General features: G+C 72.3%; 54 protein-coding genes and 1 pseudogene (1 of these 55 running past the window's edge). 41 read left to right on the top strand and 14 right to left on the bottom strand.

The window, feature by feature from the left end; genetic code table 11:
- Positions 1 to 18 precede the first annotated feature (18 nt).
- The 4 genes from OVA28_RS03235 to OVA28_RS03220 all read left to right on the top strand — a co-directional run bounded on the left by OVA28_RS03235 (position 19) and on the right by OVA28_RS03220 (position 4,547).
- Entirely contained in the window at positions 19 to 732 is a 714-nt protein-coding gene (locus tag OVA28_RS03235; protein ID WP_268095728.1) for a TetR/AcrR family transcriptional regulator, read from the top strand.
- 73 nt (positions 733 to 805) lie between these two features.
- A complete protein-coding gene (locus tag OVA28_RS03230) occupies positions 806 to 3,964 on the top strand; it encodes a GH92 family glycosyl hydrolase (RefSeq protein ID WP_268095727.1) in 3,159 nt (1,052 codons plus the stop codon).
- Positions 3,965 to 3,998: 34 nt separating this feature from the next.
- Positions 3,999 to 4,274 (top strand): hypothetical protein, encoded by a 276-nt coding sequence (locus OVA28_RS03225; protein WP_268095726.1) that lies wholly within the window; start codon positions 3,999 to 4,001, stop codon positions 4,272 to 4,274.
- 33 nt (positions 4,275 to 4,307) lie between these two features.
- Entirely contained in the window at positions 4,308 to 4,547 is a 240-nt protein-coding gene (locus OVA28_RS03220) for a hypothetical protein (protein ID WP_194659441.1), read from the top strand.
- A 3-nt stretch (positions 4,548 to 4,550) separates the two neighbouring features.
- On the opposite strand, the gene OVA28_RS03215 is transcribed toward OVA28_RS03220, so the two are convergent.
- Entirely contained in the window at positions 4,551 to 5,021 is a 471-nt protein-coding gene (locus tag OVA28_RS03215) for a MarR family winged helix-turn-helix transcriptional regulator (RefSeq protein WP_194659440.1), read from the bottom strand.
- A 644-nt stretch (positions 5,022 to 5,665) separates the two neighbouring features.
- Here OVA28_RS03215 and OVA28_RS03210 point away from each other — a divergent pair.
- The 3 genes from OVA28_RS03210 (at position 5,666) to OVA28_RS03200 (ending at position 7,726) form a co-directional block, all read left to right on the top strand.
- Complete coding sequence (locus OVA28_RS03210) at positions 5,666 to 5,881, top strand: hypothetical protein (protein ID WP_268095725.1); 216 nt, start codon at positions 5,666 to 5,668, stop codon at positions 5,879 to 5,881.
- Positions 5,882 to 5,984: 103 nt separating this feature from the next.
- On the top strand, positions 5,985 to 6,869 hold the full coding sequence (locus OVA28_RS03205; protein ID WP_194659438.1) for a S26 family signal peptidase: 885 nt from the start codon (positions 5,985 to 5,987) through the stop codon (positions 6,867 to 6,869).
- Positions 6,866 to 7,726, top strand: a complete 861-nt coding sequence (locus tag OVA28_RS03200; protein WP_268095724.1) for a LamG domain-containing protein — start codon at positions 6,866 to 6,868, stop codon at positions 7,724 to 7,726. The genes OVA28_RS03205 and OVA28_RS03200 overlap by 4 nt, the downstream gene beginning before the upstream one ends.
- Before the next feature lie 144 nt (positions 7,727 to 7,870).
- On the opposite strand, the gene OVA28_RS03195 is transcribed toward OVA28_RS03200, so the two are convergent.
- Positions 7,871 to 8,809 carry an aldo/keto reductase gene (locus OVA28_RS03195; RefSeq protein WP_268095723.1) on the bottom strand — a complete coding sequence of 313 codons (939 nt, stop codon included), beginning with the start codon at positions 8,807 to 8,809 and terminating at the stop codon, positions 7,871 to 7,873.
- A gap of 88 nt (positions 8,810 to 8,897) precedes the next feature.
- Positions 8,898 to 9,545 (bottom strand): CG0192-related protein, encoded by a 648-nt coding sequence (locus tag OVA28_RS03190; protein ID WP_268095722.1) that lies wholly within the window; start codon positions 9,543 to 9,545, stop codon positions 8,898 to 8,900.
- A 41-nt stretch (positions 9,546 to 9,586) separates the two neighbouring features.
- Here OVA28_RS03190 and OVA28_RS03185 point away from each other — a divergent pair, with 41 nt between their 5' ends.
- Positions 9,587 to 10,405 (top strand): putative RNA methyltransferase, encoded by an 819-nt coding sequence (locus OVA28_RS03185; protein ID WP_268095721.1) that lies wholly within the window; start codon positions 9,587 to 9,589, stop codon positions 10,403 to 10,405.
- A gap of 142 nt (positions 10,406 to 10,547) precedes the next feature.
- On the opposite strand, the gene OVA28_RS03180 is transcribed toward OVA28_RS03185, so the two are convergent.
- Positions 10,548 to 10,991 (bottom strand): VOC family protein, encoded by a 444-nt coding sequence (locus OVA28_RS03180; protein ID WP_268095720.1) that lies wholly within the window; start codon positions 10,989 to 10,991, stop codon positions 10,548 to 10,550.
- Between the two features lie 62 nt (positions 10,992 to 11,053).
- On the opposite strand from OVA28_RS03180, the gene OVA28_RS03175 reads away from it, so the two are divergent.
- The 8 genes from OVA28_RS03175 to OVA28_RS03140 all read left to right on the top strand — a co-directional run bounded on the left by OVA28_RS03175 (position 11,054) and on the right by OVA28_RS03140 (position 20,067).
- Entirely contained in the window at positions 11,054 to 12,040 is a 987-nt protein-coding gene (locus tag OVA28_RS03175) for a helix-turn-helix transcriptional regulator (RefSeq protein WP_268095719.1), read from the top strand.
- A gap of 40 nt (positions 12,041 to 12,080) precedes the next feature.
- On the top strand, positions 12,081 to 12,215 hold the full coding sequence (locus OVA28_RS03170) for a hypothetical protein (protein WP_267238431.1): 135 nt from the start codon (positions 12,081 to 12,083) through the stop codon (positions 12,213 to 12,215).
- Positions 12,212 to 12,301, top strand: a complete 90-nt coding sequence (locus OVA28_RS03165) for a potassium-transporting ATPase subunit F (protein ID WP_071276921.1) — start codon at positions 12,212 to 12,214, stop codon at positions 12,299 to 12,301. The genes OVA28_RS03170 and OVA28_RS03165 overlap by 4 nt, the downstream gene beginning before the upstream one ends.
- Complete coding sequence (gene kdpA, locus OVA28_RS03160; protein WP_268095718.1) at positions 12,301 to 13,989, top strand: potassium-transporting ATPase subunit KdpA; 1,689 nt, start codon at positions 12,301 to 12,303, stop codon at positions 13,987 to 13,989. The genes OVA28_RS03165 and kdpA overlap by 1 nt, the downstream gene beginning before the upstream one ends.
- Positions 13,986 to 16,127 carry a potassium-transporting ATPase subunit KdpB gene (gene kdpB / locus OVA28_RS03155; RefSeq protein WP_268095717.1) on the top strand — a complete coding sequence of 714 codons (2,142 nt, stop codon included), beginning with the start codon at positions 13,986 to 13,988 and terminating at the stop codon, positions 16,125 to 16,127. Before kdpA ends, kdpB begins: the two co-directional genes overlap by 4 nt.
- 5 nt (positions 16,128 to 16,132) lie before the next feature.
- Entirely contained in the window at positions 16,133 to 16,735 is a 603-nt protein-coding gene (gene kdpC / locus OVA28_RS03150; RefSeq protein ID WP_268095716.1) for a potassium-transporting ATPase subunit KdpC, read from the top strand.
- A gap of 165 nt (positions 16,736 to 16,900) precedes the next feature.
- Positions 16,901 to 19,393 carry an ATP-binding protein gene (locus OVA28_RS03145; RefSeq protein ID WP_268095715.1) on the top strand — a complete coding sequence of 831 codons (2,493 nt, stop codon included), beginning with the start codon at positions 16,901 to 16,903 and terminating at the stop codon, positions 19,391 to 19,393.
- On the top strand, positions 19,390 to 20,067 hold the full coding sequence (locus tag OVA28_RS03140) for a response regulator (protein ID WP_268095714.1): 678 nt from the start codon (positions 19,390 to 19,392) through the stop codon (positions 20,065 to 20,067). Before OVA28_RS03145 ends, OVA28_RS03140 begins: the two co-directional genes overlap by 4 nt.
- 16 nt (positions 20,068 to 20,083) lie before the next feature.
- Here the strand turns inward: OVA28_RS03140 and OVA28_RS03135 are convergent, their stop codons facing one another.
- A complete protein-coding gene (locus OVA28_RS03135) occupies positions 20,084 to 20,935 on the bottom strand; it encodes a LuxR C-terminal-related transcriptional regulator (protein WP_194659426.1) in 852 nt (283 codons plus the stop codon).
- A 113-nt stretch (positions 20,936 to 21,048) separates the two neighbouring features.
- Here OVA28_RS03135 and hxlB point away from each other — a divergent pair, with 113 nt between their 5' ends.
- From hxlB to OVA28_RS03115, 4 genes are all read left to right on the top strand, one after another.
- Complete coding sequence (hxlB, locus tag OVA28_RS03130) at positions 21,049 to 21,621, top strand: 6-phospho-3-hexuloisomerase (RefSeq protein WP_268095713.1); 573 nt, start codon at positions 21,049 to 21,051, stop codon at positions 21,619 to 21,621.
- A gap of 19 nt (positions 21,622 to 21,640) precedes the next feature.
- Positions 21,641 to 22,267, top strand: coding sequence for a 3-hexulose-6-phosphate synthase (hxlA, locus tag OVA28_RS03125; protein ID WP_071276907.1), 627 nt, complete (start codon positions 21,641 to 21,643; stop codon positions 22,265 to 22,267).
- Positions 22,268 to 22,440: 173 nt separating this feature from the next.
- Positions 22,441 to 23,400, top strand: coding sequence for a bifunctional GNAT family N-acetyltransferase/class I SAM-dependent methyltransferase (locus OVA28_RS03120; RefSeq protein ID WP_268095712.1), 960 nt, complete (start codon positions 22,441 to 22,443; stop codon positions 23,398 to 23,400).
- Positions 23,397 to 24,140, top strand: coding sequence for an alpha/beta hydrolase (locus tag OVA28_RS03115; protein WP_268095711.1), 744 nt, complete (start codon positions 23,397 to 23,399; stop codon positions 24,138 to 24,140). The genes OVA28_RS03120 and OVA28_RS03115 overlap by 4 nt, the downstream gene beginning before the upstream one ends.
- Here the strand turns inward: OVA28_RS03115 and OVA28_RS03110 are convergent.
- The gene (locus OVA28_RS03110) at positions 24,097 to 25,443 is read right to left on the bottom strand and encodes an APC family permease (protein WP_268095710.1); all 1,347 of its coding nucleotides are present in this window, start codon (positions 25,441 to 25,443) and stop codon (positions 24,097 to 24,099) included. The genes OVA28_RS03115 and OVA28_RS03110 overlap by 44 nt on opposite strands.
- Before the next feature lie 183 nt (positions 25,444 to 25,626).
- On the opposite strand from OVA28_RS03110, the gene OVA28_RS03105 reads away from it, so the two are divergent.
- The 5 genes from OVA28_RS03105 to OVA28_RS03085 all read left to right on the top strand — a co-directional run bounded on the left by OVA28_RS03105 (position 25,627) and on the right by OVA28_RS03085 (position 30,828).
- The gene (locus tag OVA28_RS03105) at positions 25,627 to 26,412 is read left to right on the top strand and encodes an HAD family hydrolase (RefSeq protein WP_268095709.1); all 786 of its coding nucleotides are present in this window, start codon (positions 25,627 to 25,629) and stop codon (positions 26,410 to 26,412) included.
- 65 nt (positions 26,413 to 26,477) lie between these two features.
- On the top strand, positions 26,478 to 28,994 hold the full coding sequence (locus tag OVA28_RS03100; protein WP_268095707.1) for a glycoside hydrolase family 65 protein: 2,517 nt from the start codon (positions 26,478 to 26,480) through the stop codon (positions 28,992 to 28,994).
- A 183-nt stretch (positions 28,995 to 29,177) separates the two neighbouring features.
- Complete coding sequence (locus OVA28_RS03095) at positions 29,178 to 29,945, top strand: SDR family NAD(P)-dependent oxidoreductase (RefSeq protein WP_268095706.1); 768 nt, start codon at positions 29,178 to 29,180, stop codon at positions 29,943 to 29,945.
- A 70-nt stretch (positions 29,946 to 30,015) separates the two neighbouring features.
- Complete coding sequence (locus OVA28_RS03090) at positions 30,016 to 30,480, top strand: prevent-host-death protein (RefSeq protein WP_268095705.1); 465 nt, start codon at positions 30,016 to 30,018, stop codon at positions 30,478 to 30,480.
- A gap of 24 nt (positions 30,481 to 30,504) precedes the next feature.
- Positions 30,505 to 30,828, top strand: coding sequence for a hypothetical protein (locus tag OVA28_RS03085; protein WP_268095704.1), 324 nt, complete (start codon positions 30,505 to 30,507; stop codon positions 30,826 to 30,828).
- 3 nt (positions 30,829 to 30,831) lie between these two features.
- Here OVA28_RS03085 and OVA28_RS03080 read toward each other — a convergent pair whose 3' ends face one another.
- Complete coding sequence (locus tag OVA28_RS03080; RefSeq protein ID WP_268095703.1) at positions 30,832 to 31,347, bottom strand: DUF1697 domain-containing protein; 516 nt, start codon at positions 31,345 to 31,347, stop codon at positions 30,832 to 30,834.
- A gap of 90 nt (positions 31,348 to 31,437) precedes the next feature.
- Between OVA28_RS03080 and OVA28_RS03075 the strand changes: the two genes are divergently transcribed.
- On the top strand, positions 31,438 to 32,013 hold the full coding sequence (locus tag OVA28_RS03075; RefSeq protein WP_268095702.1) for a winged helix-turn-helix domain-containing protein: 576 nt from the start codon (positions 31,438 to 31,440) through the stop codon (positions 32,011 to 32,013).
- Positions 32,010 to 33,329 carry an MFS transporter gene (locus tag OVA28_RS03070; RefSeq protein ID WP_268095701.1) on the top strand — a complete coding sequence of 440 codons (1,320 nt, stop codon included), beginning with the start codon at positions 32,010 to 32,012 and terminating at the stop codon, positions 33,327 to 33,329. The genes OVA28_RS03075 and OVA28_RS03070 overlap by 4 nt, the downstream gene beginning before the upstream one ends.
- A 25-nt stretch (positions 33,330 to 33,354) precedes the next feature.
- Here OVA28_RS03070 and OVA28_RS03065 read toward each other — a convergent pair whose 3' ends face one another.
- Complete coding sequence (locus tag OVA28_RS03065) at positions 33,355 to 33,618, bottom strand: hypothetical protein (protein ID WP_268095700.1); 264 nt, start codon at positions 33,616 to 33,618, stop codon at positions 33,355 to 33,357.
- Between the two features lie 112 nt (positions 33,619 to 33,730).
- Between OVA28_RS03065 and OVA28_RS03060 the strand changes: the two genes are divergently transcribed.
- Positions 33,731 to 34,183: a hypothetical protein gene (locus OVA28_RS03060; RefSeq protein ID WP_268095699.1), complete on the top strand. Its 453-nt coding sequence runs from the start codon at positions 33,731 to 33,733 to the stop codon at positions 34,181 to 34,183.
- 146 nt (positions 34,184 to 34,329) lie between these two features.
- Here the strand turns inward: OVA28_RS03060 and OVA28_RS03055 are convergent, their stop codons facing one another.
- Positions 34,330 to 35,799 (bottom strand): NCS2 family permease, encoded by a 1,470-nt coding sequence (locus OVA28_RS03055; protein ID WP_194659412.1) that lies wholly within the window; start codon positions 35,797 to 35,799, stop codon positions 34,330 to 34,332.
- Between the two features lie 67 nt (positions 35,800 to 35,866).
- Here OVA28_RS03055 and folE point away from each other — a divergent pair.
- The 5 genes and pseudogenes from folE to OVA28_RS03030 all read left to right on the top strand — a co-directional run.
- A pseudogene (folE, locus tag OVA28_RS03050) lies at positions 35,867 to 36,433 on the top strand (GTP cyclohydrolase I); the annotation flags it as partial.
- Between the two features lie 122 nt (positions 36,434 to 36,555).
- Positions 36,556 to 37,491, top strand: a complete 936-nt coding sequence (gene folP / locus OVA28_RS03045; RefSeq protein ID WP_268095698.1) for a dihydropteroate synthase — start codon at positions 36,556 to 36,558, stop codon at positions 37,489 to 37,491.
- The gene (locus OVA28_RS03040) at positions 37,488 to 38,282 is read left to right on the top strand and encodes a pyrimidine reductase family protein (protein ID WP_268095697.1); all 795 of its coding nucleotides are present in this window, start codon (positions 37,488 to 37,490) and stop codon (positions 38,280 to 38,282) included. The genes folP and OVA28_RS03040 overlap by 4 nt, the downstream gene beginning before the upstream one ends.
- 48 nt (positions 38,283 to 38,330) lie before the next feature.
- Positions 38,331 to 38,984, top strand: coding sequence for an HAD-IA family hydrolase (locus tag OVA28_RS03035; protein WP_268095696.1), 654 nt, complete (start codon positions 38,331 to 38,333; stop codon positions 38,982 to 38,984).
- Between the two features lie 136 nt (positions 38,985 to 39,120).
- The gene (locus tag OVA28_RS03030) at positions 39,121 to 39,681 is read left to right on the top strand and encodes a type 1 glutamine amidotransferase domain-containing protein (protein ID WP_268095695.1); all 561 of its coding nucleotides are present in this window, start codon (positions 39,121 to 39,123) and stop codon (positions 39,679 to 39,681) included.
- On the opposite strand, the gene OVA28_RS03025 is transcribed toward OVA28_RS03030, so the two are convergent.
- On the bottom strand, positions 39,678 to 40,247 hold the full coding sequence (locus OVA28_RS03025; RefSeq protein ID WP_268095694.1) for a molybdenum cofactor biosysynthesis protein: 570 nt from the start codon (positions 40,245 to 40,247) through the stop codon (positions 39,678 to 39,680). The two genes, OVA28_RS03030 and OVA28_RS03025, sit on opposite strands and share 4 nt — an antisense overlap.
- Positions 40,248 to 40,363: 116 nt before the next feature.
- Here OVA28_RS03025 and OVA28_RS03020 point away from each other — a divergent pair, with 116 nt between their 5' ends.
- The 5 genes from OVA28_RS03020 to OVA28_RS03000 all read left to right on the top strand — a co-directional run bounded on the left by OVA28_RS03020 (position 40,364) and on the right by OVA28_RS03000 (position 45,944).
- Positions 40,364 to 41,914, top strand: a complete 1,551-nt coding sequence (locus OVA28_RS03020; RefSeq protein WP_268095693.1) for an AlkA N-terminal domain-containing protein — start codon at positions 40,364 to 40,366, stop codon at positions 41,912 to 41,914.
- Positions 41,911 to 42,429 carry a methylated-DNA--[protein]-cysteine S-methyltransferase gene (locus OVA28_RS03015; protein ID WP_194659406.1) on the top strand — a complete coding sequence of 173 codons (519 nt, stop codon included), beginning with the start codon at positions 41,911 to 41,913 and terminating at the stop codon, positions 42,427 to 42,429. Before OVA28_RS03020 ends, OVA28_RS03015 begins: the two co-directional genes overlap by 4 nt.
- Positions 42,430 to 42,588: 159 nt before the next feature.
- Entirely contained in the window at positions 42,589 to 43,398 is an 810-nt protein-coding gene (locus OVA28_RS03010; RefSeq protein ID WP_268095692.1) for an alpha/beta fold hydrolase, read from the top strand.
- Between the two features lie 49 nt (positions 43,399 to 43,447).
- Positions 43,448 to 44,320 carry a hypothetical protein gene (locus tag OVA28_RS03005; protein WP_268095691.1) on the top strand — a complete coding sequence of 291 codons (873 nt, stop codon included), beginning with the start codon at positions 43,448 to 43,450 and terminating at the stop codon, positions 44,318 to 44,320.
- A 148-nt stretch (positions 44,321 to 44,468) separates the two neighbouring features.
- A complete protein-coding gene (locus OVA28_RS03000) occupies positions 44,469 to 45,944 on the top strand; it encodes an APC family permease (RefSeq protein WP_268095690.1) in 1,476 nt (491 codons plus the stop codon).
- 148 nt (positions 45,945 to 46,092) lie between these two features.
- On the opposite strand, the gene OVA28_RS02995 is transcribed toward OVA28_RS03000, so the two are convergent.
- On the bottom strand, positions 46,093 to 46,899 hold the full coding sequence (locus OVA28_RS02995) for a LysE/ArgO family amino acid transporter (protein WP_268095689.1): 807 nt from the start codon (positions 46,897 to 46,899) through the stop codon (positions 46,093 to 46,095).
- Positions 46,900 to 46,967: 68 nt separating this feature from the next.
- On the opposite strand from OVA28_RS02995, the gene OVA28_RS02990 reads away from it, so the two are divergent.
- Positions 46,968 to 47,915, top strand: a complete 948-nt coding sequence (locus OVA28_RS02990; protein WP_268095688.1) for a LysR family transcriptional regulator ArgP — start codon at positions 46,968 to 46,970, stop codon at positions 47,913 to 47,915.
- On the opposite strand, the gene OVA28_RS02985 is transcribed toward OVA28_RS02990, so the two are convergent.
- A complete protein-coding gene (locus tag OVA28_RS02985) occupies positions 47,897 to 48,442 on the bottom strand; it encodes a TetR/AcrR family transcriptional regulator (RefSeq protein WP_268095687.1) in 546 nt (181 codons plus the stop codon). The genes OVA28_RS02990 and OVA28_RS02985 overlap by 19 nt on opposite strands.
- Before the next feature lie 135 nt (positions 48,443 to 48,577).
- Here OVA28_RS02985 and OVA28_RS02980 point away from each other — a divergent pair, with 135 nt between their 5' ends.
- Entirely contained in the window at positions 48,578 to 49,615 is a 1,038-nt protein-coding gene (locus tag OVA28_RS02980; RefSeq protein WP_268095686.1) for an aldo/keto reductase, read from the top strand.
- A gap of 24 nt (positions 49,616 to 49,639) precedes the next feature.
- Here OVA28_RS02980 and OVA28_RS02975 read toward each other — a convergent pair whose 3' ends face one another.
- Positions 49,640 to 50,419, bottom strand: a complete 780-nt coding sequence (locus OVA28_RS02975; protein ID WP_268095685.1) for a DNA-formamidopyrimidine glycosylase family protein — start codon at positions 50,417 to 50,419, stop codon at positions 49,640 to 49,642.
- The gene (locus OVA28_RS02970) at positions 50,412 to 55,157 is read right to left on the bottom strand and encodes an ATP-dependent helicase (RefSeq protein WP_268095684.1); all 4,746 of its coding nucleotides are present in this window, start codon (positions 55,155 to 55,157) and stop codon (positions 50,412 to 50,414) included. The genes OVA28_RS02975 and OVA28_RS02970 overlap by 8 nt, the downstream gene beginning before the upstream one ends.
- A gap of 193 nt (positions 55,158 to 55,350) precedes the next feature.
- Between OVA28_RS02970 and OVA28_RS02965 the strand changes: the two genes are divergently transcribed.
- Positions 55,351 to 55,795: the 5' portion of a PadR family transcriptional regulator gene (locus OVA28_RS02965; RefSeq protein WP_194660135.1), read on the top strand. Its footprint extends 233 nt past the window's final position; 445 of the gene's 678 nt are visible here — the first part of the coding sequence; the start codon lies at positions 55,351 to 55,353; its stop codon lies beyond the right edge, outside the window.

Raw genomic sequence — 55,795 nt, 5'->3', positions numbered from 1 at the left:
ACCCGTTATCGTTGGTCCATGAGCATCGTCACGCCCGAGCGCGACGCCGTCCGGGCGCGGATCGTCGACGTCGCGTCCGAGCTGCTGGCCTCCGGCGGGCCCCAGGCCGTCACGACCCGGGCCGTCGCCGCCGCGGCCGGGGTGCAGGCGCCGACGATCTACCGGCAGTTCGGCGACAAGGACGGCCTGCTCGAGGCCGTCGCGGACCAGGTCTTCGCCGCCTACGTCGCCAGCAAGACGGTGCCCGACGACGTCGACCCCGTCGAGCACCTCCGCGACTCGTTCGACGCCCACGTCACGTTCGGCCTGGCGAACCCCGGCCTGACCGCCCTGCTCTCCGACCCGTTGCGCCCCCGCTCCGACGCCGAGGACCGCGGCATCGCCGTCCTGCGCGAGCGGATCCACCGCGTTGCCCTCGCCGGGCGGCTCCGCGTGCCGGAAGCCCGTGCGGTGTCGCTCGTGCACGCGATCGGCGTCGGCCTGGTCCTGGCGCTGCTCGGCACCCCGGTGGACGAGCGTGATCCGGCGCTCACCGATGCGGCGTGGGACGCGCTGGCGTCGGCGATCCTGACGGACGACAGAGAGGTGGCCCAGGCCTCCGGTGCCGCCGTGGCCGGTGACGCGCGTGCTGCGGCCGTGCGGCTCGCGGCCGACGACGACGCCCTCGCCGCACTGTCCCCGGCGGAGCGTGGGCTGCTGCACGACTGGCTGGCCCGCATCGCGAGCGCCTGACCGCGAGCGCGTGCCTGACCGGGGAACGCGGCCGGCGGTTTCGTCCATCCTGTGGAGCAAATAGGCTGGGGACGTGCGAGAACTGCAACGGAGCGGTGGCCCGACGACGGCCGTCGCAGCCAGGGACCATGTCGGCTTCACGTCGCTCGAGGGGCTCCTCGTCGAGCGACCAGCGGGCTCGGACACGGTCGACGCCCTCGTCCCCGGGTTCGCCGGACGGACGATCCGGTCCGGGGACCGCCTGTCCTGGGTCTGGTTCCCCGAGCGCACCCTGCCCGACGGCCAGGACGAGCCCACCGAGGTCGACCTCGCCCACTTCTGGGACGCGACCGCCTTCACCCTCGACGTCGTCTTCACCGACGGCTCCCGGCTGTCCGACGACGCCCACGACCAGTACGGCGACGGCCTGACCCCGGCCGCGCAGGACGCTGCCCGCAAGCAGTGGGTGGACCAGTGGAACCGGCGCGAGGTCGACCTCGCCTCCGTCACGGGGCGCGTCGTCGACCGCCTGGAGGCCCGGCTCGGCTGCGGCACGCCCGCTGCGGACACGGACGCGCGCATCCACGCAGCCTCGCCCGCTCTCCGCGGCTGGCTCGACGACGTCCGGATCGAGGCGCCACGTCGACCCGCGCCCACCCGTCCGCTGGACCACGTCCGCACCACCCGCGGCACGCAGGCGTCGTCCCGGTTCTCCCGCGGCAACAACGCCCCGCTCGTCGGGCTGCCGCACGGCGGGGTCTTCGGCCTGCCGATGACCGACGCCGCCAGCAACCGGTGGCCGTACGCGTACCAGGAGCACAACCGCGCGAGCGACAACCGCCCCGCGATCCAGGCCTTCGCCACGAGCCACATCCCGTCGCCGTGGATGGGGGACCGCGGGGTGTTCCAGGTGATGCCCTCCCCGCTGGCACAGCCCGAGGTCGACCGCACCGCCCGGGCCCTGGCCTTCGACCACGACGACGAGCTCGACGGCCCGCACCGCTACCGCGTGGCGCTCGAGCACGGCGTGACCGCGGAGATGACCCCGGGGGAGTTCGCCCTCGGCTTCCGCTTCACCGGGGTGCGGAGCATCGTGCTCGACCACCACGGCCGGCTGCTCGACTGCACCGTCCGGGTCGAGGCCGACGGCACCGGGGTCGTCGACGCACACCTCGACGACCGCCCCGGCACCCCCTCGCACTTCGTGCACGTGCGGGTCCCCGGCGTGACGGAGGACCACACCGCGGTCACGGACGGCGTGCTGGCGGGGTGGTTCACCGTCGCCGGGGACACCGACGTGCTGCTCGGCATCTCGACCGTCTCGCCCGAGGACGCCCGCGCGAACCTCGACGCCGCCGGCCCGTTCGACACGATGCGCGCCCGGGCCGAGGCCGCGTGGGAGGCCGAGCTCGCGACGCTCGAGGTCGAGGGCGCCACCGACGACCAGCTGACCTCGCTCTACTCGGGCCTGTACCGGCTGTTCCTCTACCCGAACCGTGCCGGCGAGACCGCGCTCACAGGCAGCCCACGGCATCGCTCCCCGTACGGTGCCGTGCTCGCGGAGCCGATCCGGGACGAGCCGGGCCCCGAGGTCGTCGACACCGCGATGACGACCACGAACGGGTTCTGGGACACCTACCGCACGGCCTGGCCGCTGCTCGGGCTGCTCACCCCCGACACCGCGGCCGACCTCGCGCAGGGGTTCGTCGAGCACTTCCACGACGGCGGCTGGACCCCGCGCTGGAGTGCCCCCGGCGCCGAGGACTGCATGACCGGCACCACGAGCGACACCGTCTTCGGCGACCTGGTCGCGAAGGGCGTCGACGGCTTCGACGTGGAGCAGGCCCACCGGAGCGCGGTGAAGAACGCGACCGTCCCGCCGCGTGACGAGCGTGTGGGACGCAAGGGGAGCCTCCCGGGCGCCTTCCGCGGCCACGTCGACACCGACACCGCCGAGGGGATGTCCTGGACCCTGGACGCCGCGATCAACGACTGGAGCATCGCGGTGCTCGCCACCGCGCTGGCGGAGCGCGCCACCGACGCCGCCGACGAGGAGCGGTACCGCGCCGAGGCCGAGTGGTTCGCCCGGCGGTCCCTGCAGTACCGGAACGTCTTCGACCGCCGCCGCGGGTTCTTCATCGGCCGGCGTCCGGACGGGCAGTGGCGCGAGGGCGAGGGCTACGACCCTGACCAGTGGGGTGGCGACTACACCGAGACGAACGCCTGGGGCACGATGTTCACCGCCCCGCACGACGGCGCCGGGATCGTCGACCTGCACGGCGGTCCGGAGCGCTTCGACGCCGCCGTCGACCGCTTCTTCGCGACCCAGGAGACCGGTTCGACCGACCGTGCCGGGCACTACGGCTTCGCCATCCACGAGATGACCGAGGCCCGCGACGTCCGCATGGGCATGCTCGGGCTGTCGAACCAGCCCGCGCACCACATCCCCTTCTTCCCGATGTTCACCGGCCGCCACGACGACGCGCACCGCGTCGTCCGGCAGGCAGTGGACCGGCTGTTCGTCGGCTCGGACCTCGGCCAGGGGTACCCGGGCGACGAGGACAACGGCGAGATGAGTGCCTGGTACGTCTTCGCGACGGTCGGGCTGTACCCACTGGCACCGGCGAGCGGGTCGTACGTGATCGTGCCGCCGTCGGTCCGGCGGGCGGTGCTGCGACCGGTCGGAGGCTCGCCCACCGTCATCGAGACCGCCGGCGTCGGTCGGTTCGTCGCCTCGGTGACCGTGGACGGGGAGCCCTGGACGACCGTGAGCATCCCGCACGCGGTGGTGGTCGGGGCGTCGCGGATCGTCGTGTCGCTGTCGTCGTCGCCGACCGGGTGGGCGTCGGACACGCGGCCCGTCTCGGCGTCCGAGGTGCACGGGTACCGGGACACCCCGGTCGACGTCCTGCCCGTCGGGGCCTCGCCGCTGACGGACGACACCGGGCGCACCGTGACGGCGCTCGCCACCGGCGACGTCGTGGAGGTGCCGGTGTCCGTCGGGTCCGCGGCGCTGTACACGGTGACCGTCGCCGCTGCCGGGACGTACTCGTGGGAGGTCGCGCTGGGGGACCCGGGCGCGGATCCGGGTCCTGCCGCTGGCTCGGTCGTCGTGACGGATGCCGTCTTCGACTGGGCCGGGCAGACGCGGGTGTTCCGTCTCCGTGGTGGCGGGTCGGTCTTCCGGTTCACGGCGGTCACGGACGTCGAGCTCACGCAGCTCGAGCTCATCGCGTCCGACGGACAGCGTTGACCTGTCGTTCACCCTGCCGGAGCATGCTCACCCCATGTCGATGAGCGCACCGTTCGATCCGGAACAGCAGGGCAGTGACGTCCCCGTGGACGGCTCGGATGCCTCCGAGCTCGAGGTCGAGGAGGGACGGAGTGCTGCGGAGTCCGGGACCGTCTCGACGTCGGAGGAGGCGGACGCGTCCGCGGAGCGCCTCCACGACGAGGACGAAGCCGGCGGTGGCCCCGTGTTCCGCCGGCCGCAGCCCGGTGACCGGATGGACGCGTCGGACCTCTCCGAGGAGCTGTCGGAGGACAGCGAGCTCGACTCCTAGGCTCCGCTCATCGGCGGCGGGCATGCTCGTCGCATGTCGATGAGCAGTGCGTTCGATCCGTCCAAGGGCCGCGCCATCCCCGAGGACCAGGTGACCGAGGACGGTCTCGAACTCGACGAGGACCCGGCACACGGGCTCGACATCGAGGTCGAGGTGGTCAGCCGTGCGGCTGCTGACCCCGCGGCCCCGGCGTTGTTCCTCGCACCGATGGGGTCACCGTCGCCGGCGTCCGTCCCGTCCTCGTCCGCGCTGCCGGAGGCCGACGGGGAGTAGCGGTCAGGCGCCGTCGGTGTCCTTCGCGGCGGAGATGGCGGCCGCCTGCTGCAGCAGGCCGTTCGCGATGTCGCTGAGCGCGTGGAGCAGGTCCTCGGACCCGGCGCCGTCGACCGTCCGGAGCACGTCCGCGTAGCGCTGCCGGACCTCGGCGACCAGGGCGGTGCCCGCGGCACTGAGCACGAGGTGCGAGCCCCGGCGGTCGTTCGGGTTGCGCTGGCGTTCGACGAAGCCGGCCGCGGAGAGCCGGTCGACCATGTTCGTCACCGCACCCGAGGTCAGCCCGAGGTAGCCGGCGACCTCGGTCGGGGTCGAGTACCCGGTGTCGCTGATCAGGGTGAGGGCGCGGAGGGCGCTCTCGTGGATGCCGGCGCGGGCGCTCACCTGCGTGACGACGCTCGCGTTCGCGCGCACGACCGCGTCGAACGCAGCGATGAGCTCGCTGCCGTCGCCGTCCAGTCGTCCGGGCTCCATGTCCGTCTCCCCCTCGATGTCTCGTCGCCGGACACTACACGGCGCTGTGCAAGAACGGTGGCGCAGCGGTGGCGTCCCCATTGCGGTGCCCCCTGCTCTGGGGACGGGCGCGGGGTAGCGGGTGTGTGAACGGTTGACTATCTTGATGATTAAGCAATCGCACCCCGCGGTGGCTCTCCCAGAATCCCGAACATCGAGGTACCCCGTGTCGAACCCGCTCCGCGTCTCCCCGTTGAAGCGCCTCCGCTTTGCGCCCGTCGCGCTCACCGCGGGCATCTTCGCAGCCGTCCTGCTCTCCCTCTCCCTCACCGGCACCCTCTCCGGGTTCGCGGCGAGCATCACCAACACGAGCAACACCGCCGCCACCGGCACCCTGATCATGCAGGAGCAGAACGCCGGCGCGACGGTCACCTGCCTCAGCACCGACGCCGGTTCGGTCTCCACCAACTCCGCGTCCTGCTCCACGATCAACAAGTTCGGCGGCAGCACCACGATGACCCCGGGCAACGTCGTCCAACACGGCGATCTCGATCAAGAACACCGGCACCGCCGCCGCGAGCACCTTCACGCTGACCCCGGGCGCCACCTGCACCCAGTCGGCCAACGGCACGGCGAACGGCACCGCGACCGACCTGTGCGCCAAGATGAACCTCGTCATCACCTCGGGTTCCACCACGGTCTTCTCCGGCACGCTCGCCTCCTTCAAGGGCGCCGCTGCGTCCGCCTTCACGATGCCCGCCGCCCCCGCAGCCGGTGCGTCCACCCCGTTCAACTTCGCCGTCTCGCTGGACTCCAGCGCCGGCAACACCTACCAGGGCCTCGCCGCTTCGGTGCCGATGACCTGGACCTTCACCGCCTGATCCACCCCCACCGGACGACGTCCCGCTCGCTGACCGCGACCGGGACGTCGTCTGCCCCCGTCCACCGCCACCGCACCCGGCCCGACCAGAGAGGCAGCAGACCATGAGCCAGACCACGGCCATCCCGCTGAGCGGCACGCTCAGCCGTCCGCAGCTCGGCGGGCACGCGGCGACGCGGACCGAGTCGATGACCGCCTGGACCGTCGCGGTCATCGCCGGGCTCCTGCTCGCAGCTGCCGCGGTCTTCCTCGGGAGCGGTGGGCGCTGGTTCGTCGTCGAGACGCCCTCGATGGGTCAGGCGGCCCCGGTCGGCACCCTGGTCCTCGACCTGCCGGTCACCGTCTCCTCGCTCGCGGTCGGCGACGTCGTCTCGTTCGAGACCAGCGCGAACCCGGGCGTCACGTACACGCACCGCATCATCGAGATCGACCGCGACGGTGGCATCCACACCCGCGGCGACGTGAACGGCGCCACCGACCCGTGGACGCTCACGCAGGAGAACATCGTCGGCGCACCGATCGCCCTGGTGCCGCACCTCGGCTGGCTGCTCCGCGCGGCTCCACTGCTGATGATCGGGACCCTGCTCATCTGGGTCCTCACCAGCCCCTTCACCGACAAGGTCACGCGGTCGTCGCTCCGCATCGCGGGGTCGGCCCTCACCGTGTCCTACGCGGCGTTCGTCCTCAAGCCGTTCGTGAACATCACGACGATCTCGAACACGTCCTCCGCGCACGACGTCGAGGCGACGATCATCTCCTCGGGCATGTTCCCGGTCCGGGTCGACGCGCACGGCGGCAACACCGTGCACCTCGTCGACGGCGAGGTCGGCCGCGTCACGATCCACGAGCTGACGAAGACCGGCCACTACCAACTGACGTCGAACATCGACCTCGACCCCATGGGCTGGGTGCTCCTCATCGCACTGTGCCTGATCCCGCTGGTCTGCTGCCTGATGGTCGGCCGCGTCGAGACGGTGCGTGCCGCGTGAACCTGCACCGCCTGCGCGACGGCAAGGTCGTCGCCCTCCTGCTCGTCATGGCCCTCGCGGTCGTCGTCCTGCTCAACCAGTTCGCCCCCACCCGCTCCGGCTTCAGCGCGCAGATCGCGAACAGCGCCAACTCCGCCGGCACCGCCGCATCGAACACCTGCACCGGCCAGGTCGGCTTCGACGCCGCCGCCGCGAAGGCGCTCTTCGCGTACAAGTTCACCGAGACGACGGGCTCCACCGTCGCCACGGACTTCTCCGGCAAGGCCGCCAACGGCACCTACCAGGGTCCGATGGCCGCCAGCACGCCGAGCCCGATCGCGTGCCCGCGTGATCCCGGCACGTCGTGGCTGCTCAACGGGTCGTCGAACTTCGTCTCGACGCCGGCACTCCAGCAGAACCCGACGACCTTCAGCGAAGAGGTCTGGTTCCGCACGACCGTCGCGGGTGGGCTCCTGATCGGGTTCGGCGGCAGCCAGGTGTCGGTGTCCGGGCAGCACGACCGCCAGGTCTACCTCAACACCAGCGGCCAGCTCGTGTTCGGCACGTACAACAACGGCACGCAGGTCGTCACGTCACCGAAGGCGTACAACGACGGCAGCTGGCACCACGTCGTCGCCACCATGTCCGCCGCGACCGGGATGGCGCTCTACGTCGACGGCGCGGTCGTCGCCTCGAACGCCAAGTACACCGTGCCGGAGCCGGGCAACGGCTACTGGCGCATCGGGTACGACACGGTCTCCGGCTGGCCCGGGTCCGGGTCGAACTACTACTTCACCGGCTCGATGCGCTTCGCCGCGGTCTACGGTTCGGTCCTCACCGCGGCCCAGGTGTCGAGCCACTACGCCGCCGGGCGCTGACCGTCCCCGGGCTCGCCGAGCACTGGTCACAGCCCCGCCGACACCCGGCCAGCCATCCCCGGGAGGCTCGTGACCTGGCAGGTCTCCACGAGCCTCCCGGCCTGGTCCACCCCGCCCTGCCCGACGTCCCGAACGCGGACCGACTCAGGGAACGACGTGCCCCGCGGCGGTGAGCACGCGGTACCACTCCTCGCGGCTGAGCTCGATGTCCGACCCGGCGGCCGAGTCGCGCACGCGCTGCGGGTTCGTCGTGCCGAGGACGACCTGGAAGTGCGCGGGGTGGCGGGTGATCCACGCGACGGCGATCCCGGTCGGGGTGGCACCGTGGGCCGTCGCCAGCTCCTCGAGCACGTCGTTCAGCTCCGCGTACTGCTCGCGGTCGCCGAGGAAGACGCCGTCGAAGAAGCCCTTCTGGAACGGCGACCAGGCCTGCAGGGTCACGTCGTTCAGGCGCGAGTAGTTCAGGATGTCGTTGTCACGGTCGACGGCCTGGTCGAGGCCGCCCATGTTCGCGACGAGGCCCTGCGTGATGACGTTCGCGTGCGTGATGCTCAGCTGGACCTGGTTGAAGGCGAGCGGCTGCTGCACGGACTTCTTCAGCAGCTCGACCTGCCCGGGGGTGTGGTTCGAGACGCCGAAGTGGTGCACCTTGCCGGCAGCGTGCAGTTCGTCGAAGGCCTTGGCGACCTCCTCCGGCTCCACGAGGGCGTCGGGGCGGTGCAGCAGCAGGACGTCGATGAAGTCGGTGTGCAGGGCGGTGAGCGACTCCTCGACCGAGGACATGATGTGCTCGTACGAGAAGTCGAAGTACGCGCCGGTGCTCGTCGGGCGGATGCCGACCTTGGTCTGCAGCACGATCTCGGCGCGCTCGGCCGGGGACAGCGTGACCGCGGCGCCGAAGCGCTCCTCGCAGCCGTGCCAGCCGCCGTAGACGGCCGCGTGGTCGAACATCGTCACGCCCGCGTCGCGGGAGGCCGCGTACAACGCGCGGATCTCCTCGTCGCTCATGTCGTTGATCCGCATCAGGCCGACGACGACGTCGGATGCGGTGAGGTCCGTCTGTGGCAACTCCAGTGTCTTCACGCCGACGATCCTGCCAGCTGCTCGATGCCCCAGACAGGCCCTGCCGGTACCCGCCGCGGGCGGCTGGGCACACGGCGCCCGTCCGGGCTCAGGCGCGCAGGACGGCCACGGCGGTGGGCTCGGAACCGGCCCAGGTCGCCGTGAGCACGGCCCCGTCGGACGCCTGCGACGTCTCCGTCGTGTCCGCCCCGACCACACGCAGCACCACGAGGTCGCCGTGTCCCGTCGACACCGTGCTGGTCGTCCCCACGGTCACGACGTCCACGGCCGAGACGGTGGGGGAGTCCGCGTCGGACCCGCTGCCCACCGCGGTGCCCTCCTTCGCCGGGGCCGGACCGCCCTCACCCGGCGCTGCCTCCAGGTCGGCCTCGTGCCCACCGGTCGCGATCGCGCGTCGGAGGACGTCCGCGTACACCGGGTCACCCACCGCGTCGTAGACCCATCGACGGCCGAGCACCGAGTGGTGCATCTCGGTCACCAGGAAGGCCTCGGCGCCCGGCAGCGGTGCGCGCCGGTAGGTGAGCGGTACGTGCAGCACGGGCCCGTCCCCGACCCGCACCAGGTACGTCTCCACGCCCACTTCACCGTCCGGGTCGTCGAACCGGAAGCGTCCCAGCGCCACGAGCGAGCCGGCCGACGCGTCCGGGTCGACCCCGCTCCACGGCTGTGACGGAAGCCACGCGGCGATCGCGTCGGTCTTCGACGGGCGGAGTTCGGCGTTGTGGATGACGGCCATGCCCCGACCGTAGCGGCCCCGTGCGCCCGTACGCTGGTCCGGTGCGCGACGACCTGCTCCCCGTGCTCGCCTGCCCCGTCTGCCGCGAGCCCCTCGCCCGCACCGGCAGCGGCCAGGCCGGCTGCGCGAACGGGCACCGGTTCGACGAGGCCAAGCAGGGCCACCTCACCCTCCTGCCCGCCAAGCGCCGCGCGCTCACCGCGGACACCCCGGAGATGGTGGACGCCCGCATCCGCTTCCTCGGCCGCGGTCACTACGCGCCCGTCGAGCGGGCGCTCGCCGCGGTCGTCGGGGCAGCCGAGGCACCCGGCGTGGTCCTCGACGTCGGGGCCGGCCCCGGCACGTACCTCGCGCACGCGCTCGACGCCGACGGCGCGGACGGGAGGCTCGGGGTCGCGCTCGACCTGTCGGCCGTCGCCGTGCGCCGCGCGGCTCGCGTCCACGCTCGGGCCGGTGCCGTGGTCGGTGACGTCACGGAGCGCCTCCCCGTGGTCGACGCCGCCGCCGCGGTCGTCCTCGACGTCTTCGCGCCGCGGAACCAGCGGGAGTACGCCCGGGTGCTGCACGCGGACGGTGTCCTGGTCGTCGTGACGCCGCGGACGGGGCACCTCGCAGAGCTCGCCGAGGCCACGATCAGCGTCGACCCCGAGAAGGAACGCCGGCTGCACGACTCCCTGACCCCGTCGTTCGTCCAGCGCTCGTCCGAGGACCTGACCTGGACGATGGACCTCGACGCGGCGGACGTCCACGACGTCGTGCACATGGGCCCGAGCCACCACCACGTCGCTCCCGACGCGGTGTTCGCCCCGACGACGGTGACGGCCGCGGTCACCGTCTCGACCTGGACGCCCACGGCCTGAGTGGAGCGACCGGAGCGTGTGGCCGCGCGACGGACGGCCATGTTCCGCGCGCTCGGTGACGAATCTGGTCCACGATCCCCGAGGATCGCGAACCGGATCCGTCACCGCCCAGAGAAGGAACGGTCGTCCGGGTGCTCCGGTGTCAGCTGTCGGTCGCCGGAGCGCCGGATGCGGTGTCGGGCGCGACGTCGAGCGCCCAGATCACGCCGAAGCGGTCTCGGAGCTGCCCGGCGAGCGGTGCCCAGGCGGACGGGGCGAGCGGCTGCCGGATCTCGGCGCCCTCGGACAGGCCGTCCCAGACCGCGGTGACCTCGTCCGCGTCGTCACCGTGCAGGTACACGTACGACGCGTTCACACCCTGGTCCCACGGCTGACCCGGCCAGACGTCGAACGCCATGACCCGGACGCCGTGCGCGGACTCGACCTGGCCGAACACGATCCGGTCCGCCCACGCCGGGTCGTCCGAGGCACCCATCTGGCCGTAGGTCACCGCCGTGGCCTCGGTGCCGAGTGCTGCTGCGTAGAAGTCGAGCGCCGCCCGGGCGTCGCCGTCGAAGTTGAGGTGGGGAGTCGTGATGATCGTCATGGGCATCACTCTGCCGGTCGAAGCGGTCAGATCGTGTCCGCTTCTCCGGTCATACTCGAGCCATGTCCGGACCGTCCTCGCGCATGCTCGCGCTGCTCTCGCTGTTGCAGGTGCGCCGCGACTGGCCGGGCGACGTCCTCGCCGAGCGCCTCGACGTCAGCCCGAGGACAGTCCGGCGTGACGTGGACCGGCTCCGCGGACTCGGCTACCGGGTCGAGGCACTCAAGGGCCCGGCCGGCGGCTACCGCCTGTCCGCCGGCTCGGAGCTCCCACCGCTGCTCTTCGACGACGAGCAGGCCGTGGCGATCGCCCTCGCCCTGGCCGTCGCTCCCGCCTCCGGTGCGGACATCGCGGAGTCGGCCGTGCGGGCGCTCGCCGCGGTCCGTCAGGTGATGCCGCCGCGGCTCCGACACCGCGTCGACGCGGTCGAGGTCGTCAGCACCCCGGGCACGACGACCGTCGACCCCGAGGTCCTGGTGGCGGTGAGCGACGCCGTCCGCACGCACCAGGTCCTGCGCTTCACCTACGGCTCCGACGACCAGCACGACCGCCCGCCCCGCCGCGTCGAGCCGCACGCCGTCGTGGCGCGGAACGGCCGGTGGTACCTGCTGGCACGGGACAGCGAGGCCGTCGACGGGGACTGGCGCACCTACCGCATCGACCGGCTGCGCCCGCGGACCCCGACCGGACTGCGCTTCGCCCCGAGACCGATCCCCGGCGGTGACCCGGCCGCCTTCGTCGCCGCACGCTTCAAGGGCTCGGACGTCGTCGACGCCTGGCCCTGCACGGGCACCGTCGTGCTGCACGTCCCCGCCCGTCAGGTCGCGCCGTACCTCGAGCCCGACGCCCACCTCGAGGACCTCGGCCCCGATCGCTGCCGCCTCACGCTGGGGTCCTGGTCGTGGACCGCCCTCGCAGCGAAGGCCGCCGGCTTCGACGTCCCCTTCGACGTCGTCGGACCCCCGGAGCTCCGCGACGCGACGGGGGCGTTAGCGCGGCGCATGCGTCGAGCAGTGGGGCGTCAGGGAACCGTTAGGACGGCCGGCTGACGCCGCCCCCGGGGACACCATCGTCAACGTACCCCAACCGGTGCGGCCCACGGCACCTGCCGCGGGCATCGATGACCTCCAGGAGTCCCACGTGTTCGACGTCTTCGTCGTCGCCGGTGTCCTCGCCGTGTTCGGCGTCGTGACACTGATCGCCAAGGGGGTGGAGCGACTGTGATCGCCATCACCGTCGTCGCCGCCGTCCTCGGCATCGCCGCTGTCGTGTACCTCGTCTGGGCGCTCGTGCGCCCCGAGCAGTTCTGATGGGCGGGAGCGCACAGACGTGGGCCGGCATCGCCCAGGTCGCCGTCCTCGTGCTGCTGCTCGTGGTGGCGTACCGGCCGCTCGGCGACTGGATCGCCCGCGTGTTCGAGTCCAAGCACCACGGCCGGGCCGAGCGGGTCGTGTACCGGCTCATCGGCGTCGAGCCCGACGCCGAGCAGTCCTGGCCGGCGTACCTCCGCGGTGTGCTGCTCATCAGCGTCGTCGGCGTGCTGCTCGTCTACCTCCTGCAGCGCATCCAGGTCGTCCTGCCGGGTGACCTCGGGCTGCCGGCCGTCGGCCCGTCGCTCGCGTTCAACACGGCGGCGTCGTTCGTCTCCAACACGAACTGGCAGTCCTACTCGCCGGAGGTCACCCTCGGGTACTCCGTGCAGATGGCCGGCCTCGCCGTGCAGAACTTCCTGTCGGCAGCGGTGGGCCTCGCGGTCGCCGTGGCCCTGGTGCGCGGGTTCGCCCGGCGCAACACCGGCACGCTCGGCAACGTCTGGGTCGACGTCGTGCGCGGCACGGGCCGGCTGCTCCTGCCGCTGTCCTTCGTGTTCGCACTCGTCCTGGTCGCGGGCGGTGTCATCCAGTCCTGGGGCGCCGGCACCGACGTCACGACGTTGACCGGCGGCACCCAGCACATCCCGGACGGCTTCGTCGCCTCGCAGGAGGCCATCAAGCTCCTCGGCACGAACGGTGGCGGCTACTTCAACGCGAACTCAGCGCACCCGTTCGAGAACCCGCAGGCGTGGACGAGCCTCCTCGAGGTCTTCCTCATGCTCGTCATCCCGTTCTCCCTGCCGCGGGCCTTCGGCCGGATGGTCGGCGACCACCGCCAGGGCTACGCGATCCTCGCCGTGATGGGCGCGATCTTCCTCGTGTCCCTGTCGGCGATGTCGATCGCCGAACTCGCCGGCGGCGGCGTGGCCACCCACGCTGCCGGTGCCGCGATGGAGGGCAAGGAGGTCCGCTTCGGCATCCTCGGCTCCACGCTGTTCGGCACGACGTCGACCGCCACCTCGACCGGGGCCGTGAACGCCATGTTCGACAGCTTCACCCCGCTCGGCGGCATGATGGCGATGCTGAACATGATGCTCGGCGAGGTCACCCCCGGCGGCGTCGGGTCCGGTCTGTACGGCATGCTCGTCCTCGCCGTGATCACGGTGTTCATCGGCGGGCTGCTCGTCGGCCGCACGCCGGAGTACCTCGGCAAGAAGATCCGCGCGAAGGAGATGACCTTCGCCGCGCTCTACATCCTGGTCACCCCGACCGTGGTGCTGCTCGGGACGGCGCTCTCGCTCGTCATCCCCGGCGTCCGCGAGCAGGTCCTCGGCACGTCGGTCTTCAACCCCGGCAACCACGGCCTGTCCGAGCTGCTCTACGCCTTCACCAGCGCCGGCAACAACAACGGCTCGGCCTTCGGCGGTCTGACCGCGAACACGACGTGGATGAACTCCGCGCTCGGCGTCGCGATGCTGCTCGGTCGCTTCGTGCCGATGGTCTTCGTCCTGGCGCTCGCCGGGTCGCTCGCCAAGCAGGAGAAGGTCCCCGCCACGGTCGGGACCCTGCCCACGCACCGGCCGCTGTTCATCGGCCTGCTCGGTGGCGTCGCCGTCATCGTCACCGCACTCACGTACTTCCCGGTGCTCGCACTGGGACCCCTCGCAGAAGGACTGGTTCGATGACCATCGAGACCTCCGAACCGGAGGTGACCGCGGCCTCCCGGCCGGCCACCCGCTCGTCCGCCTTCGGGCCCCGTCAACTGGTGGCGGGCCTCCTGGGCGCGTTCCGCAAGCTCGACCCGCGGCTCATGTGGAAGAACCCCGTCATGTTCATCGTGGAGGTGGGCGCGGCCCTGACGACGGTCACCGCCGTCGTCGAGCCCTTCACCCGGTCTGGAGGCTCGGCGGACTCCGCCGCGCCCGTCCCGTCCTCCTTCACCATCGCGATCGCCGTCTGGCTCTGGTTGACCGTCGTGTTCGCCAACCTGGCGGAGTCGGTCGCGGAGGGCCGGGGCAAGGCCCAGGCCGACACCCTGCGGAAGACCCGCTCGACCACGAGCGCGCGCCGCGTCATCGACTACTCCGCTGCCGACCCGGCGGCCGTCGTGAACGCCACGGAGGACGTCGCGTCCGTCGACCTCGCCAAGGGCGACGTCGTCGTGGTGGTCGCCGGCGAGGTGGTGCCAGGTGACGGCGACGTGATCGACGGCATCGCCTCGGTCGACGAGTCCGCCGTCACGGGGGAGTCCGCGCCGGTGATCCGCGAGTCCGGTGGTGACCGCAGCGCCGTCACGGGCGGCACCCGGGTGCTGTCGGACCGCGTCGTGGTGCGCATCACCTCGACCCCCGGTGAGACCTTCATCGACCGGATGATCCGGCTCGTCGAGGGCGCTGCCCGGCAGAAGACGCCGAACGAGATCGCGCTGAACATCCTGCTCGCGTCGCTGTCGATCGTCTTCGTCATCGTCTGCCTGACGATGCAGCCCATCGCCGGCATGGTCGGTGCGACGGTCAGCATCACGGTGCTCATCGCCCTGCTGGTCTGCCTCATCCCGACCACCATCGGCGCCCTGCTCTCCGCGATCGGCATCGCCGGCATGGACCGGCTCGTGCAGCACAACGTGCTCGCGATGTCGGGCCGTGCGGTCGAGGCCGCCGGTGACATCACCACGCTGCTCCTCGACAAGACCGGCACGATCACGTACGGCAACCGCCGGGCCTCGCGCGTGGTGCCCGTGCCCGGGGTGACCGAGGCCGAGCTGATGGCAGCTGCCGCACTGTCGAGCGCTGCCGACGGCACGCCCGAGGGCCGGTCGATCGTGGACCTGGCGAGCGCTGCCGGGATCACGACGCCCCTGCCCGAGGGTGGGGTCGAGGTGCCGTTCACCGCGCAGACGCGCATGTCCGGCGTCGACCTGCCCGACGGCTCCTCGGTGCGCAAGGGTGCCGCGGCAGCAGTGCTGGCGTGGGCTGACACCTCCGATGCCGGTCTCGTCGCGGCCGTCGACGCCACGGTCGCGGAGATCTCCGACCAGGGCGGCACCCCGCTCGTGGTCGGTCGGCGATCGGCGTCCGGCGCGGTCGCGCTGCTCGGTGTCGTGCACCTCAAGGACGTCGTGAAGGACGGTCTGGCGGAGCGCTTCGGCGAGCTGCGGTCGATGGGCATCCGCACGGTGATGATCACCGGCGACAACCCCCGCACCGCGAAGGCGATCGCCGCCGAGGCCGGTGTCGACGACTACCTCGCCGAGGCCACCCCGGAGGACAAGCTCGCGCTCATCCGCCGGGAGCAGGAGGGCGGCAACCTCGTCGCGATGACGGGCGACGGCACGAACGACGCCCCGGCCCTGGCGCAGGCGGACGTCGGCGTCGCGATGAACACCGGGACGACCGCGGCGAAGGAGGCCGGCAACATGGTCGACCTCGACTCGGACCCGACGAAGCTCATCGACGTCGTCCGGATCGGCAAGCAGCTGCTCATCACCCGCGGGGCACTGACCACGTTCTCGATCGCCAACGACGTCGCGAAGTACTTCGCGATCATCCCGGCGATGTTCCAGGCCGTGTTCCCGGGCCTCGCTGCGCTCAACGTCATGGGCCTGCACAGCCCGGCGTCGGCGATCCTGTCGGCGATCATCTTCAACGCGCTCGTCATCGTGGCGCTCATCCCGCTGTCCCTGCGTGGCGTCAAGTACCGCGCAGCCTCGGCGTCGTCGATCCTCGGCCGCAACCTGCTCGTCTATGGGCTCGGCGGCGTCATCGTCCCCTTCATCGGCATCAAGCTGATCGACCTCGTCGTCGGTCTCATCCCGGGGTTCTGAACACCATGGCATCACCACGCAGTTCCGTCCGTTCACTCGGTGTGGCCGTCCGCCTCACCGTCCTCGCCACCGTCGTGCTCGGCGTCGCCTACCCGCTCGCGGTGTTCGGCGTCGGGCAGGTCGCCTTCCACGACCAGGCCAACGGCTCGATGGTCACCGACGCGTCGGGGAAGGTCGTCGGCTCCTCCCTCATCGGGCAGGCGGTCAGCGGCAAGGACGCCGACCGTTGGTTCCAGACCCGTCCGTCGGCGGCCGGCGAGGAGGGGTACGACGCCGGTGCCTCGTCCGGGTCGAACCTCGGGCCGAGCAACCCCGACCTGACCAAGGCCATCGAGGAGCGTCGTGCGGCGGTCGCGAAGGCCGACGGGGTCGCAGCCGCCGACGTGCCCGCGGACGCGGTGACGGCGTCGGGCTCCGGCCTCGACCCGGACGTCAGCCCCGAGTACGCCCGCCTGCAGGTCGCCCGGGTGGCCGAGGCCCGGGGGCTGTCCGAGTCGCGGGTCCGTGCCCTGGTCGCCGCGCACACCGAGTCCCGCCAGCTCGGCGTCCTCGGGGGCCCCACGGTCAACGTCCTGGAGCTGAACCTGGCCCTGGCGACGCTGTCCTGACCCGGGGACCCCCTCCGCACCCCCCCCCACCCCCTCCGCAAGACACCGGTGTTCATCCTCCGCGCCGCGGGAAAGCGCGGTGCGACCGACGAACACCGGTGTTTTGCGAAGGGGCCCCGCCCGCACCACCACCACGACCACGGCAGCACGCGAGAGGATGAGCACGTGAAGCGAGGGAAGCTGCGGGTCCTGCTCGGTGCCGCACCCGGCGTCGGCAAGACCTTCACGATGCTCGAAGAGGGGCGCCGCCTGCGTGCCGAGGGCCGTGACGTGGTCGTCGCCGTCGTCGAGACCCACGGCCGTGCCGCCACCGCCGCGCTCGTCGACGGGCTCGAGGTCGTGCCCCGCCGTACCGAACAGCACCGCGGCGTCGAGCTCGACGACCTGGACCTCGCAGCCGTCGTCACGCGCCGGCCCGACGTCGCCCTGGTCGACGAGCTCGCCCACACGAACGCCCCCGGTGGCCCGCACGAGAAGCGCTGGCAGGACGTGGAAGCCCTGCTCGCCGCGGGCATCGACGTCATCTCGACGGTGAACATCCAGCACATGCAGTCCCTCGGGGACGTCGTGCGCGAGATCACCGGCACCGTCCAGCGGGAGACCGTCCCGGACGCCGTGGTCCGCGCCGCCGACCAGATCGAGGTCGTCGACCTGTCGCCGCAGGCCCTCCGCGAGCGGCTGTCCGACGGGCTGGTCTACCCGGCCGCCCGGATCGACGCCGCGCTGTCGAACTACTTCCGCCTCGGCAACCTCACCGCCCTGCGCGAGATCGCCCTGCTCTGGCTGGCCGACGAGGTCGACGACGCGCTCAAGCGCTACCGCGCCGAACACGGGATCGACCACCGGTGGGAGGCCCGCGAGCGCGTCCTCGTCGCACTCACCGGCGGGCCCGAGGGTGAGACCCTCCTGCGCCGCGGAGCCCGGATCGCCGCGCGGTCGGCCGGCGGGGAGCTCGCGGCGGTGCACGTCACGACGAACGACGGGCTGCGGGAACGTCACCCCGGTGCGCTCGGCAGGCAGCGGGCGCTGCTCGAACAGCTCGGCGGGACGTACCACCAGGTGGTCGGCGACGACGTGCCCTTGACGCTGGTGCGATTCGCCCGGTCGATCGACGCGACGCAGATCGTCATCGGGGTCAGCCGCCGCAGCCGTGCGACCGCGGCCGTCACCGGTCCGGGCATCGGCAACACGGTGATCCAGGAGTCCGGCGACATCGACGTGCACGTGGTCACGCACGAGCGCGCCGGCGGCGGGATCGCCCTGCCCAAGCTCGGCGGCAGCCTGTCCCGGGGCCGCGTGGTCGCCGCGTTCGTGCTCGCCCTCGTCGCGGGGCCGCTGCTCACCTGGGCGCTCAGCCTCACCGACGACCCGGACTCGATCACGGTCGACGTCCTGGCGTACCAGCTGCTCGTCCTCGTCGTCGCGCTGGTCGGCGGGATGCTGCCGGCGGTGTTCGCGGCCGTGCTCTCGGGGCTCAGCCTCGACTTCTTCTTCGTCCAACCGCTGCACCAGGTCACCGTGCAGCAGCCGTGGCACCTCGTCGCCCTGGTGATGTACGTCATCAGCGCCGTGCTCGTCAGCTTCGTGGTGGACCGGTCCGCGCGCCGCTCCCGGACGGCTCGTCGGGCCGCGGCGGAGTCCGGGCTCCTCGTCGGGATCGCCGGCAGCGTCCTGCGCGGCGACGACGCCCTGCAGGCACTCGTCGACCGCACCCGCGAGGCCTTCGGCTTCACGGGGCTGCGCGTCCGCCAGGGCGACGTCGTGCCGGCCACGTCGGGGACGTTCGACGACGCGCCGGACGCCACCACGAGCCTCCCGTCCGGAGCCGTCCTGGAGTTCGCCGGCGCACCCGACGACCCGACCCAGCGCCGCCTGCTGCGGGTCGTGGAGCAGCAGATCGACGCCGCCCTGGAGCACCGGGCACTCACCCGCACCGCGGTCGACGCCGAACGGATCGCGGCGGCGGACCGGGTGCGGAGCGCCATCCTCGCGGCCGTCGGCCACGACGTGCGCCGGCCGATCGCGGCCGCCTCGGCCGCCGTGCAGACCCTCCGTGCCAGCGACATCCGCCTGTCGGAGACCGACCGGGAGGCCCTGCTCGCCACCGCCGACGAGAGCCTCGGTCAGCTCGCGGTGCTGTTGGGCGACCTGCTCGACGTCTCGCGGGTGCAGGCGGGGGTGCTCGCGGTCACACCCGTGCCGCTGCCGCTGGAGACCGTGGTCGCGCCGGCCCTCGACGAGCTGGAGCTCGGGCCGGACGACGTCGACCTCGACCTGCCGGCGGACCTGCCTCCGGTGCTGGCCGACCCCGTGCTGCTGCAGCGCGTCATCGTGAACCTGCTCGCGAACGCCGTCCGCTACAGCCCCGAGGGCACGAGCGTCCGGGTGGCGGCGAGTGCCTTCGGCGGCGGGGTCGAGCTCCGTGTCGCGGACCACGGACCGGGCATCCCCGAGGTGCAGCGGAACGACGTGTTCCAGCCCTTCCAGCGGCTCGGCGACACCGACAACGACACCGGGCTGGGGCTCGGACTGGCACTGGCACGGGGCTTCACCGAGGGGATGGGCGGCACCATCGAGGTCGACGACACCCCGGGCGGCGGGCTCACCATGGTGGTGCGGCTGCCGATCGCCGGACACCTGGGAGTGGTAGCCCGATGAAGGTCCTGATCGCGGACGACGACCCGCAGCTCGTCCGGGCCCTCGGCGTGACGCTGACCGCCCGCGGGTACGACGTCGTCACCGCCCGGGACGGCCGCGCCGCCATCGACGCGGTGATCACCGAGCGCCCGGACATCGTGATGCTCGACCTCGGCATGCCCAGGCTCGACGGCATCGGGGTCCTGCAGGGCATCCGCGCGTGGACGCAGGTGCCCGTGCTGGTGCTGTCCGGGCGGACGGACTCGGCGGACAAGGTCAACGCGCTCGACGCCGGCGCGGACGACTACGTGACGAAGCCGTTCCAGATGGACGAGCTGCTCGCACGGCTCCGGGCGCTCGGTCGGCGGCGGGTCGTCGCGTCCGAGGAGACCCCGTCGATCGCGATCGGTCCGCTGCTCGTGGACCTCGTCGCGAAGCAGGTGACGTCGACCGAGGGGCCCGCGATCCGGCTCACCCCGACCGAGTGGCGGCTGCTCGAGGTCCTGGTCACGAACCCCGACCGGCTGATGACCCGCGAGATGCTCCTGACCGAGGTCTGGGGTCCGACGCACGGCAACGACTCCGGCTACCTGCGGCTCTACATGGCGCAGCTGCGGCGGAAGCTCGAGCCGGACCCCGCACACCCCCGCTACCTGGTCACCGAGTCGGGGATGGGCTACCGCTTCACGCCCTGAGGCAGCACGGCGCTCGTCAGGAGCGGGCGCCGGCAGCGGCGGCGAGTTCGGCGCGGGTGCGGGCGCCGTGCTTCCGGAGCAGGTTCGCCACGTGGTACTTCACCGTGTTGACGGTGATGCCGAGCCCGTCGGCGATCTCCCGGTTGCCGACGCCGGTGACGACGAGCCGGAGCACGTCGCGCTCCCGTGGGGTCAGGTCGGCGTCGTCGGCCACGTCGACCTGCCCGGCCGGCGGGTCGAGGGGGAGCGAGATGTCGAGGACGGAGCCCCACGCCGGCGTCGAGTCGACCCGGAGTCGTCCGTCCAGGGCCGCGACCCGTTCGGCGATCGGCCGCATCGCGTCGTCGTGCGTGTCGAGCGTGCCGGCGCCGTCGTCGCGGAGCTGCATGAGCAGGTTCCGGCCGTCGCAGTCCCACTGGATGCGGACCCGCTGCGCCCGACCCTCGTCGGCGAGCGCGAGGACCGCCGTCCGCACGATCGCCCTGGCCGCGTGCGCGACGTCACCGGGCAGGGCGCGGCCGGTGGCCGGCGGCTCGACGAACTGCACGTCGAGGTCACCAAAGCGCACGAGCGGGCGGAGGTCGGCGCGGAGGCGGGAGAACGCCCCGGTCACCGGTTCGAGCAGGGCTCCGCGCTGCAGGTCGGTCGCGGTGCGCAGTTCGACGAGGGCGGCCGAGGCGATCTCGACGGCCTCTGCCCGAGCCGCTGCGTCCCCGACCCGCGAGGACCGGAGCACCGCGAGCACCGACTCCAGCGTGAGGGCGTGCCGGTCGGCCTGCTCGGCGACGGTCCTGGCGTGCTCCGCGGCTGCCAGGCGTCCGCCGGGGTCGACCCGGGCCTCCAGGGCGGTGTCTGCTGTGTCGTCCACGCACCGAACCTACGCGGGTCTCCCATCCGTGTGGGTGGGGCCACCCGATCGGGTGGGACCCCCGCCGTGTCGGGTAGCGGTTCGTCCAGGGGCGGAGGGCCAGTGTGGGTTGCATGGCACAACCGACCGTCCCCGACGCGCTCGACCTGGTCGTCCGCGAGCTCGACGACCTGGCCGCGGCACTCCGATCGGCCGACCCCGCGCCCTACGCGCAGGCCGTCGACCTGGTCGAGGGCGCCGACCGTGTCTTCGTGCACGGTGCCGGTCGCTCCGGACTCGCGCTCCGGATGACCGCGATGCGGTTGATGCACCTCGGACTCGACGTGCACGTCGTCGGCGAGGTCACCACCCCGGCGATCCGCCCGGGCGACGTGCTGCTCGTCGCGAGCGGCTCCGGCACGACCTCCGGGATCGTCGCAGCCGGCGAGAAGGCCGTCGAGGTCGAGGCTTCCGTCATCGCGGTCTCCACCACCGCGGACTCGCCCCTCGCCGAGCTGGCCGCGGTCACGCTCGTGCTCCCCGCCGCCACGAAGACCGACCGCTCCGGCACCGCGTCCGCGCAGTACGCCGGCAGCCTGTTCGAACAGGGCGTCGCCCTGCTCGGCGACGCGCTCTTCCACACCCTGTGGGCCAGGGGCGGGCAGTCCGCCGACGACCTCTGGCCCCGTCACGCCAACCTCGAATGAACCACTGAAAGGCACACTCATGCAGCTCCAGTTCGCCATGGACACCCTGACCACCGAGAAGGCCCTCGAGCTCGCCGCCGCGGCCGCGCCGCACGTCGACATCATCGAGCTCGGCACGCCGCTGATCAAGGCCGCCGGCCTCTCCGCCGTCACCGCGATCAAGGAAGCACACCCGGACAAGATCGTCTTCGCCGACCTCAAGACGATGGACGCCGGTGAGCTCGAGGCCGACATCGCCTTCTCCGCCGGCGCCGACCTGGTCACCGTGCTCGGTGTCGCCGGTGACAGCACCATCGCCGGTGCCGTCAAGGCCGCCAAGGCCCACGGCAAGGGCATCGTCGTCGACCTGATCGGCGTCTCCGACAAGGCCGCCCGTGCCCGCGAGGTCACCGAGATGGGCGCCGAGTTCGTCGAGATGCACGCCGGTCTCGACGAGCAGGCAGAGGAGGGCTTCACCTTCTCGAAGCTCCTCGACGCCGGCAAGGAGTCCGGCGTGCCGTTCTCCGTCGCCGGTGGCGTGAACGCCTCGTCCGTCGCCTCGGTGCAGGAGGCCGGCGCACGCGTGGCCGTCGCCGGCAGCGCGATCTACAGCGCGTCGGACGTCGGGGCCGCCGCCGCGGAGATCCGCGCGGCCATCACGGCCTGACCCACCCCCACCACGACCGGCCCGACGGGCCCCGGCAGCACGCCGGGGACGTCGGGCCGTCGTCATGTCGGCGCGCGGCTGCGAGCGGCGTCCGGACGGGAGGCTCGCCCTCCTCCGCAGCGTCGCCGTCGGCCCGACTGCCGGTCCGGCTCGGGGAGCGCTAGCGTCGGAGCGTGACGATCACCCTGCGGGCCATGGCCGCCGACGACTGGCAGCGGTGGCGGCCGGTCCGGCTGGCGGCGCTCGCGGACGCGCCCGAGGCCTTCGGCTCACGGCTCGCCGACTGGTCGGACGCTCCGGAGGACCGCTGGCGCGCCCGGCTGTCGATCCCGGGCGCCCTCGACCTGGTCGCGTACGAGGGCGACCACGCGGTCGGCATGGCGAGCGGGGTCCCCGGCGAGGGCGACCGTGCCGAGCTGATCTCGATGTGGGTCGACCCCGCCGCGCGTGGCCGCGGTGTCGCGGACGCCCTCGTCGACGCCCTCGTCCGCTGGGCCGCCGAGACCGGGGCCGCCGTGCTCGAGCTCGCGGTGATGCCCGACAACGCGCGTGCCCGACGGACGTACGAACGCCTCGGCTTCACCGCATCGGCCGTACCCGGCGACGCCCTGCCGGACGGCCGGCACGAGGTCGTGATGCTCCTGGCGCTGGCGGGCCCACCGGCGGCCCCACGCGCCTCCGGGCTGGTCGACGTGCTGGCCGGGCTGGTCCGACCAGGCGCCCACGTGCTCGAACTCGGGTCGGGGGCCGGGCGGGACGCCATCGCCCTCGAAGCCGCCGGGTTCCGTGTCGAGCGCACGGACGGGGCCAGGACCTTCGTCGACGAGCTGCGGGCCGACGGCCACGGCGCGCGGGTGCTCGACGTCCGGACCGGGGTCTTCGGTGGACCGTTCGACGCCGTCTTCGCGACCGGACTGCTGCGCCACGTGCGGCGGACGGAGCTCCGCGGGGTGCTCCGCCGTGCGCTCGTGGCCGTCCGTCCCGGCGGGGCGCTCGCCGTGACGGTCCAGCGGACCGACGACGCCCTGGCGGCCGACGTCGCCGCTGCCGGCTGGGTCGACGTGGTCGTCCGGGCGGTCGCGGGCGGCGGACCGTTCACGATCACCGCACACCGGACCGAGGAGACACGATGAGCCGAGCACGCCGATGGACCACCTGGACCGTGGCGGTGGTGCTCGTCCTGGTCGTGGTCTTCCTCGTGTGGGCGAACATCGTGATGCAGGGCACCCGTGCCGCCGCGCTGCAGGTCTGGCGTGACGACCGCGTGGCCGTGCGGGACGCCAGCGACGCCGTGGTGATGACGCCGACGGGCAGCGCGAACGGCGTCGGCGTGGTGTTCGTCCCCGGTGCGAAGGTCGACGCGTACGCCTACATGGCGTCGTTCCGGCAGGTCGTCGCCGCCGGGACGACGGTCGTCATCACGAAGCCGACGCTCAACCTGGCCTTCTTCGACCCGCGGCCGCTCGCCACGTTCGAGGCCCACGTGCCGTCGGTCCACACCTGGGCTGTCGGCGGGCACTCCCTCGGCGGGGTCCGGGCGTGCCAGCTCGCCGACAGCCCCGAGGTCGCCGGCCTGCTGCTGTTCGGCAGCTACTGCGCGAACGACCTGTCCGGGTCGGACCTGGACGTCCTGAGCCTCTCCGGGTCCCGCGACGGGCTCTCCACGCCCGCGAAGGTCGAAGCCGCCCGCGAGCGGCTGCCGGCGAGCGCGACGATGACGGAGCTGCAGGGCGTCAACCACGCGGACTTCGGGGCGTACGGCGCACAGCCGGGCGACCGCACCGCGACGGTCCCGCGTGCCCAGGCCCGTGCCGAGATCGCCGCCGCCGTCACGCGGTGGGTCGACGGTCTCCGCGCTTCCGGCCTCCACTGACCCGCGCCACGAGGTAGAGCACGACGCCGACCGCGAGCAGCATCGCCGCGTACAGCCACACCTGCCCGCTCTGCTGGGTGAGCAGCAGGATGCACGACAGCACACCGAGGACGGGGACGAAGGTCCAGACCCGGAAGTGGTCGTGCTCCACGCGGTCGCGGCGAAGGACGAGCACGGCGACGTTGGTGCTGATGAACACGAAGAGCAGCAGCAGCACGACGGTCTCGGCGAGGGTGCCGACGTCGCCGACGAGCGTCAGCAGCATCGCGACGACGGTCGTCGCGACGATGGCTGTCCACGGCGTCTTCCGGTTCGGCAGGACCTTGCCGAGCACGGTGGGCAGCAGGCGCTGCTCGGCCATGCCGTAGGTCACGCGGCTCGCCATGATCATCGTCAGCAGCGCGCCGTTGGCGACGGCGACGAGGGCGATCAGACTGAACACCCAGTCCGGGATCGGCACTCCAGTGGCGGCCACGACCTGGAGCAGCGGGCCGGACGACTCCTGCAGTTCGGAGGAGGGCAGGGCGATCGCGCTCGCCAGGCCGACGAGCACGTAGACGACGCCGGCGGTGGCCAGGGCGCCGAACAGGGCCCGCGGGTAGACCTTCCGCGGCTCGCGGACCTCCTCGGCGACGTTGGCGGAGGTCTCGAAGCCGACGAACGAGTAGTAGGCGACGATGGCGGCACTCAGGGTGGCGAGCGCCGGGTTCGCCTCGGACGGGAACGCCCCGATGCGCGAGACGTCGCCGCCACCGCCGCCCATCATCACGGCGACCGCGACGATGACGATCACCAGGCCGGACACCTCGATGACCGTCATGACCACGTTGCTCTTCAGCGAGTCCGAGATCCCGCGGGCGTTCAGGCAGGCGACGAGCGCCAGGAACACGATGGCGGTCGGCACCGGGGGCAGGTCGACGAACGTGCCGAGGTAGTCCCCGGCGAAGGCGAGTGACAGGCCCGCGGCGCTCGTGACACCGGCGGCGAGCATGCAGAACCCGACCAGGAACGACACGATCGGCACCTTGTAGGCGCGCTCGGCGAAGATCGCGGCGCCACCGGCCTTCGGGTACTTCGTCACGAGCTCGGCGTACGACCCGGCCGTCAGGAGGGCGAGCAGCAGCGCCAGCAGCAGCGGTGCCCAGAGCGCTCCGCCGACGTCCTTCGAGAGCGTGCCCATCAGCGCGTAGATGCCGGCGCCGAGGACGTCCCCGAGGATGAACAGGTAGAGCAGCGGCCCGGTGATCGCCTGGCGGAGCTTGGAACCCTGCCCGTCGACGGCGCGGTCGGTGGTGTCGGTCATCGTGTCCCCTTCGTCACGATGAGCGAACCGGTTGTCCTCTGCGCGCCCTCACAGTCACGAGCACGTCCTCCACCGTCGGTGAACTCTCTCCACAGGGGCGGTGCCGAGTGCCACGCGGCACCTGGAGCGGTCCTAGACTCGGGCGCACCACTCGTTCGACACGACTCCCTGGAAGGTGTGTCCATGACGTCGTCAGACCGGTCCGCCCCTGTGCGCCTCGCCGATGCGCGGGCACTCCTCTTCGACCTCGACGGCGTCCTCACGCCCACCGCCGACGTGCACATGCGCGCCTGGAGCCGCCTGTTCACGCCGTACCTCGCCGCGCACGGCGTCGCGCCGTACACGGAGCAGGACTACTTCGCGTACATCGACGGCAAGCCGCGCTACGACGGCGTCCGCTCGCTCCTCGACGCCCGCGGCATCGAGCTGCCGCAGGGCACCCCGGACGACGACCCCGACCAGGACACCGTCTGCGGGCTCGGCAACCGGAAGAACGCGGAGTTCACCGCCGAGCTGACCGAGCACGGCGTCGAGCCCTACCCGGGGTCACTGCGCTTCCTCGTCGCCGCCATCGACGCCGGCCTGTCCGTCGCGGTGGTCTCGAGCTCCGCGAACGCCAAGTCGGTGCTCCGGACCGCTGGCATCCTCGAGCGCTTCCCGGTCGTCATCGACGGCATGGTCGCGCGGGAAGACGGCCTCGCCGGCAAGCCCGCGCCGGACACCTACCTCGACGCCGCCAGCCGCTTCGGCCTGACCGCCGCCGAGTGCGTCGTGGTCGAGGACGCCACGAGCGGGGTGGCCGCCGGCCGGAACGGCTCCTTCGGCCTGGTGGTCGGCGTCGACCGCGGTGCTGGTGCCGACGCCCTGCGCGAGCACGGCGCGGACGTCGTCGTGACGGACCTCGCCGACCTCATCGCCGAGCTGCCCGAGCCGGCCGGGCCGACTGAGCCGGCCGTCCCGACGACGTAGACGGACCACCGGCGCGATCCGCGCCTCCAGGCCGTCCCTGACCACCTCCCCTCCCACGGAGCCCCATGAACCCCATCACCTCGGACCCCCTCGACCGCGTCCGGTACCCGGTCGACGAGTGGGCGCTCGTCGAGACCGAGTACACCCCGGACGAGCAGGGCGTCGCGGAGACGAACTTCGCGGTCGGCAACGGCTACCTCGGGCTGCGCGGCAACCTCGACGAAGGCCGCGGCGGCGTGCAGTACGGCACGTACGTCAACGGCTTCCATGAGACCTGGCCGATCCGGCACGCCGAGGACGCCTTCGGCTTCGCCAAGACCGGCCAGACGATCATCAACGTGCCCGACGCCAAGGTGATCCGGCTGTACGTGGACGACGAGCCCCTCGTCCTCGCCGAGGCCGACATCCTGCGGCACACGCGTCGACTCGACTTCCGCGGCGGGTTCCTGCTGCGCGAGACCGAGTGGTCGACGCCGTCGGGCAAGCGTGTCCTGATCCGGTCGCGTCGCCTCGTGTCGTTCACGGACCGGCACCTCGCGGTCGTCGACTACGAGGTCACGATGCTCGACCACGACGCCTCGATCCTGTTGTCCAGCCAGATCCTCAACCGCCAGGACGTCGTCGACGAGTACCACGCCGGCATGCGTGCGGCTGCGTCGGCGTCGGCGTTCGACCCCCGCAAGGCGGAGACCTTCAGCGAGCGCGTGCTCGAACCGCGCCTCAAGCGGAACACCGCGACCCGCTCGCTGCTCGGGTACCAGGCCAAGAGCTCCGGCATGACGATCTGCGTCGGGGTCGAGCACCGGCTCGAGACCGAGAACACGTGGGACGAGTCCTCCTCGATCGAGGACGACCTCGCCAAGCACGTCTACCGGGTGCAGGCCAAGGCCGGCCAGCCGATCCACCTGACCAAGAACATCGTCTACCACACCTCCCGCGGCGTCCCGGCGCGCGAACTCGCCGACCGCTGCGACCGCACGCTCGACCGCGCCCACGCCGAGACGGTCGAGGAGACCTTCGCCAAGCAGCGCGTGTGGATGGACGACTACTGGGCGCGCAGCGACGTCGAGATCGCCGGGCAGCCGGAGATCCAGCAGGCCGTGCGCTGGAACCTCTACATGCTCGCGCAGGCGACGGCGCGCACCGACGGCCACGGCATCGCGGCCAAGGGCGTCACCGGCTCCGGCTACGGCGGGCACTACTTCTGGGACATGGAGATCTACGTCCTCCCGTTCCTCAGCTACACCGCGCCGATCGTCGCGCGCAACGCCCTGCGGTTCCGCTACAACATGCTCGACTCCGCGCGGGCCCGCGCCCGCGAGCTGAACCAGCACGGCGCCCTGTTCCCGTGGCGCACGATCAACGGCGAGGAGTCCAGCGCGTACTACGCCGCCGGCACCGCGCAATACCACATCGACGCGGACATCGCCCATGCGCTGATGCAGTACGTCCGGGCGTCCGGGGACACCGAGTTCCTGAAGCGCGGCGCGATCGACATCCTCGTCGAGACCGCCCGGCTGTGGGAGGACCTCGGCTTCTGGCGCTCGAACGGCGACCAGAAGTTCCACATCGACGGCGTCACCGGTCCGGACGAGTACACGACCGTCGTCGACGACAACATGTACACGAACGTGATGGCCCGGGCGAACCTGTGGTTCGCGGTCAACGCGTGCCGTCAGCTCAGCGTCGACGACCCGGGCGAGTACGCCCGCATGGTCCGCCGCACCGGGCTCGACGAGTCCGAGATCGTCGACTGGGAGCACGCCGCCGAGTCGATGGAGATCCCCTTCGACCCGCACCGTGGCATCCACCCGCAAGACGCCCAGTTCCTCGACAAGGAACTCTGGGACCTCGAGCGGACGCCGGAGTCCAAGCGTCCGCTGCTGCTGCACTACCACCCGCTCGTGATCTACCGGTTCCAGGTGCTCAAGCAGGCCGACGTCGTGCTGGCGCTGTTCCTGCAGGGCCACGAGTTCACCCCGGCGGAGAAGCGTCGCGACTTCGACTACTACGACGCCCTCACCACCGGTGACTCGACCCTGTCGGCCGTCGTGCAGTCGATCATGGCGGCGGAGGTCGGCTACCACGAGCTCGCGGAGCAGTACTTCCACACGGCGCTCTACGTCGACCTCGCCGACCTGCACGGCAACACCACCGACGGCGTGCACATCGCGTCGACCGGCGGCATCTGGGGCGGGCTCGTCAACGGCTTCGGCGGCATGCGCGACCACGGCGGCAAGATGTCGTTCAACCCGCGGCTGCCCGAGCAGTGGGAGCGCCTGACCTACCGCCTGACGGTGCACGGCTCGCGCGTGCGCGTCGACCTCGAGCAGGAGCGCATGACGTTCACGGTCGAGACCGGGTCCGGCTTCACCGCCTGGGTGCACAACCAGCCGTACGACATCGAGACCGGCGCCCCGACCGTCGTGCCGATCCCGCACCACGGGCCGCGCATGTCCGGGCACGCCCCGACGACGAGCGACATCCAGGGCACGCTCCGCGCGGACGGTTCGGTGATCACGGCGTCGATCCCGACCATCTCGCTCGAGCGCGACCTCGACGCGGACGACACCACCGCGTAGCGGCTCTCCGGACCGGGTCGCGCACCACGGTGCGCGGCTCGGTCCAGCATGGAGGCCCGGCGCGGCCCCGGCGGCACACTCGCCTGGCCACGTGTCCAGGCCGATGCGGGCACGGTGGTCTGCTGTGCCCCTCGGGCCGATGGCGTCCCTCCCGGGCACGGACGTGCAACGAGAGGATCCACCATGGGAAAGCGGTTCGAGGGCAAGGTCGCGATCGTGACGGGAGCCGGCTCCGGCATCGGTGCGGCCACGGCGAGGGCGTTCGTCGACGAGGGGGCCTCCGTCGTCCTCGTGGACAGCGTCGAGGAGAAGGTCCGAGCCGTCGGCGACGACCTGCCGACCGACCGCGTCGTCGTCCTGCGCGCGGACGTCGCCTCGCCCGAGGACTGGGAGACCGTCGTCGCCGCGGCGATCGACCGCTGGGACAGGGTCGACGTCCTCGTGAACAACGCGGGCACCTTCACCTCCGGCGACGTCACCGACATCTCCACCGACGAGTGGCACCGGGTCATCGAGACCGACCTGTCGAGCGTGTTCTACGGCACCCGGGCGGCGCTGCCGTTCCTCCGCGAGACGAAGGGGTCGGTCGTGAACACCTCGTCCGTGTCGGGCCAGGGCGCTGACTGGCGCATGAGCCCGTACAACGCGGCGAAGGGCGGGGTGTCGAACTTCACGAAGGCCGCCGCGCTCGACAACGGCCACGCCGGCGTCCGGGTGAACGCAGTCGCGCCGGGCCTGATCTGGACGGACATGACCCAGGAGCAGGCCGAGGACGAGGCCCTCAAGCAGGAGTTCGCCGAGCGCATCGCCCTCGGCCGCGGTGGTCGTGCGGAGGAGGTCGCAGCGGCCGTGCTCTTCCTGGCCAGTGACGAGGCGTCGTTCATCACGGGGGCGATCCTGCCCGTGGACGGCGGCACCATGGCGAGCAACGGGCAGCCCGCGCAGTCCTGACCTGGGCAGTGTGAGGTCTCACACGGCCTTTCCCCTTGTGTTCAGAACACGTTCTGAATACGGTGGTGTCATGACGCTCCTCGCTCCCGTTCGCCGCCGGCGCTCCGTGCAGTCGTCCGACCTGTCACGCCACGCGAAGGACGTCTTCGCTGCCGCTGAGCAGGAACCACTCGAGGTCACCCGACGCGACGGTGCGCCGCTCGTCCTGACGACGAAGGAACGGTCCGACGACGACGAGGCCGTCCTCGACATCGCTGCACAGCTCATCGCCGCGGTCACCGTCAACGAGTCGCTGCCGCTGCACGACCGCCTGGCGATCCCCTACCCCTGGTTGAAGCTGCTGAGCCGTGCTGACCAGCAGCGGTTCGCCACGGAGATCGTCGAGGTGGCCCGCGGTTCGTTCTCCCTCCGGCAGCCCCGGAAGCTGCTGCTGGAGATGCAAGCCTGGCGCAACTCGGCAGAGGCCATCGCCGCCGGGTGGGACACCTCGGAGCCGGCCCTGCTCGACCCGCCGGTCGTGGCCGAGAAGCCGTGACTGATGGCCGCGCGCCGATCTGGCGTGGCGCGGCCAGTCCGCACCACGGAGTACACCATCGTCCTCGTCACACGTGCTGCCGAGCACGGGTGGCGTGACGTCCTCGCGACGCAGCGCAACGCCCTGGCCGGCGCGTGGGAGCGGCTCACGACGGATCCGCTGACCGAGGACCTCGCCTGCCATGCACTCCGCGGAGAACTGGGCGTCGTCGTGCACTCGGGGCGTGAGTGGGTCCGACGGCAGCACGAGCTCAAGCGGGGCGCACGCATCTGGTTCACCGTGGACGAAGAAGCTCGGGTCGTGCAGGTGATCGCGGTGCACACGCATCACCCGAACCAGACGAAGTGACGCTCAGAGGAGCTTGCGCAGTGTGTTCGTGTTGCGGGTCGTCGTCGTGCGCTTGAAGCGGGTGGCGCCGGCCCGCTTCGCGAAGACCGTGTCCGTGCTCGACCCCTTCGGACACGACCAGTAGACGACACCGTCGCCGCGTGCGACCCGTTCGACCGTGTCGTCGAGCACGAGGTCGGCGAGCAGGTCGTCCAGCGCAGCGTCGTCCGATCCGAAGAGCACGTAGTCGTGCCGGTCGGCCGACGACTCGAAGGGGAACGCGCTGACGAGCGCGGCGAGGGCATCGTGTGGGACGAGCACGATCCAGGCGTCGTACCCGAAGCGGTCGCGGAGCGCCTGCTCGGCGTCGACCTTGAGCTCGGCCTCGTGCATCTCGGACGAGAACACGACGTTGCCCGACGCCAGCACCGTGCGGACGTCGGTGTGCCCACGTTCCTCGAACAGCGTCCGGAGGTCGGCCGATCGGATCGTGATGCCGTTCACGTTCACGCCGCGCAGCAGCGCGATCCACCGGGTCATGTCGCGACCGTACCGCGGGTACGACCCGGCTGCGCCGACAACTGCACAACATCTCTTGCGCAACACCTCTTGTGGTTCTACCGTGGGCAGATGGACGACGACGGACGGATCGACGACCCGGCGCACATGCGGGCCCTGGCGCACCCCACACGCCTGCGCATCCTCGGGCTGCTGCGCACCGACGGCCCGAAGACCGCCGCGATGCTCGGTGAGCTGATCGACGAAGCACCCGGGACCATCAGCTACCACTGCGGTCGACTCGCGACGGCTGGCCTGATCGAGCCGGCGACGGACCTCGGCGTGGACCGCCGCGAGCGGTGGTGGCGCTCCGTGCACCGGTCCTCGTCGTGGTCGCTGGAGGACGCGCTCGACGACCCCGAGCGCACCCTCGCGGTCAGCGCCCTGGACCGAGCCGTCGCGCGGACGTACGCCGCGAACTACGAGGCCTACGTCGACCAGGCGGCGACCTTCGGGCGGGAGTGGGTCGCGGCGGGCAGCAGTTCGGACCGGGTGATGCGGCTGACCGTGCCGGAACTCGAACAGCTGAGCGCCGACCTGTGGCAGGTGCTGGAGCGGTACCGCGAGATCGGGGCCGAGCACGTCGAGGGTGACGGCTCCGAGCAGGTCGCCGTGCTCGTCCAGGCGTACCGACGGCCTCGCGCATGACGCCGCGCGGGCGGCTGCGGGCCCTCCTCGCCGTCCAGGTCGTCTCGCGCGTCGGCAACGTCGTCACGACCGTCAGCGTCCCGTTCGCCGTGCTCGCCCGCGGAGGCTCGGCGACCGACGTCGGCATCGCGGCGTTCATGGCGACGGTCCCGATCGTCCTCGGCGGTCCCTTCGGCGGCGCGCTGATCGAACGGGTGGGGTTCGTGCGGTCGAGCATCGGCTCGGACGTGGTCAGCGGGTTGACCCTGCTCGCGATGCCGGTGCTCGCATGGACCGTCGGGCTGCCGTTCTGGGCGTTGCTCGCGCTGGTCTTCGTCAGTGGGCTGTTCGACCTGCCGGGGGAGTCCGCCCGACGGGTGCTGCTGCCGGGGTTCGCGACCGAGGCCGGCGTGCCGCTCGAGCGAGCGGTGGGGCACTTCGAGGCCTCGGCCCGGTTGTCCGTGCTCGTCGGTGCACCCGTCGGCGGGGTGCTCGTCGCGCTGCTCGGCCCGTTGCCGGCGCTCGCCTGCACGGCACTCGCGTTCGGCGGGGCGGCGGTCCTGACCGCGCTGTTCGTGCGGCAGGCGTCGGTCGTCCCAGCGGCCGGGGGTGATGACGGAACCGTCCCGTCCGCCGGGTACTGGCGCGACATCGCCGAGGGCTTCCGGTTCTGCGTCCGCGATCCGTTCTTCCGACTCGTCATCGCGCTCGTCCTCGTCACGAACCTGCTCGATGCCGCGCGGTCGACGACGCTCCTGCCGCTCTACGCCGACGAACGTCTCGGCGGGGCGCAGGCACTGGGCTTCGTGACGGGCACCTTCGGCGGGGCGGCGTTCCTCGGTTCCGTGGCGTTCGGGTACGTCGCCCATCGCGTCCCGCGGCGGATCACCTTCGTGCTGTGTTTCGTGCTGGCCGGCGGACCGTCGTTGGCCGTGCCGGCGCTCGGGCTCGGGCTGCCGTGGATGCTGGCGGCGTCGGCGGTGTCCGGGCTGGCGGCCGGGTCGCTGAACCCGATCCTCGGGGCGGTCGAGCTCGAGCGGATCCCCGTGCACATGCGGGCCAGGGTGTTCGGGTTGCTCGGGGCGGGCTCGTGGGCCGGCATCCCGCTCGGAGGACTGCTCGCCGGGTTCGCTGCCGAGGGCATCGGCGTCTCGGCGACCTTCGGCGTGGTGGTGGCCGTCTACACGGTCGTGACGCTCGCGCCGCTCACGGGCGGGGCCTGGCGGCTGATGGAGCGACCGGGGCAACCGGAGCGCCCAGAGCGACCCGAGCGACCGGAGCGCCCAGAGCAGCCCACCAGTGCCGTGACGTCCACCGAGTCGACGTCGGCGCGCTGAGGTCCGTCGGCGCGTCGGGTCGGCGTCACGACCACGTCCGCGCGACCGTCCAACCGCCACCGTCGGGCACGATGTCGACCACCAGGGTCTCGCCGTCCTCGGCGGTGACCTGGAAGCGCCACCCCGCAGTCCGCTCGGGCGCGTGGGTGATGGCGGTGGGCAGGTCGGACGGGGTCACGGTGAGTCGTGTCGGCACGTCGGACACGCGCCAGCGGCGTCCCTGCCACACGATGCGCACCGGCATCCCCTGGGTCCACCAGACCGTGGTGGTTGCGTCGACGACGATCATCGGGTCCTCCTCATTCGAACGTGTGTTCGAATGGTAGGCGTCGGTCGAGGCTCCTGCAACCGCCGTCGGATCCCGGGAGCGGTTCCGGGACTGCTCGTGTAGACGGGGTCACATGACGAACGACGGACAGGGACCGGACGCCGCCCACCAGGTGCCAGAGGGGGTGTCCGAGGAGACCGTCGAGGCACTCGGGACGCTCTCCGCGGCGGTCGAGGTGCTCGAGCACGCTCGCGGCTACCTCTACGGGTTCCACCGCCTGACGGGCAAGGCGGACCTCGGCTTCGGGGACGCCGTCGAGCAGCTCCGGAAGGCCGGTCACACCGAGCTCGCGGACCGGATCGACGCGGAGCTGATCGGGCGGAACGTCATCGAGGGCCGGTGGACGTTCCAGATCGTCGAGGACTACGACGACGGGTACTACGCGCTCGCCAAGGACCTGGAGCGCACGGCGCGGGACGACCTCGCCGGGGGCCGCCGCCACCTGCTCGAGGCGGGCATGAAGGAGGACCGGCGCACGCGCGCCCGGCGCCACCACGAGGCGACGCCGGCCGACCTGCCGGAGTAGCCCCGAGCCTCCCGGCCGGACGCCCGGCGCCGGACAGAGCTTGCAAGACACCGGTGTTCGTGTTCCGCGCCGCGATCATCCGCGGTTCGTCCGACGAACACCGGTGTTTTGCGGTCCGGGACCCCCGCAGCCGCCACCGCCCGGCGTCAGCCGACGCCGAGCACCGACTCCAGCGGCCCGCGCGCGAAGTACAGCAGGAAGCCCGCGGCGACGACGTAGAGCAGCCAGGAGACCTCGCGGCCGCGGCCGGACAGTGCCTTGATGAGCACCCAGCTGATGAAGCCGACGCCGATGCCGTTCGCGATCGAGTAGGTCAGCGGCATCACGACGATCGTCAGGAACGCCGGCAGCGCCGACCCGAAGTCGGTCCAGTCGATGTCCTTGACCTGCGCGACCATGAGCGCACCGACGACGACGAGCCCGGCGGCGGCGACCTCGAGCGGGACGACCTGGGTCAGCGGCGTCAGGAACATCGACGCCAGGAACAGCAGGCCGGTGACGACGGAGGCCATGCCCGTGCGGGCACCCTCGCCGATGCCCGCAGCGGAGTCGATGAAGACGGTGTTCGACGAGACCGAGGCGCCACCACCGGCGATCGCACCGGCACCCTCGACGACGAGCGCCGAGCGGAGGCGGGGGAAGGTGCCGTCGGGCTTCGCGACCCCGGCGGCCTTCGCCAGCCCGGTCATCGTGCCCATCGCGTCGAAGAAGTTGGTGAAGACCAGCGTGAAGACGAGCATCGACGCGGCGAGCGGGCCGATGCGGCTGAAGGCGCCGAAGTCGAAGTGCCCGACGAGCGACAGGTCGGGCAGGGCGAACAGTGCGCTCGGCAGGCCGGGGGCGTTGAGGTTCCAGCCGGTCTTGGAGTCGACCGAGGTCGGCACGTGGAAGACCGCCTGCAGGATGATCGCGATGATGGTCGTCGCGATGATGCCGATGAGCAGGGCGCCCTTGACCTTGCGCGCCATGAGCGTGCCGATGATGACCAGGCCGATGAGGAACACGATCGTGGGGAGGGCCCCGACGGAGCCGTCCTCGCCGAGCTGCAGCGGCGGCGACGCCAGGCCCGAGGAGCGCACGAAGCCGGAGTCGACCAGGCCGATGAAGGCGATGAAAAGGCCGATGCCGACCGTGATCGCGGCCTTGAGCTGCGCCGGCACCGCCGTGAAGATCATCGTCCGGATGCCCGTCAACGCCAGGATGACGATGATCACGCCGTTGATGACGACGAGCCCCATCGCCTCGGCCCAGGTGACCTGGTGCACGACGCTGACGGCGAGGAACGAGTTGATCCCGAGGCCCGCGGCGATGCCGAACGGCAGGTTCGCGATCATGCCCATCGCGATGGTCATGATGCCGGCGACGAGGCCGGTGGCCGCGGCGACCTGGGCGTTCTCGAGCCAGCCGCCGGTGACGTCCTTCGCGGCCTGGTCGGCGCTGAAGCCACCCAGGATGAGCGGGTTGAGGATGACGATGTACGCCATCGTGACGAAGGAGACGAGGCCACCGCGGACCTCGCGGGGGATGGTCGATCCACGCTTCGTGACGGAGAAGAAGCGGTCGAGGCCGGACGCGACGCGGTTCCGGGGCGGTTCGGTGGTCTTCGTGGCGCTCACTGACGAAGTTTAAAGGAACCTGGCAGCGTCGGGGGACTGGTGTTTGATGGGGTCCGTGAACCACCGCATGGACCGTGCACGGATCGAGGCCGCCGTGCGCGAGCTCCTCGCCGGCATCGGGGAGGACCCCGACCGTCCCGGGCTCGCACGGACACCGCAGCGGGTGGCAGACGCCTACGCCGAGTTCTTCGCCGGCCTGGGGGAGGACGCCGCCGCGATCGCCCGCGACGGCACCGTCCCGGCCGAGGCCGACGAGCGCGGCCAGCTCGTGGTCGTGCGCGACATCCGGTTCCGGTCCGTCTGCGAGCACCACATGCTGCCGTTCCTCGGCGTCGCGCACCTGGCCTACGCCCCGGGCGAGCGCCTGATCGGCCTCGGCACGCTGGCCCGGGTCGTCGACGCCCTCGCGTCCCGCCCGCAGCTGCAGGAGCGTCTCGGCGAGCAGGTCGTGCGGGCGGTGCAGGACGGGCTCGAGGCCCAGGGCGTCCTCGTCGTGCTCGACGCCCAGCACCAGTGCGTGACGACCCGCGGCGAGCGGCAGACCGGCTCGACGACGGTGACGGTCGCGGCGAGCGGCTCCCTGGCCGAGGCCACCGGGCGGGCCGAGGCGATCGCCCTGATCGGAGCCGGGATCGGAGCCGGAGCCGGGAGCGGATTCGGAGCCGGGAGCGGATTCGGAGCCGGCACCGGCGCCGACCACGACCACGGCGCCGACCACGACGCCCAGGCCGCCGCACGCCAGCCCGAGGCGGACGCATGACGCCAGACCGACGCGCCACGAGCCTCCAGGCCGGCTCGTCACCCGGCTGGGTCGTGCCCGACCTCCGCGACCCGGTCCGCACCATCGGCCGTCGCACCATCGACTTCGACCACCGCATCGCCGTGATGGCGATCGTCAACCGCACCCCCGACTCCTTCCACGACAAGGGCGCCACGTTCGCGCTCGACCGCGCGGTCGAGGCCGCCGTCCTCGCCGCCGAGCAGGGCGCTGACTGGGTCGACATCGGCGGCGTGAAGTTCGCGCCGGGGCCGGAGCTGCCGGCCTCGGACGAGATCGACCGCGTCGTGCCCGTCGTCGAGCAGCTCGCCCAGCAGTCCGACGTGGTCATCAGCGTCGACACCTTCCGCCCCGAGGTCGCGGCCGCCGCGATCGCTGCCGGCGCGAGCGTCGTCAACGACACCACCGGACTGTCCGACCCGCGGATGGCCGACGTGGTCGCCGACTCCGACGCCACGATCGTCATCACGCACTCCACGGCCCCGCCCCGCCAGCAGCTCCCGACACCGCCCGTCTACGACGACGTCACCGGATCCGTCGTCGGCTTCCTGCGCGAACGCGTCGACCGGGCGCTCGCCGCCGGCGTCCCCGACGCGCGGATCATCGTCGACCCCGGCCACGACCTCAACAAGAACACCGTGCACACGCTCGAGCTCACCCGCCGTCTGCCCGAGGTCGTCGCGCTCGGCTACCCCGTGCTCGCGGCCGTCTCGAACAAGGACTTCGTCGGGGAGTCCCTCGGTCGGCCCCGCGGCGCACGGTTGTCGGGGTCCCTGGCCGTGGCGACGGTCAGCGCGATGCTCGGCGCGCGCATCGTGCGGATGCACGACGTCGTCGAGTCCGTCGACGCCATGCGGATGGTCGAGGCCACCCTCGGCTGGCGCGCACCCCTGGAATCGAGGCACAACACGTGAACCTGCTGCCCCCGTCCGTCGCGGACCTGTCCGACGACGACCTGGTCGCCCTGTACAGCGCGGCGCCGGCTCCGGCTGTGGCTGGTCCGGGTGTCGGCCTGGAGGCCCGGACCGGCTCCGACACGTCGGCCGCCGGCTGGATCCGGGTCAACTTCGTCAGCACGCTGGACGGTGCCGCGTCGGCCGCGGGGGTCACCGGATCGCTCGGCGGGCCGGACGACCTGCGGGTGTTCGACCTGCTCCGCCGCATCGCGGACGTGGTGCTCGTCGCCGCCGGCACCGTCCGGGACGAGGGCTACGGGCCCATGCGCCTGCACGACGCCGACGTCGCCTGGCGCCGCGAGCACGGCCTGCCGGACCACCCCGTGTTCGCGATCGTCACCGGGTCGCTCTCGCTCGACCCGGCGTCGTCCGTCTTCACCGACGCACCCGTGCGTCCGCTGGTGCTGACCTCCGACGCTGCCGATCCCGCTGCGCGGGAGGCCCTGTCCGCCGTGGCCGACGTCGTGTCCTGCGGGACGGACTCGGTCGACGTCCGGCTCGTGCGGGACGCCCTGGTGTCTCGCGGTCTCGGGCGCATCCACTGCGAGGGCGGGCCGTCGTTCCTGGGGTCCCTCGTCGCGGCGGACCTCGTCGACGAGCTGTGCCTGTCGGTGGACCCGTCGCTCGAGGGCGGCGAGGGACCCCGCATCGTGCGCGGGTCCTCGCCGGAGCTGCGGCGGATGCGGCTGGCGCACGTGCTGCGCGGCGAGGGCGACCTGCTGCTGACGCGGTACGTCCGCTCGCGGTGAGGTGCGCCGCCCGTTCTCGGTGGTGGGCTGGCCGGTAGGGTCGGGCACGTGATCGACATCGTGGCGTCCGGGGTCCTCTTCGACATGGACGGGACGCTCGTGGACTCCACCTCGGTCGTCGAGGGAGCGTGGGGCCGCTTCGGCGCAGCGCACGACCTCGCACCGTCGACGATCCTGGCGTTCTCGCACGGGCGCCAGACGATCGACACCGTCGCGCACTTCCTGCCCGACCTCGACCCCGCGGAGCAGCGCCGGCTGGCGGACGAGCTCGTCGCCGACGAGGTCGAGAACACCCACGGCATCGTCGAGGTCCCCGGAGCAGCGGCGTTCCTGCAGCGCCTGGTCGACGCCGGCGTCCCCGTGGCGCTGGTGACGAGTGCGCCGCGTGACCTCGCCCTCAACCGGATGCGTGCCGCCGGCGTCACCGTGCCGGACGTGGTCGTCACCTCCGAGGACATCGCGAACGGCAAGCCGCACCCCGACGGGTACCTCCGCGGTGCCGAGCTCCTCGGCCTGGCGGCGACGGACTGCCTGGCGTTCGAGGACGCCCCTGCGGGTGTCGAGTCCGCGATCGCCTCCGGAGCCACGACGGTCGTCGTCGGGACGCTCGAAGCCGACGTCACGGTCGGGATCCCGCGCGTCCACGGCTTCGACGGCGTGGAGGTCATGCCCGAGGGCACCGCGTTCCGCATCCGCGGCTGACAGCGGTCCCGCCGCGGGACGACCGAGCCGCGCACCGACGGCGGTGTGCACGAAGCGCAGGACTGTGTCGGTGCCCAGCGTCGCCGAGCACGCTGGATCCCGCGGCCGGAGACCCCGGTCCGTGGAAGGAGCAGTCATGGCAACCCTCGACGGCAAGAAGATCCTCGTCATCGCGACGAACTACGGCGTGGAGCAGGACGAGATCGTCGTCCCGGTCGACCAGCTCCGGGCGCGCGGAGCCTCGGTGACCGTCGCGGCCCAGGAGACCGACACCATCCAGACGCTGGTCGGTGACAAGGACCCGGGCACGACGCTCGACCCCGACACCACGCTCGCGACCGTCTCGGCGGGCGACTTCGACGCCCTCGTCATCCCCGGCGGCACCATCAACGCCGACAACCTGCGGCTCGACAAGTCCGCCGTGCGCCTGGCGACGAGCTTCGCCGAGGCCGGCAAGCCGGTCGCCGCGATCTGCCACGGTCCGTGGACCCTGGTCGAGGCCGGTGTCCTGCAGGGCCGGACGATCACGTCCTACCCGTCGCTGCAGACCGACGTCCGCAACGCCGGAGCCGAGTGGGTCGACCAGGAGGTCCAGGTGGACGACACCAACGGCACCCTGATCACGTCGCGCACGCCGGACGACCTGCCGGCGTTCGTCGACGCGATCGAGGCGTCGCTCACCGGTCCCTCCGCCTAGCGCGCCGGAGGGACCGGCACGGGGCGGGCCGTGCGGAGCACCGCGGGACCGAGGCTGAGCACGCCGTCGGACTCCGGGTCGCACCGCACCCCGCCCCGTCCCCGCATGGCCCGGAAGGCACCCGGGGCGATCTCGTGGTCCATCCAGGCGCAGGGGTTCGCCAGGCGGTACCCGCGGAACAGCACGGGGCCGTGGCCGGCGTCGAGCGAGAAGGGCTCCCCACGGAGCGCCTCGACGTCGACGCCGCGCAGGTACACGTTGCGCCGGGTGCGCGTCGGGTCGAGGTCGACACCGAGTGCACGGCCGACGTCCTCGAGCGCTTCGAGGCCGATCACGGTGACCGAGGCGTGCACGTGCGCCCGCGCGGCGAAGTACCGGTCGCTGACGATCCCCAGGCCCGCGCGCAGCTCGACCCGGTCGCGCAGTTCGTCCTCGTCCGCGGGCAGTGCCCCGTCGGCGGGCCGTCCCTCGTAGCGGTGCCGCCGGGACGCCTGGAGCATCGCGACCTCGACCTGCGTGACGTGCCCCAGCACGGCGGGGGTGACCGCGTCGGGACCGGGAGCCATGCGCACGACGCTAGCCGAGCCTCCCGTCCGCAGCGCACGCGGGGACCCGCCGGCCTCCCACCACGCCGTCCGATTCCCGCCAGTTGCGTGACGGTGGCCCGTGTCAGGCTGACGGCATGGCCACCCCCGACCCCGACGCGCTGCACGCCGAGCGCCACCGCATCGCCGCCTCGCGCGACGCCCGGTTCGACGGCCAGTTCGTCACCGCCGTGCACTCGACGGGCATCTACTGCCGGCCGAGCTGCCCCGCGCGCACCCCGCGCTCGACGGGCGTCACCTTCTACCGGACGAGCGCGGCGGCGCACCTCGCGGGCTTCCGCGCGTGCAAGCGCTGCCTGCCCGAGGCGACGCCCGGCAGCCCCGAGTGGGACCTGCGCGAGGACGTCGCCGGCCGCGCGATGCGCCTGGTCCTCGACGGCGTCGTCGAACGCGAGGGCGTGCCCGGCCTCGCCGCCCGCGTCGGCTACTCGGAACGACAGCTCGGCCGCATCCTGACGGAGGAGCTCGGTGCCGGCCCGAAGGCCCTCAGCCGCGCGCACCGCGCACAGACCGCGCGCACGCTGCTGACCTCGTCCGACCTGCCGATCGCCGACGTCGCGTTCGCCGCCGGCTTCACGAGCGTCCGCCAGTTCAACGACACCGTGCGCGAGGTCTTCGCCCTCACCCCGACGGAACTCCGCGCCCGGCGCCGCGCGCTCCCCGCCCCCGACGGCGGCCTGCACGTGCACCTGCCGGCGCGGGCACCGTTCGACGCGCAGGGCCTGCTCGACTGGCACGCGCTGCACGCGCTCGCCGGACTGGAGCGGGTGGTCACCTCCGATGCCGGTGTCGTCACCGCCTACGAACGGATCGTCGACCTACCGGGAGGCCCTGGCTGGTTCCGCGCGTCGGCCGCCCTCCCCGACGCAGCCGGCCCCAGGGCCGGCATCGACCTGACCGTGCGGGTCACGGACCTCGGCGACCTGCCGACGCTCGTCGCGCGGGTCCGGGCGCTGTTCGACCTGGACGCCGACCCGATCGCGGTGGACACCGTCCTCGGCGCGGTGCCCGCGTTGGCCCCTGCCGTCGCCCGTGTCCCAGGACTCCGGTTGCCGGGGGCGGTGGACGCGCACGAGATCGTGTTCCGCACCCTGATCGGCCAGCAGGTGTCCGTCGCGGCCGCGCGCACGGCGCAGACCCGGCTGGTCGCGGCACTGGGAGCTCCGGTGCCCACGGCGATCACCCCGGACGGACTCCTCTTCCCGACCGCCGCCGTTGTCGCAGCGTCGGGACACGAGGTCCTCCGTGGGCCGGCCGCCCGCGTGGACACGATCATCCGGGTCGCGGCCGCGCTCGCCGACGGGTCGCTCGTCGTGCACGGTGGACAGTCGCTCGACGAACTCCGCGGCGGGCTCCTCGCCGTCAAGGGCATCGGGCCGTGGACGGCGGACTACGTCGCGCTCCGCGTCCGGCACCACCCCGACGTGTTCCTCCACAGCGACCTCGCCGTGCGGAACGGTGCACAGGAACTCGGGCTGCCCGGTGGGGCGCGTGAGCTCTCCCTATGGTCGGAGCAGGTGGCGCCCTGGCGGAGCTACCTCACGATGCACTGCTGGCGGCCGATCGTCGACCGCGCCACGGTGGCCGCTCGTGTCGCCCACACGAACTCCCGAAAGGACACCCCATGACCGACGCCGTGATCTCCACACTCCACACCCCAGACGGGTCCTTCACCGTGCTCGAAGACGTGCAGGGGCGCGTGCTCGCCTCGGGCTGGACGGACTCCTTCGACCGCATCCTGGCCCGCATCCCCGCGCAGCACCGGCCCGCGCACGTGTCCACGGGCACGGTGTCCTCAGCCGAGGCCGTCGACGCCTTCTACGCCGGGGACATCGACCCGGCGATGCACGTCCCGGTCCGCCAGGTCGGCACCGAGCTCTCGACCGAGGGCTGGCGGCAGCTCCGCCTGATCCCCGCGGGGTCGACGCTGACCTACACCGAGCTCGCCGCGGCGATGGGCCGACCGGACGCCGTGCGGGCGGCAGCGAGCGTCTGCGCCCGGAACGCCCCCGCGCTGTTCGTGCCGTGCCACCGGGTCCTCCGGTCCGACGGCTCGCTCGGCGGCTTCGCGTGGGGGCTCGACGTCAAGCGCTCCCTGCTCGAACGGGAGGCCGTGGGCACCACCGCGCTCGTCCAGCACTGAGCCCGCGGTACCACCCGCGTCGAGGGGCCGAGCGGTGCGTCTGCCCCTGGAAGCGGGGGGAGACGTACCGTTTGCGAACTGTCACACTCGGACCACCGACATCCGCACGGCCCAGTCGAGGGCCCGACGCAGCCTCGTCGACACACCTCGAAGGACCCCATGCACGCTCCCGTCGACCGAACGGTCACCTCCGCCGACGGCACACCCATCGCGGTGACCGAGGCAGGCAGCGGCCCCGCCGTCGTCGTGGCGGCCGGAGCCTTCGACCACCGCGGCACCCCGTACATCCAGGCCGTCTCCCGCGTCCTCGCAGAGCGGCACCGGGTCATCACGTACGACCGTCGTGGCCGGGGCGCGAGCGGCGACACCGACCCGTGGACGATCGAGCGCGAGTCCGACGACCTCCGTGCCGTCGTCGAGAGCGTCGACGGACCGGTCACCGGCCTCGGCGTCTGCGTCGGCGTGGGCGTGGTGCTGCACGGCATCGCGGCCGGCGTCCCCCTCGACGGCGCCCTGCTGTGGGAACCGCCGTACCGCGCGAGCGTCGACCCGCACGCCGAGGACGTCGTCTTCGCGGACACGCTCGACGAACACGTCGCGGCCGGTCGCCGTGGTGCCGCCGTGCGGGCGTTCCTGGCCCAGGTACTCGGCATCCCGATGGGGCAGATCGCCGGCGTCCGCCTGAAGCCGGCGCTCTGGCGGGCCCTGCTCGCCGACGCGCACGTGCTCCCGCGGGACGTCCGCATGCTGAACGGCCTCGCGATCCCCGAGCGGGTGCTCTCCTCGGTCGGTGTCCCGGTACTCGTCGCCTCGGGCACCGAGTCCCCGGACTGGATGGGCCCCGCTGCCCGTGCCGCGGCCGAGGCGATCCCGGGGTCCGACCACACCGTCGTCCCCGGGCAGGGCCACGTCCCCGACGCCGAGGCCCTCGCCGCCCTGCTCGACCGCGTCCGGACGGCGCAGCACTGACCCCGCGGCGGACGCCCACCGCGGCCCACGGTGCTGCGAGGATGGACCTGTGAGCGCACCCCGACTCGGACTCCTCCTGGACGTCGACGGCCCCATCGCCAGTCCCGTCTCCCGCACCATCGCGATCCCCAGCATCATCGACGACCTCATCGCGCTCGCCGCCGAGGGGATCCCGGTCGTGTTCAACACCGGTCGGAGCGACGCCTTCATCCGCGAACAGGTCGTCGGCCCCCTGCTCGCCGGCGGCCTCGCCCCCGGCGGCCGCGTGCACGCCGTGTGCGAGAAGGGTGCCGTCTGGTGCTCGATCGGCCCGCAGTACGAGGACGGCATGGGCGACGTCACGGTCGCCGAGGACCTGGCGCTCCCGCGTGACTACGCCGACGAGATGCGCGAGCTGGTCCGCGACGAGTACGCCGACCTGGTGTTCTTCGACGAGACCAAGCGCGCGATGGTGTCGATCGAGCAGCGCGTCGAGGTCCCGAACGACACCTACCTGGCGCGACAGCCCGAGTTCGACGCGAAGGCGATGGCGGCGCTCGTGCGGCGCGGCCTCGGCGTGCGCCGACTCGACGACGTCCGCCCCGACGCCTCGGGCGCCGTGCAGTGGCGGATCGACCCGACGATCATCTCCACCGACGTCGAGTCCGACCGCAGCGGCAAGGACATGGGCGCCGAGCGCTCCCTCGAGCTCCTGGCCGAGGACGGCGAGCTCCCGCTGACGTGGCGCACGATGGGCGACTCCCGCAGCGACTACGCGATGGCCGACTGGCTGCACGCGAACGGCCACGACGTGGCCCACGTCGACGTCCGCCCGTCCGACGGGGTCCCGGCGACGCCGTACCCGGTCCTCACCGCTCCCGACGGCGTCATCCACGACGACGCCGGAGCCCGCTTCCTGACGGACTGGCGCCGGTCCGTCTGAGCCGGGCCGGGCCTCCCGTCCGGGTACAGACGGCCACCGGCCGGACCGCGGCCACGCACGATCCCGTCCGTGTCACCTGTTTGCGCCCCGAGTTGGTACACCACTACGCTTCCCGGGTCCCACGCCAGCCGATGACGGGAACGACCCCATGGCATCCTTGCTCCGTACGAAGTCGATCGAGGCCTCGCTGGCCGACGCCGACGAACAGGGCCGCTCGCTCAAGCGCTCCCTGAAGACCTTCGACATCGCCGCGATGGGCATCGCCGTGGCGGTGGGTGCCGGCATCTTCTCGGTCGGTGCGAACGCCGCCGCGAACTTCGCCGGCCCCGGCGTCATCGTGTCGTTCCTGCTCGCCGCCGTCACGTGCGGCCTGGCGATCATGTGCTACGCCGAGTTCGCCTCGACGATCCCCGTCGCCGGATCGGCGTACACGTTCACGTACGCCACGATGGGCGAGCTGCTCGCGTGGATCGTGGGCTGGGACCTCATCCTCGAGACCCTGACGGCCAGCGCCGTGATCGCGAAGTACTGGGGCATCTACCTCAGCACCGCGTTCGACGTGTTCGGCATCACGCTCCCGAGCACCATCGCGATCGGCCCGGTCGCCTTCACCTGGGGCCCGGTGCTCATCGTCGGCGTCTTCACCGCGCTGCTCGCGTTCGGCACCCGCCTGTCCAGCCGCGTGTCCGCCGTGATCACCGTCATCAAGGTCGCGATCGTCCTCTTCGTCATCGTGGTCGGCGCCTTCTTCGTCAAGGCCGCGAACTTCACGCCCTTCATCCCCGCCGCCGAGCCCGCGAAGGGTGCCGAGGGCAGCGTCTGGACCCAGTCGCTCGTGTCGTTCGCCACCGGGTCCGAGCCCGCGCAGTACGGCGTCTTCGGGCTGCTCGCCGCCGCGTCGCTGGTGTTCTTCGCGTTCATCGGCTTCGACGTCGTCGCCACCAGCGCCGAGGAGACCGAGAACCCGCAGAAGACCCTGCCCCGCGGCATCTTCATCGGCCTCGGCATCGTGACGCTGCTGTACGTCGGCGTGAGCATCGTCATCACGGGCATGGTGTCGTACAAGCAGCTCGCACAAGAGGAGGCCCCGTCCCTGGCCTCGGCCTTCGACATCGTCGGACTGCCCTGGGCCGCCGGCATCATCGCCATCGGGTCGCTCATCGGCCTGACCACCGTCGTGATGGTGCTGCTCCTCGGCCTGTCCCGCATCGTCTTCTCGATGAGCCGCGACGGGCTGCTGCCCCGCTGGTTCTCGGTCACGAACCCGAAGACGCAGACGCCCGTCCGGGTGCAGCTCATCGCCGGCATCGTGGTGGCAGTGCTCGCGGGGTTCACGCCGGTCGAGAAGCTCGAGGGCCTGATCAACATCGGCACGCTCTCGGCCTTCGTGCTCGTGTCGATCGGCATCATCGTGCTCCGGAAGTCGCGCCCGGACGCACCGCGGTCCTTCCGGGTGCCGTGGTCGCCCGTGATCCCGATCCTGTCCGCCGTGCTCTGCTTCTGGCTCATGCTCAACCTCGAGGTCGAGACCTGGCTGCGCTTCATCGTCTGGCTCGTCATCGGCTTCGCGATCTACTTCGGGTACAGCCGCAGCCACAGCCGGGTGGGTCGCCGGGAGCAGTAGGGGCCGGCGGGCATCGCAACACACCGGTGTTCGTCGTTCGAACCGCGATCTCCCGCGGCGCGAACGGCAGACACCGGTGTTTTGCACCCCCGGCATCCCACCGCCGCGGCCCGGCACGGCACGGCACGGCCCGGCGCGGCGCGCGCCGTCAGGCGCCGACGACCAGCAGCACGCCGAACACGAGCATGACGACGGCCACGCACCCGTCGAACACCCGCCAGGTCAGGGGCCGCGCGAACAGCGGTCGGAGCAGCCGTCCGCCGAACCCCAGTGCGCCGAACCACAGGCAGCTCGCGGCCACCGCGCCGGCCGTCCACCACCAGCGGTCGTCGACGCCCTGCTGGTTCGCCACGGACCCGAGGAACACCAGCGTGTCCAGGTAGACGTGCGGGTTCGCCCACGTGAAGACGAGCATGGTCAGCACCGCGGTGCGCATGACAGGGGCGGCGGGGATGGCCTGCTCGGTCCGGTCGGTCCGGCCGGTCCGGTCGGTCCGGTCGGTCCGGTCGGTCCGGCCGGTCCGGCCTGGAGGCTCGGCCTGACCCCGCCCCGCCGGCTGCGGCGTCGACGTGCTCACGACGGTCGTCGCCGCCCTGTCCGCTCCCACCCCCACCACGGCGGCCCCGTCGTCCTCGGCCGCGACCCGGATCGCATCGCCCGACGGGCGGAGCGCCCGCCGCGCCGCCAGCACCCCGTACGTCAGCAGGAACGCGGCCCCGACGTACCGGATCACGACGAGCGCCGCGGGGAACCGCTCCACCACGGCCCCGACGCCGAGCACCCCGGCCAGGATGAGCAGCGCGTCCGACACCGCGCACACCAGCACCGCTGCCGCCACCACCCGGACGCGCGCGGTGACGGCCAACCGGAGCAGGTACGTGTTCTGCACGCCGATCGCGACGATGAGGGCGAGTCCGGTGCCGAGGCCGGAGAGCGCGGGGAGGAGGACGGTCACAGGCCGACCGTAGGAGATCCCGCGCGTTCAGGACAGCTCACGTTCCTGTGGCACCGTAAGCTCTGCTCATGCTCCGCTTCCAGCGCGAACACCTCGAGACGCTCCTGACGGCCGTCGACCTCGGGACGTTCGACGCCGCGGCTCGCGCGCTGTCGATCACCCCGTCGGCGGTCTCGCAGCGGGTCAAGGCGATGGAGCAGCTCGTCGGACGAGTGCTGCTGCAGCGGACGACGCCGATCGTGCCGACGCCCGACGGTGCCGTCGTGCTGCGGCACGCCCGGCAGGTCCGCCTGCTCGACGAGGAGACGGCACGCGACCTCGGCGGAGCGGCGACGGACGACGGTGACCGCGTCCCGTCGATCCCGCTCGCGGTGAACGCCGACTCGCTCGGCACGTGGTTCCTCGACGCCCTGGCGATCGTCCGTCGTGACACCGAGGTGGTCTTCGACCTGCACCGCGAGGACCAGGACCGCACGGCCGAGCTCCTGCGCTCCGGCACGGTGATGGCCGCGGTCACGGCGGAGTCCGACCCCGTGCAGGGCTGCTCGTCGGTGGCGCTCGGCATCGACCGCTACCGGGCGGTGGCCTCGCCCGCGTTCGTCGACCGGTACCTCGACGGCGCCGACTCCGAGCGGCGGATGCTGCAGCGCCTCGACCGGGTGCCGCTCGTGGACTACGACCACGACGACGACCTGCAGCAGGGCTTCCTGCGCCGGGTCGTCGGGCACGCTCCCCGGGGTCCTCGACACTTCGTCCCGACGTCGGCGGACTTCGCCCGCGCGGTGACGCTCGGCTTCGGGTGGGGGCTCCTGCCGGAGGCCCAGTGCCTGGACGCCCTGGAGCGGGGCGCCCTCGTTGAGCTCACGCCCGGGCGTCGGGCCGACGTCGCGCTGTGGTGGCAGCGGTGGAACCTGGCGTCCCCGCTGCTCGAGCGGGTGACCGACGCGGTGCGGGCGACCGCGGCCGAGCGGCTGCACCCGCCGGTGTCCGGCGGACGTCAGGCGGTGGCGCGGTAGCGCAGGCCGTCCACGAGCAGGGCGACCATGCGCTGGCTCTGCTCCGGGCTGGGCGAGCCGTGGCACAGGTCCCCGACGGCGCGGAGGAGCTGCGGGGCGTCGACGTCGGCGCTGATGGTGCCGGCGGCGGCAGCGGCGTCGAGCAGCCGCGTCAGGGCGTCACCCAGTCGGCCGATGAAGTAGGCGGGCAGCGCCTCGAACGCCGGGTCGCCGGAGTGCAGTGCGGCGGCGAGGCCCCGCTTCGTCGCGACGAACTCGGTGAACCGCTGGAGCCACAGCGCGAGGGCCTCGTCGGGTGCATGGGCAGCGGCCAGGTCGTCGGCCGCATCGGCACAGGCCTCGACCGCGTTCCGGAAGACCGCCACCACCAGGTCGGAGCGCTGCGGGAAGTGTCGGTAGAGCGTGCCGACACCGACACCGGCGCGATCGGCGATCACCTTCGCGGGGGCATCGACACCGTCGCTGGCGAACACGGCCTTCGCGGCGTCGGTCAGGGCGTCGAGGTTGCGGCGGGCGTCGGCGCGCATGGGGCTCCTGGTCGACGGGTCGGACAACGGGGTCTTGCGCAAACGGAACAGCATTCCGTATAGTTCCGGAAGGACGTTCCAGTTCGGCTCACGATACGGCACGGCGACTCGGGGCGCCATCGACAGGAGGAACCCATGCAGTACCGCACCCTCGGCACGACCGGTGTCCAGGTCAGTCCCTTCGCCCTCGGAGCCATGATGCTCGGCACCGACGGCCGCATCGGCAACGGCGACGAACAGGACTCGATCCGCATCGTGCACCGCGCGCTCGACGCCGGCATCAACCTCATCGACACCGCCGACCGCTACTCACAGGGCGGGTCGGAGGAGCTCCTCGGCAAGGCACTCAAGGGCCGGCGCGACGACGTCGTCCTCGCCACGAAGTTCAACGGGGCGATGGGCGACGACCCGAACCGGCAGGGCAACTCACGCAGGTGGATCATGCGTGCCGTCGAGGACTCCCTGCGCCGACTCCAGACGGACCACATCGACCTGTACCAGGCACACCGACCGGACGACACGGTCGACCTCGAGGAGACGCTGTCCGCCCTCACCGACCTGGTCCGGAGCGGCAAGGTGCGGATGATCGGCACGTCGGACTTCCCCGCGTCGATGCAGGTCGAGGCACAGTGGACGTCGGAACGCCGGGGCCTGGAGCGCTTCCGCACGGAGCAGCCGACCTACTCGATCCTCAACCGCGGCATCGAGCGCGAGGTCCTGCCGGTCGCTCAGCGCCACGGCATGGGCACGCTCGTGTGGAGCCCGCTCGCCGGTGGGATGTTGACCGGGCGGTTCCGGAAGGGCCAGGACAGCGACCTGGCGCGCGTCGGCATGTTCCGCCACAACCAGGACGAGCGGCGCATCGACGCCGTCGAGCAGATCGTGGCGCTGTCCGAGGAGACCGGCATCCGGATGACCCACCTGGCCCTGGCGTTCGCGATCGCCCACCCGGGCGTCACGAGCGCACTGATCGGCCCGCGGTCGATGGAGCAGCTCGACGACCTGCTCGCCGGTGCCGACGTCGTGCTCTCCGACGAGGTGCTCGACCGCATCGACGCCATCGTCCCGCCGGGCACCGATGTCGGGCGGCTCGACCAGCAGTACGAGCCGCCGGTGATCAGGCTTGCAGAGCTCCGTCGTCGTCCTGTCGCGGACCGGCCCGCTGCCGTCTGATCCCGGCCGGAGCCGACGGAACCGTCAGGACTGGCAGCGCGGGCACCAGTAGGTGTCGCGGAGCGACAGGTCGGACTCGCCGAGCTCACCTCGGCGGATGGGCGTCCGACAGCGCAGGCAGGGCTTGCGGTCCCGGCCGTAGACCCAGAAGCGGCGGCCGGGCCGGTCGACGCCCGTCGTCACGCGGGCGCTGCGGTCGCGGTTCGTCAGGATGAGCCGGTGCGCCAGGGCGATCATCCGCGTCGGGTCCTCGACCTCCCCGGCCGGGCGGGTGGGCAGGACGCCGCGGAGGAAGCAGAGCTCGTTCCGGTAGACGTTGCCGAGGCCGGCGAGCACCCGCTGGTCCAGCAGCGCGAGACCGATCGGTCGTGCGGGATCGGCGACCAGGTTCGCCTCGGCGACGGCGGGGTCCCAGTCGGGCCCGAGCAGGTCCGGTCCGAGGTACCCGACGATCTCGGACTCCTGGTCGCGTGCCACGACCTCGAGCACCCCGAGGGTGAAGCCGACGGTCGACACGTCATCGGCGTCGAGCACGGCCCGGGCCTGGTGGGCCGGGCGGCGCCAGCGGTCGCCCGGCGCGTAGACGTCCCAGCGGCCCTCCATCTTCAGGTGGGAGTGCACGGTCAGGTTGCCGATCCGGTGCAGGATGTGCTTGCCCCGGGGGACGACCTCGTCCACGGTGCGGCCGACCAGGTCGAGCGTGGCGAACGCCGGCACGCGGAAGTCGCTGCGCGTCAGGACCTTGACGGCCAGCGCCGTGTGCAGGCGGTGCGCGGCGCGGTAGACGGTGTCGCCCTCAGGCACGGAGTCGCACCCCCTGGGGTGTCGCGGTGAAGCCGGCAGCGCGCAGGGCGTCACCGAACGGGGACTCCAGCACGAAGACGCCGTTGACCCGTTCGACCGAGAGCTTGCCGAGCCCGGTCCGGACGGTCGTGGCGATGGAGGTCGCGGCCGCGGTGAGGTCGGCCGGGTCCTCGGTGAAGGTCAGCACCGACTTGCCGCCGCGCTCGACGTAGACGCCGAGTTCGCCGTCGACGAGCACCACCAGTGCGCCGGCCTTCCGCCCGGGCCGGTGCCCGCGCGCCGTCTTCGCGCCCGGTTCAGCGGAAGCGCGCGGAACGGCGGCGGCGGCACCGGTGGCAGGCTCGGTGCCGTCGGGGTCCGAAGTGTCCCCGTCCGTCGGCCACGGCAGCGACGCCCCGTACGGGTTCGCCGGGTCGGTCGCCGCCAGGGTGATGACCTCACGCACCCGGTCAGGGTTCGCCCGCTCGTCCTCGTCGAGGTCCCTGGCGTAGGTGCGCAGGCGGTCGATCGTGGGGCTGGTCGCGAACTGCGCCGCTCCGAGCCCCTCGATGAAGTACCCGCGGCGCGCTCGACCCGACTCCTCGAACCGTGCGAGGACCCGGTACACGCCGGCGAAGCCGCCCCGGACGCCCTCGACCTGCACGGCGCCGCGGGTGACCACGCCGTACCGCTCGAGCAGCTGCTCCGCCGTGGCTGCCGCCCGCACGGTGGCGTCGGCCTCGGCGAGCGGCAGCAACGACCAGCGGCCGCCCACGCTCGGCGGTCCGGACTGCGTCGGCAGCGTCGGGCGACGACGTCCGCGGTAGGCCCGGGTGCGCGGCGCGGTGGTGCTCTTGGCGCGTCCGCCGAGCATCGCCCTCAGCGGCGCGAAGGTGTCGTTCGTGATCTGTCCGCCCCAGACCAGGTCCCAGAGCGCCGTCGTCAGGGCTTGGTCGTCGGTGCTGCCGACGGCCTGCCCGAGCTGCCGGAAGAAGTACGCGCCGCCACCGGCCAGGGCGCCGAGCACGTCGCGCTGCAGCTCGGTGGTCTCGTCGCCCGAGGGCTCGGCGAGCGTCGTCGCGGCGGTGTCGGCCAGGTGCAGCCGGACCCAGCCGTCGTTGCCGGGCAGCGTGCCACCCCCGGACCACAGGACCTCGCCGGTGGCGGTGAGCTCGTCGAGCATGCTCGGCGCGTAGTCGGACACCCGGACGGGCAGGACGAGCGACTCCCACGCGCTGGCGGGCAGGGCGACGCCGGCGAGCTGGTCGATGACCTGGAGCACGCCGTCGATCCCGCGCAGACCACCGCGGGTGCCGGGCGTCCGGACGTGCTGCCACGCGGGCAGGAACCGGGCGAGGGTGTCCGAGGAGACCGGTTCGACCTCGTGTCGGAGTGCTGCGAGCGACCGCGTGCGGATCCGGCGCAGCACCTCGGCGTCACACCACTCGGCGCCCTGCCGGTCCGGGCGGAACTCGCCCTCGACCAGGCGACGGTCGGCGGCCAGACGACGCAGGGTGTCCTGCACGACGGCGATGCCGAGCCCCAGGCGCGAGGCGGCGTCCTGCGCGGCGAACGGCCCGTGCGACCGGGCGTAGCGGCCGACCAGGTCGCCGAGCGGGTCGGCGACGGGTTCGATGAACGCGGTGGGGACGCCGATCGGCAGCGGCACGCCGAGGGCGTCGCGGAGCCGGGCAGCGTCCTCGATCACGGCCCAGCGGGTGGCCCCGGCGTGGGAGAACGACAGCACGCGGCGGTCGCGTTCGAGTGCCTCGAGCGTGGTGCGGAGGGTGTCCCGAGCCGCCGGACGATCGGAGTCGGTGGCGAGCCAGCTCCGGTCGACGGCTTCGTCGAGGTCGATCGCACCGACCAGGCGCAGGACGTCGACCAGGCCCTCGGTGTCCCGTGCGCGGCGGTCCGGCGAGAGTCGCTGCAGGTCCTGCTCGGTCGACGCGATCACGGCCGGGTCGAGCAGTTCACGGAGCTCCGCGCGACCGAGCAGCTCGCTGAGGAGCGTCGAGTCGAGCGAGAGTGCCGCGGCCCGGCGCTCGGCCAGCGGGGAGTCGCCCTCGTACATGAAGGCGGCGACGTACCCGAACAGCAGCGAGCGGGCGAAGGGGGACGGCGTCGCGGTCTCGCTCTCGACGAGCCGGATGCCGCGCCGGGCGATCTCGTCCGCGATGCCGAGCAGCGCCGGCACGTCGTAGACGTCCTGCAGGACCTCGCGCACGGTCTCGAGCACGATCGGGAAGGTCGGGTACTTCTGGGCGACCTCGAGCAGCTGGGACGCCCGCTGCCGCTGCTGCCACAGCGGGGAGCGTCGGCCGGGGTCGCGGCGGGGGAGCAGCAGCGCGCGGGCGGCGCACTCGCGGAACCGGGCGGCGAACAGCGCCGAGCCGCCGACCTCGTCCGTGACCACGGCCTCGAGGTCGTCCCGCTCGAAGACGAACAGGTCGGCCCCAGGGGGTTCGGCGTCGGTCTCGGGGATGCGCACCACGATGCCGTCGTCCGCGGCCATCGCGTCGCCGTCGATGCCATGCCGTTCGCGGAGTCGTGCGGCCACGGCGAGGGCCCACGGCGCGTGGACCTGCATGCCGTACGGGGAGTGCAGGATCAGGCGCCAGTCGCCGAGCTCGTCGCGGAAGCGCTCGACCACGAGAGTGGTGTCGTTCGGCACGTGCCCGGTGGCTGCCCGCTGCTCGCGCAGGAAGGTCAGCAGGTTCGTCACGGCACGCTCGTCGAGCCCGCCGGCGGAGACCCGGGCACGGGCATCGGCGTCGGAGGCGGACTCGACCTCCCTGATGTAGGCCCCGGTCGCGCGCCCGAGCTCGGCGGGACGCCCGATGCCGTCGCCCTTCCAGAACGGCACCCGGCCGGGCTGCCCGAACGCCGGGCTGACGATGACGCGGTCGTGCGTGATCTCCTCGATGCGCCAGCTGGTGGCACCGAGCGCGAAGACGTCGCCCACGCGGGACTCGTAGACCATCTCCTCGTCGAGCTCGCCGACGCGGGACGCCCGTTCGCCGACCATGAACACGCCGAACATGCCGCGGTCGGGGATCGTGCCACCGCTCGTCACGGCCAGGCGTTGTGCACCGGGACGTCCGGTGAGCGTGCCGTGGACGCGGTCCCAGACCAGGCGCGGACGGAGCTCGGCGAACTCATCGCTCGGGTACCGCCCGGTGATCAAGTCGAGCGTGGCGTCGAACGCCGAGCGTGGCAGGCCGCTGAACGGGGCACTGCGGCGCACGAGCTCGAACCAGTGCTCGACGTCGAGGGTGTCGACGGCCCCGGCGGCGACGGTGTGCTGCGCCAGGACGTCGAGGGGGTTCGCGGGCACCGAGATCGACTCGATCTGCCCGGACACCATGCGCTCGACGGTGACGGCACTGTGTACGAGGTCGGCGCGGTGCTTCGGGAAGAGGACTCCTCGGGAGATCTCCCCGACCTGGTGCCCGGCGCGGCCGACGCGCTGCAGGCCGCTGGCGACCGACGGCGGGGCCTCGACCTGCACGACCAGGTCGACCTCACCCATGTCGATGCCGAGCTCGAGCGAACTCGTCGCGACCACGCACCGCAGGCGGCCCGACTTCAGGTCGTCCTCGATGATGGCGCGCTGGTCCTTGGACACGGAGCCGTGGTGGGCCCGGGCGAGGACGGGCACGGCGCCGGCGGTCTGGCCGGACGCACCGATCATCTCCGCTGGCGGCCGCGTCTGCTGCGGCACGGGGGCGTGGGCCGATGCCCGCCCCGGTGACTGCGCCCGCCCACCCGGCAGCCCGACGTCGTCGGGTGACGCCCCGGCGGGGACCAGGACGCCGTCACCCGCGGCGGCCACCACGCGTTCCTCGTGGATCTCGTTCAGCCGGGCGGTCAGGCGCTCGGCCAACCGCCGCGAGTTCGCGAACACGATCGTCGACCGGTGCTCCTCGATCAGGTCGACCACGCGTTCTTCCACGTGGGGCCAGATCGACCCGTTCGACGGCGCGTCCGAGGAGTCCGAGCCGACGGGCGGCGACCCGAGCTCGGACATGTCGTCGACCGGCACGACCACGCGCAGGTCGAAGGTCTTCTGTGCCGGCGGGGCGATGATCTCGACCGGAGCGCGACCGCCGAGGAACCGGGCGACCTCTTCCGCCGGACGAACGGTGGCGGACAGCCCGATGCGCTGCACCGGCTTGTCGAGCAGGTCGTCGAGGCGCTCGAGCGAGACGGCCAGGTGCGCCCCGCGCTTGGAGGACGCGACGGCGTGGACCTCGTCGACGATGACGGTGTCGACGTTCAGCAGGGTCTCCCGCGCCTTCGACGTCAGCATCAGGTAGAGCGACTCGGGCGTGGTGATGAGGATGTCCGGCGGCAGCCGCAGCAGCTTCTGTCGGTCGGACGACGGGGTGTCACCGCTCCGGACGCCGACCGTGACGTCCGGCGGTTCGAGCCCGAGCCGGCGAGCCGTCTGCGTGATGCCGACGAGCGGGCTGCGGAGGTTCCGCTCGACGTCGACGCCGAGGGCCTTCAGCGGCGAGATGTAGAGCACCCGCGTGCGCTGCTTCGGTTCGGGGTGGTCCGTGGAGCTGATGAGGCGGTCGATCGACCACAGGAAGGACGCGAGCGTCTTGCCGGAGCCGGTCGGGGCGACGACGAGCGCGTGCCGGCCGGTCGAGATGGCGTCCCACGCACCGGACTGTGCCGCGGTCGGTGCGCTGAACGCACCGCGGAACCACGCAGCGGTGGCGGGGGAGAAGCGCTCGAGGACGTCCGTCATGGTCCGTCCCATCCTGCCCGCCGCCACCGACAAGACCCCGACAAGGAGCCGACGAGCACCAGACGGACCAGACGCTTGACAGACCGATAGTTACCGATCTATCGTTACTGCATCGCGACAGTGCCGGAACACTCCGGAACGGATCGCGAGCCCACTTCCGTCACGACCCTCGAGAGGAGTCACCATGCACCCCATGGACGACCACGAGAACATGCACGACCACCGCCACGACCAGCGTGGCTCCGGACCGCGCGGCCCCCGCTTCGGCGGCGGGCGCGCGCACCACGGCGTCGGCTTCCCCGGCCGCGACCGCGGCGAGCACGGCGGGCGCGGCGGCTTCGGCCCCGGCCCGACGGGCTTCGGCGGCCGCGGCGGCTTCGGGCCCGGCATGGGCTTCGGTCCCGGGTTCGGCGGTCCCGGCTTCGGCCGGGAGCGCCGCCGCCGCGGCGACGTCCGCCTCGCCATCCTCGGCCTGCTGGCCGAGGGCCCCCAGAACGGCTACGCCGTGATCAAGACGATCGCCGAGCGCACCGGTGGCGCCTGGAAGCCGAGCCCCGGCTCGGTCTACCCGACGCTCCAGCAGCTCGTCGACGAGGACCTCGTCGTCTCGACCGGCGACGGTCGCAAGACGCTCTTCG

The sequence above is a fragment of the Curtobacterium sp. SL109 genome (assembly GCF_026672405.1).
Lineage (GTDB): Bacteria > Actinomycetota > Actinomycetes > Actinomycetales > Microbacteriaceae > Curtobacterium.
The sequence above is the reverse complement of the archived record's forward strand: the minus strand, read 5'-3'. Positions and strand labels throughout refer to the sequence as shown.

What these genes read in the sequence shown, in the direction of transcription:
- hxlB (WP_268095713.1), top strand. Translation starts at nt 21,049, where the DNA reads ATGGCACAACCGACCGTCCCCGACGCGCTCGACCTGGTCGTCCGCGAG.
- OVA28_RS03095 (WP_268095706.1), top strand. Translation starts at nt 29,178, where the DNA reads ATGGGAAAGCGGTTCGAGGGCAAGGTCGCGATCGTGACGGGAGCCGGC.
- OVA28_RS03070 (WP_268095701.1), top strand. Translation starts at nt 32,010, where the DNA reads ATGACGCCGCGCGGGCGGCTGCGGGCCCTCCTCGCCGTCCAGGTCGTC.
- OVA28_RS03025 (WP_268095694.1), bottom strand. Translation starts at nt 40,247, where the DNA reads ATGGCTCCCGGTCCCGACGCGGTCACCCCCGCCGTGCTGGGGCACGTC.
- OVA28_RS03110 (WP_268095710.1), bottom strand. Translation starts at nt 25,443, where the DNA reads ATGACCGACACCACCGACCGCGCCGTCGACGGGCAGGGTTCCAAGCTC.
- kdpB (WP_268095717.1), top strand. Translation starts at nt 13,986, where the DNA reads ATGACCATCGAGACCTCCGAACCGGAGGTGACCGCGGCCTCCCGGCCG.
- OVA28_RS03060 (WP_268095699.1), top strand. Translation starts at nt 33,731, where the DNA reads ATGACGAACGACGGACAGGGACCGGACGCCGCCCACCAGGTGCCAGAG.
- OVA28_RS03210 (WP_268095725.1), top strand. Translation starts at nt 5,666, where the DNA reads ATGAACCTCGTCATCACCTCGGGTTCCACCACGGTCTTCTCCGGCACG.
- OVA28_RS03090 (WP_268095705.1), top strand. Translation starts at nt 30,016, where the DNA reads ATGACGCTCCTCGCTCCCGTTCGCCGCCGGCGCTCCGTGCAGTCGTCC.
- OVA28_RS03235 (WP_268095728.1), top strand. Translation starts at nt 19, where the DNA reads ATGAGCATCGTCACGCCCGAGCGCGACGCCGTCCGGGCGCGGATCGTC.
- OVA28_RS03180 (WP_268095720.1), bottom strand. Translation starts at nt 10,991, where the DNA reads ATGACGATCATCACGACTCCCCACCTCAACTTCGACGGCGACGCCCGG.
- OVA28_RS03030 (WP_268095695.1), top strand. Translation starts at nt 39,121, where the DNA reads ATGGCAACCCTCGACGGCAAGAAGATCCTCGTCATCGCGACGAACTAC.
- OVA28_RS02990 (WP_268095688.1), top strand. Translation starts at nt 46,968, where the DNA reads ATGCTCCGCTTCCAGCGCGAACACCTCGAGACGCTCCTGACGGCCGTC.
- OVA28_RS03190 (WP_268095722.1), bottom strand. Translation starts at nt 9,545, where the DNA reads ATGGCCGTCATCCACAACGCCGAACTCCGCCCGTCGAAGACCGACGCG.
- OVA28_RS02985 (WP_268095687.1), bottom strand. Translation starts at nt 48,442, where the DNA reads ATGCGCGCCGACGCCCGCCGCAACCTCGACGCCCTGACCGACGCCGCG.
- OVA28_RS03010 (WP_268095692.1), top strand. Translation starts at nt 42,589, where the DNA reads ATGCACGCTCCCGTCGACCGAACGGTCACCTCCGCCGACGGCACACCC.
- OVA28_RS03205 (WP_194659438.1), top strand. Translation starts at nt 5,985, where the DNA reads ATGAGCCAGACCACGGCCATCCCGCTGAGCGGCACGCTCAGCCGTCCG.
- hxlA (WP_071276907.1), top strand. Translation starts at nt 21,641, where the DNA reads ATGCAGCTCCAGTTCGCCATGGACACCCTGACCACCGAGAAGGCCCTC.
- OVA28_RS03080 (WP_268095703.1), bottom strand. Translation starts at nt 31,347, where the DNA reads ATGACCCGGTGGATCGCGCTGCTGCGCGGCGTGAACGTGAACGGCATC.
- OVA28_RS03100 (WP_268095707.1), top strand. Translation starts at nt 26,478, where the DNA reads ATGAACCCCATCACCTCGGACCCCCTCGACCGCGTCCGGTACCCGGTC.
- OVA28_RS03015 (WP_194659406.1), top strand. Translation starts at nt 41,911, where the DNA reads ATGACCGACGCCGTGATCTCCACACTCCACACCCCAGACGGGTCCTTC.
- kdpC (WP_268095716.1), top strand. Translation starts at nt 16,133, where the DNA reads ATGGCATCACCACGCAGTTCCGTCCGTTCACTCGGTGTGGCCGTCCGC.
- OVA28_RS03065 (WP_268095700.1), bottom strand. Translation starts at nt 33,618, where the DNA reads ATGATCGTCGTCGACGCAACCACCACGGTCTGGTGGACCCAGGGGATG.
- OVA28_RS03020 (WP_268095693.1), top strand. Translation starts at nt 40,364, where the DNA reads ATGGCCACCCCCGACCCCGACGCGCTGCACGCCGAGCGCCACCGCATC.
- kdpA (WP_268095718.1), top strand. Translation starts at nt 12,301, where the DNA reads ATGGGCGGGAGCGCACAGACGTGGGCCGGCATCGCCCAGGTCGCCGTC.
- OVA28_RS03220 (WP_194659441.1), top strand. Translation starts at nt 4,308, where the DNA reads ATGTCGATGAGCAGTGCGTTCGATCCGTCCAAGGGCCGCGCCATCCCC.
- OVA28_RS03215 (WP_194659440.1), bottom strand. Translation starts at nt 5,021, where the DNA reads ATGGAGCCCGGACGACTGGACGGCGACGGCAGCGAGCTCATCGCTGCG.
- folP (WP_268095698.1), top strand. Translation starts at nt 36,556, where the DNA reads ATGACGCCAGACCGACGCGCCACGAGCCTCCAGGCCGGCTCGTCACCC.
- OVA28_RS03225 (WP_268095726.1), top strand. Translation starts at nt 3,999, where the DNA reads ATGTCGATGAGCGCACCGTTCGATCCGGAACAGCAGGGCAGTGACGTC.
- OVA28_RS03075 (WP_268095702.1), top strand. Translation starts at nt 31,438, where the DNA reads ATGGACGACGACGGACGGATCGACGACCCGGCGCACATGCGGGCCCTG.
- OVA28_RS03000 (WP_268095690.1), top strand. Translation starts at nt 44,469, where the DNA reads ATGGCATCCTTGCTCCGTACGAAGTCGATCGAGGCCTCGCTGGCCGAC.
- OVA28_RS03140 (WP_268095714.1), top strand. Translation starts at nt 19,390, where the DNA reads ATGAAGGTCCTGATCGCGGACGACGACCCGCAGCTCGTCCGGGCCCTC.
- OVA28_RS02980 (WP_268095686.1), top strand. Translation starts at nt 48,578, where the DNA reads ATGCAGTACCGCACCCTCGGCACGACCGGTGTCCAGGTCAGTCCCTTC.
- OVA28_RS03115 (WP_268095711.1), top strand. Translation starts at nt 23,397, where the DNA reads ATGAGCCGAGCACGCCGATGGACCACCTGGACCGTGGCGGTGGTGCTC.
- OVA28_RS02970 (WP_268095684.1), bottom strand. Translation starts at nt 55,157, where the DNA reads ATGACGGACGTCCTCGAGCGCTTCTCCCCCGCCACCGCTGCGTGGTTC.
- OVA28_RS03105 (WP_268095709.1), top strand. Translation starts at nt 25,627, where the DNA reads ATGACGTCGTCAGACCGGTCCGCCCCTGTGCGCCTCGCCGATGCGCGG.
- OVA28_RS03175 (WP_268095719.1), top strand. Translation starts at nt 11,054, where the DNA reads ATGTCCGGACCGTCCTCGCGCATGCTCGCGCTGCTCTCGCTGTTGCAG.